Below are 57,671 nucleotides of genomic sequence, written 5' to 3' on the forward strand. Positions count from 1 at the left end.
CACGTAATAATATAGTTACCAAGGCCATACACAAGCTTTTTGGGTTTACCTTTACCAACAAACAAGCAACATATTTAAATAAGTAATTTATCAAAATCATTTAAACCTTAAATGGAACGTAACGTACTATCCACCCTCTTATCATTTCTTATATTATTCCTTACATTTAATGCGACGTTTGCACAGAAAAATTCAGTATTAACAGGCAAGCTAGTCGACCAATCAACATCGACAGCGGTAGATTTTGCTAGCGTAGCGCTTTTTAATGCCGCAAATTCACAAGTTGCAGGAATGCTCTCCAATGAAGCAGGTGAGTTTAGTTTCGCTAATTTAGCGGTTGGAACCTATACGCTTCGCGTCACTTTTGTCGGGTATGCGAATTATGAGCAACGAGTTTCATTAAAGACTGACGAAAATAAGAATCTGGGCACAATCAATCTTCATCGTGCTTCTGCGGAAGTGCTTGATGCAGTAGTTGTCGAAGCAGAAGTTCCAGATATGCGCCTAGGAATTGACAGGAAGGTATTTAACGTATCTCAAAGCTTACTTAGCGAAGGCGGCTCTGCAACGGATCTTCTAGAGAATGTCCCTTCCCTTTCAGTCGACATGGATGGCACCGTAAGTCTACGAGGTTCCAGCAATGTTCGTATTCTAATCGACGGAAAACCATCTGCAATGGCAGGAAGTGACATTACACAAACCTTACAGTCCCTGCCGGCAAACTCCATCCAGAGCATTGAAGTTATCACCAATCCATCATCCAAATACGATGCAGAAGGACAATCCGGAATTATTAATATCGTCTTAAAAAAGAATATCCGCCGGGGGCTAAATGGGATGATCACCGCTTCGGGCGGATCTTATAATAATTATGACGGAGGAATTAGTTTAAATTATCGAGACGAGAAGTTCAATTATTACGGTAACTACAACTTCCGCAAATCAAACCGACTAGGCGATGGTTTTAATAAAAACACAAACCTATCAAACAACGGAAGAACCGAAAATACAAGCGAAAATTCTAGAAAAGGAAATGGACATTCAGGCAAACTAGGCATTGATTATAATATTGACGACAAAACAACGATAGGTTTATCAAGTAACTTTAGTATACGAGACAATAATCGCTCAGAAGTACTGTTTTATCAATATTTCAACCAGCCAGACCTATCTGGCACCAGTAATCGAATAACTGAACAAAACGAGGACGATTTTGGTTATGATTTAAACTTAGACTTCCGTCGCGATTTTAATCGACCAGGGGAAAACTTGATGGCAAACTTTGCTTATGGCAAAAGCACGGAAGATGGCGTACAGCACTTTAATCAAGTTTTTTCGGAAGATGCACCAGATGATCAACGTATAAATAATACTTCTGAAGTAGGGAAAAATGCAAATATTCAAATTGACTATGTGTTGCCTTTTGATGAAGAAAACAGATTGGAAGCAGGGTACCGGACATCCATACGATACGATGATGAAGAACAAATTTCCGACCGTTTTGACCCAGTGTCAAATTCGCTAATACGCGACTACGACCTGACGAATCGTTTTGAAATGGAAGATATAGTTCACTCGGTTTACAGTAATTATCAGAATAAGATTACCGATAAACTGGGCTTCCAGCTGGGTCTGCGTCTAGAGCAGGCTTATTTAAATACAATTTACGAATCACTCGACCCGTCGGTTGCTGAGGAAAATCATCTGACCGAAGGTAAACTAGATTACTTACGATTATACCCGAGCTTGTTTCTCACTCAACAATTAGGAGAAGATGAACAACTACAAGCCAGCTATACGAGACGTGTACGTCGACCACGCGGCTGGCAGGTAAATCCATTCATAGACATCTCCGATCCGATGAATATTCGTACCGGGAACCCGAATCTTATGCCTGAAGACATTCATTCTTTTGAATTGAGTTACGCCAAGTTTTGGCCAATGGTTACACTTACATCATCAGTCTATCATCGACGCGTAAACGATGGAATCGAGAGCATTCGAACTAGTGCAAATGAAGAAACATCAGCGACCATGTCTCAATGGTATAATATTAGCCGAACTGACGCTACCGGTTTTGAATTAATTTCAAAAGTCACGTTCAGTCCAAAAATTGACGCAACTGCGAACTTTAATGCATTCTATAATAAATATTTCGGCAGTGAAGAGTTTAATTTAGAGCCTACCGACGGATTCAACTGGGATGCGAACATTAGCAGTAATGTGAAAATACTAAAGGATCTCAGCGGACAAATTCGGGCCCAATATTATGCTCCGAGAACCAGAGCACAGGGAACTTCAATCGCCTCATTTGTGATGGATGCTGGCGTTAAAATGGACGTTATGAATAAAAAGGGGAGCATCATGCTAAATGTACGCGACCTGTTTAATCAACGACGCTGGGGTGGAACTACTTCAACACAATATTTTACACAGGAATTTGAAAGGCGATGGATGCGCAGAACGGTCACATTATCATTGAGTTATCGCTTTGGAAAAAATAATTTCAACACAAAGCAAACAGATCGAAACCAAGAAGATAGCTTTGGAGGAAATGAACCGCCATTCTAATTTTCTTTTTTACTACTTTGAGTAAAAAAATGTAGCTTTGGTGGAAACAAGAAATAAAGAATCATGAATTTACATTTAGCTTTAAAGCATCTACACTCCGGATGGCGTTACGTTGCACTGTTGTTGATTATTATCGCGATTATTAGTGCATTCTCTGGCTGGTTTGGAAAAAACAACTACACAGAAGGCAATCGGAAGCTTAATTTATTTACCTTGATTGCTTTTCATCTTCAAGCACTAATCGGTCTAATATTATATTTTGTTAGTCCGAAAGTGCGCTTAGATGATATGGCAATGGCCATGAAAGACAGCATCAGCAGATACTGGACTGTAGAGCATTTATTCATGATGTTGATCGCCGTCGTGTTGATTACTATTGGTCACTCTAAATCAAAAAAGATTACAGCGTCAACACAAAAGCATAAGACCATTGCGATTTTTTACACCTTAGCCTTAATTATTGTAATTGTTGCAGTCAGCATGAGCGGAATCCCGATTTGGGCTATGTCTTAAAAAAATAACCCGAGATTAGGTTTTTTAAGAAATCTTCTTAAATTTGTCATCAATGATGAAAAAAACATATACAATTAGCTGGTGGTGGTGTGATAAATAAGCACGCCGGGCTAAACGTATAACAAAATATTAGATTCTATTTGAAGACCCGACGTATAAAATGTCGGGTTTTTTTGTGTTTAAAAACAGTGAAATGAAGAAAATTAAGATATCAACTTCTTTTAGAAAGATGCTCGCCGATACGACGACCCCCGTCAGTATTTATTTGCGATTGAGGGATATGTTTCCCAATAGCCTCTTACTTGAAAGCTCCGACTACCATAGTCGAGAAAATAACATGAGTTATGTCTGTTGTGTACCGATAGCCGGTATAAAACTCGACAAAGATCAATTTGAGATAAGCTATCCCGATGGAGAGAAGGTGACAAAGACTTCGAGCTCGATCGAAATAAGAAAAGAAATTTCTGATTTCTGTAATTCGATAACGGCAGATGAGTCAGACGTGAAATTTATCTCTAACGGTTTATTTGGATATTTTACCTTTGATGCTGTACAACATTTTGAAGACATAAAGCTTAACACCGAAGCTTCAAAAGCGAGGGATATACCGTTTATGCAATACAACATCTATCAATATGTTATTGCAATAGACCATTTTAGAAATGAGCTTTATATTTTCGAACATACAACGGATGATAAAGAACCTTACGGTTTAGACCAGATAGAATACCTAATTCAAAACAAAGATTTCCCTGATTATCAATTCTCATTAAACGGTCCGGAAAGTTCCAATTTGGAAGATAAAGAATTTAAAGACCTTGTTGAAATGATGAAGAAGCATATTTATCGTGGCGACGTCTTTCAAATTGTGCCGTCCAGAGCATTCTCGCAACCTTTTTTAGGGGATGAATTCAATGTATACCGCGCCCTTCGTTCCATCAATCCATCACCTTATCTTTTCTATTTCGATTATGGAAGCTTCAAACTCTTCGGTTCTTCTCCCGAATCGCAATTAACCATTAAAAACGATGAAGCTGCTATCTATCCGATTGCCGGTACCTTTAAAAGAAGTGGTAATGATGAGGAAGATTTAGCAATAGCGGATGCTTTAAAAAATGACCCAAAAGAGAGTGCAGAACACGTTATGCTGGTAGATTTAGCAAGAAACGACCTCAGTAAACATTGCGAGGACGTTAAGGTACAATCCTTCAAGGAATCACAACTATACTCTCATGTTATACATCTTGTGTCTAAAGTGACGGGGACACTTAGAAAAGATGTCAATCCATTTGATATCGTTGCAGATACATTCCCTGCCGGCACGTTAAGCGGCTCACCTAAATATATGGCGCTCACGTTGATCGATCGCTATGAGACCGTCCAACGGAGCTATTATAGTGGCGCCATCGGATTTATGGGTTTTAACGGCGACTTCAATCACGCCATTATGATACGCTCGTTCCTAAGCAAGCAGAACACGTTACATTATCAGGCTGGCGCGGGAATCGTCGCCGACTCTAATGCGGAAAGCGAACTAAAAGAGGTAGACAATAAAATCGCAGCGCTAAGAAAAGCATTACAATTTGCCGAGACCATTAATAAGAATTAGAAGAAAAAAAATGAAAACAGCGGTTAAGAAAGAAGTTGTCATTATCGACAACTATGACTCATTTACTTTTAACTTAGTACATCTATTACACGAATGTGGTTACGAGGCGACAGTATGGAGAAACGACAAGTTTGAATTAGCTGATTTAGCGCGTTTCGATAAGATCATGTTATCTCCGGGCCCAGGTATTCCTGCTGAATCCGGTTTGCTTTTGGATGTGATAAAAGAATATGGCACAAAAAAGAGCATTTTAGGAGTGTGCCTTGGTCTTCAGGCTATTGCAGAAGTATATGGAGGTCAGTTATACAACTTAGATAAGCCTGTACACGGCACTGCAACACCGATTACAGTATTAAAGCCGAATGATGTCCTTTTCCAAGAACTGCCCAATTCGTTTTTGGTCGGCCGCTACCATTCTTGGGCGGTGGACAGAGAAGCGGTGCCAGACGAACTAGAAATAACAGCCGTAGACAATCAAGGAGTCATCATGGCGGCCAGTCACCGGACCCTCGATGTCCGCGGAGTACAGTTTCACCCAGAATCCATTCTTAGCGAACATGGTGTACAACTAATTAGTAATTGGCTGAAGCAATAATTTAAGTATAACTCAAATGAATATATTAGAAAAGATTATCCAACGGAAAAAAATAGAAGTAGCTGATGCAAAAGAGCGCGTTTCGGTAGCTGAGTTAGAATCAATGCCTTTATTTTCTCGGACACCTTACCAGCTAGCAGATTTTGTTTTCGATCCCAACCGAAATGGAATTATTTCCGAATTTAAAAGAGCTTCCCCATCGAAGGGTGTTATCAATGACCATTCAAATATAGTTGATATTGTAACAGCCTACGCTGCGAACGGCGTGTCCGCCATTTCTGTCCTGACGGATCGTGACTTTTTCGGAGGTAGCCTGCAGGACCTGTCAATTGCACGCCAGCACGTCAGTATCCCTTTGTTGAGAAAAGAGTTCATTATCGATGAATTTCAAATTATCGAAGCAAAAGCCTATGGAGCTGATATTATTTTACTTATCGCATCATGCCTAACACCAAGAGAGATAATCCAACTATCAACGATAGCAAAAACATTGGATTTAAATGTATTGTTGGAAGTTCATAATGAGAAAGAACTAAGTGACAATCTCATCGATACGGTCGATGCCATAGGAGTGAACAACCGGAACTTAAACGATTTCACAGTCTCCGTAGATCACTCTTTAAATTTGGTTAACCAAATACCTGATCAGTATATTAAAATTTCCGAAAGTGGGATCAGCGAAGTGAATACGATTAAAGAGCTCAAAACAGCAGGGTTTAACGCATTTTTAATTGGCGAGAATTTTATGAAAAGCAAAGATCCTCAACTCGCTATTGCAGATTTTACAAAACGCTTGTCATCCTAACAAGCTTTAAAGTGATATCTTTTAAACGCCGATAATTGTTAATCGGGAAAGCTGATCTTACCAAAGCAAACCCCGGGGGCACCTGATACCGCTGGAAAAATAATGGGAGCACCTGCAACAGTTTCATTGGCTAGAAGTGAAAACAGAACCGCTTCTTTGGCGTCAGGGTTCATCCCTAAAACAGATGTATTCTCAATCGTAGTACCCACTAAAAGCGACTCTAAGTTTGTCATTAGTGTCTTATTAAGATGTCCACCACCGCTAACATATAAAGATAAAGCTCCGTACTGCTCCTTTAAAGGAGCGAGGGAGTCAGCAATGCATCGTGCAGTAAACATAGACAAGGTAGCCATCACATGTTCCTTCTCAAGCTTCTGCGTATCACTCCGTAATTGTGCCTTTTCAAGGTAAGAAAGATTAAAGAGCTCAGGTCCGGTTGTTTTCGGATGGCTTTTATGAAAAAAAGGATGTTCAAGCAAGCTATTTAACAAATCTTGATTGACTAGCCCCAGACGGGCAACTTCACCATCTTTATCATAGGGCTTCGACCAGTTAACTTGCATATATTGATTCATAAGTGTATTACCGGGACCAACGTCTGACGCAAATACACCTTCAACGCGTCTACCTGCAGGTAAAAACGAAAAATTCGAAATTCCTCCTATATTCAAAAGAACGCGATTCTCCGACCCATGTCCGAAAAGCAAATAATCGCCATAAATTACCAGTGGCGCTCCTTCACCCCCAGCAGCTACATGTTTTTGACGAAAATCGGATATCGTAATAATACCGGTGTATCGAGCAATATGATCACCATCTCCGATCTGTAATGTACTATTCGTAAACCCTTGAGCATGCGTTGAATTGATAGGTGCATGGAAAACCGTCTGACCATGACTTGCAATGAGATCAATCTTACTTGCATCCAAGCTCCATTTTTTTAGAGTTTTACCCACTAGTTCCGCATGCGCAATCCCTATTTTGGCATTCATCGCACAGAGCATTTCCGTATAAACCGTTTCTTTTGAGAATATTGATTTTATCTCATTCCGAAAGGCACTCGAATATTCGAGCGACTCAAATGCCAGCAATTCTAAACGAGTTTTAGTCCCACTTCCCTGAATTTTAGTCAGTGCGATATCGAGTCCATCGAGTGATGTACCTGACATAAGTCCGATGATTATCCGAGTATCCTTCTCGCCAATATTACATAAAGCTTCAAGATTTTTATTCATTCCGTTGTTTTTAGGTCTTGCGCAATCGTGTGCATTGAGTTAACGCGACAGATTTATGTCAATAATACTATAAATACACCAAAAACGAAGCATTTTGTAGAATAGAATTATTAGATTTGCTTCTCACCTTAAACGTATTAAACCAAAATGGCAAGATTAAATTTACTGGAAGAAACGCGTTTTGAAAAGTTACCAGTTACTGTATTTCCTAACCAGGAGGAAGCTTCAATCGCTGTTGCAAACCGAATAGCAGCGCTAATCAAAAACAAACAAGAAAAAGGTGAGTCGGCCGTATTGGGTCTGGCAACAGGAGCAACTCCAGTTAAAGTTTACGATGAACTTATTCGTCTTCATAAAGAAGAAGGCTTAAGTTTCAAGAATGTTATTACATTCAACTTGGATGAATATTATCCTATGCAACCCGATGCAGAACAGAGCTATGTTTATTTTATGAACCGAGTGCTGTTTAACCATGTAGACATCGATAGGAATAATATTCATATTCCGGATGGGACACTCCCCGAAGAGCAGATTCATGACTATTGTTTACAATATGAGAAGAAAATCTCTGATCTTGGCGGTCTTGATCTGCAAATTTTAGGTATTGGTCGTACAGGACATATCGGATTCAACGAACCAGGATCAGCACCCAACTCAGGAACCCGATTAGTAACGCTAGATGATTTAACCAGACGGGATGCGTCTAGGAATTTTGGTGGAAAAGAAAATGTGCCTACCAAAGCAATCACGATGGGAGTTGGTACTATTTTCAAAGCTCGTGAAATCATCTTAATGGCTTGGAACGGAACCAAAGCCCAGATTGTAAAGAAAGCTGTTGAGGGTGCAATTAGTGCAGAGGTACCTGCTACCTATTTGCAACTTTCTGATAATGTAGAATTTATTCTTGATAAAGATGCAGCATCTGGTCTTACGCGTTTCGATACTCCGTGGTTAGCAAAAGATTGTGTTTGGGATCAAGGGACCATCAAAAAAGCTGTGATATGGTTAGCAAAAACCTTAAAAAAGCCAATTCTCAAACTTACAGAGGAGGATTATAACAACAATGGCATGGCACAACTTGCCACCGAAAAGGGTCCTGTATACAACATCAATATAGAGATATTTAATTTAATTCAACACACGATTACTGGCTGGCCAGGAGGTAAACCAGATGCCGATGATAGTCAACGGCCAGAACGTGCCTTGCCGAAAAAGAAACGTAGCGTCATCTTCTCACCTCATCCGGATGATGATGTGATTTCAATGGGTGGTACATTCATTCGTTTAGCCGACCAAGGACATGATGTACATGTAGCCTATCAGACCTCGGGGAATACCGCGGTATGGAGCGATGATACACTCCGTTTTATTGAATTTGCCCGTGATTTCTCGAAAGCTATGAATCTTGACACGGAGACCTTAGATAAAGTTTACAACGACACGCGCGAGTTCTTAGACAGAAAGAAGCCCAACCAAGCTGATATCGATGAAATCCTTACCGTGAATGGGTTGATCAGAAAAGGAGAAGCTATCGCAGGTGCTCGCTTTGCAGGGCTTCCTGATAAAAACATTCATTTTCAGAACTTGCCGTTCTACGATCGAGCAAAATATGCGAAGAATGTTTCGACTGAAGATGATATCATTCAAACGATGAAACTACTTGAAGAAATCAAACCTCATCAGATTTTCGCGGCGGGCGACTTTGCCGATCCGCACGGCACACACAAGGTTTGTTTCGATATTCTTAAGGAAGCTATTACACGACTCCGGGAAACTGAAGAATGGACAAAAGATTGCTGGTTGTGGTTGTATCGAGGTGCTTGGCACGAATTTGAGATTCATGAGATAGAAATGGCTGTTCCGTTATCTCCAGCTGAAGTGATACGTAAGCGACATGCAATTTTCAAACATCAATCGCAAAAAGACACACCAGTATTCCCTGGCGATGATGCTAGGGAATTCTGGGTACGCGCCGAAGAGCGTACTGCGGAAACAGCAAAAATCTACGACGATTTAGGATTAGCAGAATACGAATCCATCGAAGCATTCGTCAGATGGAAGTTTGACGAAGAAGTATAACACTCGTTAAAAAAATAAAAAAAAGCCGTCATCGTATTTAATTATCGTGACGGCTTTTTTTGGTTTTTAATAAACGAAATTCCCTTTCTTATCGACTTTTACGCTGAAAGGTTGGAGATACGTATCCACCAGAACGGCAAATTGTCTTCTCGTGATTGGATTATTCGCATCAAATTTGCTCTCAAAATGGAATCTGCTATGCCAACCATTTTGAACCGCTCGATCTACTTCGTCTCCCTTTAATGCTATAAATTTAATGAGATCAATGGTTTCTCCGACGCTCAGTTTATCAATTGAATGTTGATTAAACCAAATTTGACTTCTCGTATATATATTACGCATCACGAATTCTATCTCATCTGTCGAAACAGCACCTGCCGGATCGAAGATAAACTTACCATGCTCGCCGGTCCTACCCTTTAGAATTCCGGACAAACCGATATGTTGAATGAAGGTATTATGGACATCTTCAAAAGCTATATCGTGGAAAGGTATTAATTGTGCTTTAAATGCTAATAATTCGCCTTGAAGTGTACGAATATTGATTTTATCATAATCAAGCTCAAAAAAAGCGCAATATCCGGCCATAGCGCCAAGTACCTGTCCAAGCAGAATCCGGCGTGGCACGTCCTGTATTGAAGAGTTCTCCAGAGCCTTAACGTTGTTTGGGTCAAATGCAGAAAATAGGTTTTTTGCATAGGGTCTTATTAGCACAGAGGCGGGAACAATGGACTCAACATTTTGGTGTTCTTCAATCATCAAACTCGTTTTAAATGCAGTAGAGGCATAAATATCCTTTGTCGGAATTCGCTGCATGGTAGAGCTATCTGATATCTTTTCTTCCGGATCAACTAGTTGCAGCAGTGCGCCGTTTCCCGTCGCATCAACCACCGCAAAAACTTTATAATCGCTACCATTATCAAGACCAAGCCTCCAATCTTTACGAGTACGCCTAATCTCGTCGATCGTTGTGCCATATACAACTGTCAAGTTACTAACAGAGTCAATGATCTTTTCAAATGAATTTAGAGCTACACGAGGATTTAAGTGACGTTTAGCACGATTGAAGACCGAATCCGTGCACCGCGATGCATTGATCGTAGACTTCAAGAACTCACCCCATAGTCCACCATCTAGATTCTGATAAGAAGTTACCTTCAATATCTCGTCCCCTTGCGTCAAGCTACTCTCAAATGATTGGTCGGGATTGACCCACAAGGTCTGAACACCAGAATTGGCAGATTGAACAGCGGCTCCGAAAGCCGCATCACCTTGGCCATAAACGACAAGCTGTATATCAGCTCGCTTTTGCGCCAATAGTGTTAAATTAAATAGTAGAAGAAGAATCAGTAGGCGATGTCCCTTGTTCATGTTAGCACAAATCAATCAACATAAGATATATAGGTTGACCGTAAAAATAAAAAAATGCTGTGAATATTTTACATCCACAGCATTTTAGATTTATTTGTATCTCAAATATTTGCTTATCGTATTGCGTTATTGAGCGGCTTCAGCTTTTGCTTCAGCTTTCATCTGATCATTTGCAACAATCACGATCTCCACCCGTCTATTTTCAGCTCTACCTGCATCTGTTTCATTGCTGGCAATAGGTTCATCTGCACCCATTCCTTTGGTTTGGATCCTTGAGCCACTCAAGCCTTGTGCGGTCGCATAACTTTTTACAGAAGCTGCACGACGCTCTGACAAACCTTGATTATACGAAGCTCTACCCACATTATCGGTATGTCCAATAACAAGAATATCCGTGTCAGGGTTGTCATTTAATGACTGTACAAGCTTGCGAATATTTTCTTTTGCTACTGGCTTTAAATCACTTTTGTCAAAATCAAAAAGGATTCCAGAATCAAATTTTACAATGATACCCTCACCTGCCTTGATTACTTCTGCTCCTTCAACCGTATTTTCAATTTCCGCTGCTTGTTTGTCCATTTTCTTGCCGATAAGACCACCAGCAACACCACCAATAGCACCACCGATAACGGCACCCGCGGCTGTATTCCCAGCCTTGTTACCGATAATAGCGCCAATCCCCGCGCCAGCACCAGCACCGATCCCGACACCTTTTTGCGTATTGGTCAACGAGCTACAACTTGAAAAAACCATGGTAGCAGTAGCTAATGCTATCCCGAATACTGATATCTTTTTTGAAATATTCATAACGTTTGTTTTTATTTTTATTTTCTATCAGCGATATTGCAAACACAATGCCAAAATGGTAATTTCGCCCTTATTCAAAAGCTTATCGTACCATGTTATCAAAAATCAAATTCAACGAAACTCCAGCATATCAATATCTTGCAAATCACTACATCGAAATAGCGCCTAAACACTTGAAAGATCTATTTTCTTCTGACCCAAATCGCTTTCAAAAATTCTCTATTCAGCTTAATGATATTCTCTTTGATTATTCTAAGAATCGGATAAACGACGAAACCTTAGCTTTACTTGTTCAATTAGCGAGAGAGTGTAAAGTCAAAGAAGCGATAAGCTCCATGTTCAATGGCGAGCTGATCAATGAAACTGAAAAGCGAGCGGTTCTTCACACAGCATTACGTAGTCAAAACGACGAACCAATTTACGTTGACGGGCAAGACATCAAACCCGAGATTCGTGCGGTATTAAAACAAATGGAAGTTTTCTGCGAAAATGTAATTTCCGGAACGTGGAAAGGGTATCAAGGTGACGAGATTACCGATGTGGTTAATATTGGCATTGGCGGTTCGGACCTCGGGCCTGTAATGGTAACTGAAGCCCTTAAAGCTTATAAAACGCGATTAAATATTCATTTTGTTTCCAATGTAGATGGCACACATATCGTGGAAACCTTAAAAGACCTGAATCCAAAGACAACGTTGTTCTTAATCGCATCCAAGACATTTACGACACAAGAAACTATGGCAAATGCCTTTTCTGCTCGAAAATGGATTTTGGATGATGGAGCGAGTGAATCGGATATCGAAAAACACTTTGTAGCGCTCTCGACCAATGAAGCAGCGGTTCGATCATTCGGAATTAGCCCTGATAACATGTTTGTATTCTGGGATTGGGTGGGCGGACGTTATTCATTGTGGAGTGCGATTGGTTTATCGATCGCCTTAAGTATCGGTTTCAATAACTTCAAAGAACTGCTTGAAGGTGCCAACGAGGCTGATGAACATTTCCGCAACGCTCCCTTTGAAGAAAATATACCAGTAATCATGGCCATGTTGGGAGTGTGGTATAACAACTTCTTTGACGCAGAAAGCCAAGCAATCCTCCCGTATGATCAATACATGCATCGTTTTGCGGCTTATTTTCAACAAGGCGATATGGAAAGTAATGGAAAAAACGTAGATCGGAATGGCGAAACAATCGACTATCAAACAGGACCGATCATCTGGGGCGAACCTGGGACAAATGGGCAGCACGCATTTTATCAACTAATCCATCAAGGCACTAAATTGATCCCTTGTGATTTCATCGCACCAGCACAAAGTCACAACCCCATTGGCAACCACCATACTCTACTTCTGTCCAATTATTTTGCACAAACAGAGGCTTTAATGAACGGGAAGACAGAAGAAGAAGCGATTGCAGAACTTAAGAAGGCCGGCAAGAACGATGTTGAAATTAAAGCACTAAGCCCATACAAAGTATTTGATGGCAACCGTCCCAGCAACTCATTTTTAATCAAAAAGATTACTCCTCGGACACTAGGTTGTCTGATTGCCTTTTACGAACATAAAATATTTGTACAGGGAGTTGTTTGGAATATTTTTAGCTTTGATCAATGGGGTGTTGAGCTTGGAAAACAATTAGCCGGCAAAATACTCCCTGAACTAGCTGATGATTCTACGGTGTCTACCCACGACTCATCGACCAATGGACTTATCAATCAATTTAAGGCGTGGCGATAATATAGTCTAATATTATTAACTTTGCAAGATCATCTCTGTCAATTTGGCGGATACGTGATTTTGGATTATTTATTGTCAAATTACGTAGAAGATAAATATAAAATAAGATATAAGATAAATGTTAGGATTTCTAAGCAAAGTTTTCGGCAGTAAATCAGCGCGAGACATAAAACACGTTCAACCATTAGTAGATAAAATCAAGGCTGAATACAGTAACCTAGAGTCAATCTCAAACGACGAGCTGAGAGGAAAGACGTTTGCATTCAAAGAAAGAATCGCTGAGTACTTAAAAGATATAGACTCTCAGATCAAGGAATTAAAAGAAGAAGCCGAAAAGGCCGATACCGATATGTCCACAAAAACCTCTCTCTACGAGCAAGTGGATAAATTAGAGAAAAACAGAGACAAAGAGCTTGAAAACGTGCTCATAGAAATTCTTCCTGAGGCATTCGCAGTTGTAAAAGAAACAGCAAGACGATTCACCGAAAACTCAAGTCTAGAAGTCACCGCATTAGAATTCGATCGTGACTTGGCAGCTATTCATCCTCATATCGAGATTAAAGATGAGAAAGCTATCTGGCAAAACACTTGGACTGCAGCAGGTTCACAAGTAACCTGGAATATGATTCATTACGATGTCCAGTTGATTGGCGGTATTGTTCTCCATGAAGGAAAGATTGCCGAGATGGCTACGGGTGAGGGTAAAACCTTAGTAGGAACCCTCCCGGCCTATCTTAACGCTTTGTCGGGACAAGGTGTACATATTGTAACGGTGAATGACTATCTAGCTCGTCGTGATGCTGAATGGAACGGGCCAATATTTGAATTCCATGGGTTGAAAGTTGACTGTATAGACAAACACCAACCAAACTCTGCAGCACGTAAAAAAGCCTACGCTGCTGATATTATCTTTGGAACTAACAACGAATTTGGTTTTGATTATCTAAGAGACAATATGACGCAAAATCCGGACGGCTTGGTTCAACGGAAATTGCACTTTGCGATGGTCGATGAGGTGGACTCTGTACTTATTGACGACGCAAGAACACCATTAATCATCTCGGGGCCAGTCCCAAGGGGTGACGAACATGAGTTTTATGAATTAAAGCCTAGAATCGAACGCTTAGTAAATGCTCAGAAAGCTTTTATAAATACAGTATTGAATGAAGCTAAAAAAGCAATCAAGGCAGGAGACATAGACCCTGAAAGTGGCGGTCTTGCACTGCTTCGTGCACATAGGGGCTTACCTAAAAACAAAGCCTTGATTAAGTTTCTAAGTGAAGGAAGTAATAGGCAGGTGCTTACGAAGGCAGAGAACTTCTATATGCAGGAGCAGAGTAAGAACATGCCTAAGGTCGATGCAGAACTCTTCTTTGTAATTAATGAGAAACACAATCAGGTAGAACTTACGGAAAAAGGTATCGAATTAATTACAGCTTCAGGAGAGGATGCTAATTTTTTCATCATGCCGGATGTTGGCTCTGAAATAGCAGAGTTAGAGAAATCTGATCTAAGCGCGGAAGATAAATCAGCTAAGAAAGAGGAAATCATGCGCGATTTCTCTGTAAAATCAGAACGCATCCACTCAGTCAATCAGCTATTAAAAGCATACACATTATTTGAAAATGATGTGGAATACATCATTGACGATAGTAAAGTAAAGATTGTAGACGAGCAAACCGGCCGCGTGATGGAAGGCCGTCGTTATTCGGATGGACTTCACCAAGCGATTGAAGCAAAAGAAAACGTAAAGGTAGAGGATGCCACGCAAACTTACGCTACGATTACTTTGCAGAACTACTTCCGGATGTACCACAAGTTGGCGGGGATGACCGGAACTGCAACCACCGAAGCTGGGGAGCTATGGCAAATCTATAAGCTCGACGTAGTCGAGATACCGACCAACCTACCCATCCAACGAGACGATATGCAAGACGCAGTTTATCGAACTGCACGTGAAAAATATAATGCTGTTGCCGAAGAAATCCAACGTCTTACCGAAGCTAAACGACCAGTTTTGGTCGGTACAACCTCCGTTGAGATTTCTGAGCTTTTAAGTCGAATGCTGAAACTGAGAGGGATCAAGCATAACGTCTTAAATGCGAAATTGCATCAACGAGAAGCAGATATTGTAGCAGAGGCGGGTCAACCAGGAACGGTTACAATAGCGACGAATATGGCCGGTCGTGGTACGGATATCAAGCTTGGCGAGGGAGTGAAAGCTGCTGGAGGTTTAGCTATTGTCGGTACAGAACGTCATGAGTCTAGACGGGTGGACCGCCAGTTGAGAGGTCGTTCCGGCCGTCAAGGAGACCCTGGATCTTCTCAGTTCTTTGTATCACTTGAAGACAACTTGATGCGCCTTTTTGGTTCGGAGCGAATTTCCAATATCATGTTGAAAATGGGAATCGAAGAAGGTGAGGTGATTCAGCACTCTATGATTACGAAATCGATCGAGCGTGCACAGAAAAAAGTTGAGGAGAATAACTTCGGTATCCGAAAACGCCTTTTGGAATACGATGACGTCATGAACTCTCAACGAAGCGTCATCTATTCGAAACGGAAGAACGCATTATTTGGTGAGCGTTTAGATGTGGATTTAAATAATCTTATTTTCGACACCATTGAAGAGATTGTCAGTGACTGTAAAGAGGGCGGAACCTACGAAGATTTGCAGATTGAGTTTATTCGTGTATTCTCTATAGATCCTGAATTAAACGAGGAAACTTTCAACAGCCTTGGTATCGCATCGTTGACCGACCAACTTTTTGAGAAGGTGAACAGTTATTACAAACAGAAAGCTGATAACTTAGCAAAACAGACCTTACCAGTTTTAAAAGACGTTTTCGAGACTAGAGGCGAGCAAATCGAGAATATTGTCGTGCCGTTTACAGACGGGACACGTGCGATACAAGTAACAGCGAATCTGAAGAAAGCAGTCGAATCGAATGGTTTAGAGGTATTCAAAGCTTTTGAAAAAGGCATTGTTCTTGCTTTGATTGACGAGTCATGGAAGGAACATCTTCGAGAAATGGACGATTTAAAACAATCGGTACAAAATGCCGTGTATGAGCAAAAGGATCCGATTATTATTTACAAAATGGAAGCCTTCAACCTGTTTAAGCAGATGCTGGTTGACATGAATAAGGAAATTGTTAGTTTCTTATTCAAGGGTGGGATTCCAACTCAGAACCCACAAGACGTGCGAGAGGCTAGGCCGGCACCGACACAAAATAAACAAATCAAAGTGTCTAAGCCCGAACTAGCAACTGCAGGTTCCGGAGCTGCGCAAGCGATGAATGAAGACACGAGAGAGGTTCAGAAGACCCAGCCTATCAGAAATGATAATAAAGTCGGACGAAATGAACCTTGCCCATGTGGTAGCGGAAAGAAATTTAAAAACTGTCATGGGATAGGACAGGGATAAAGAAACTTAAAGTACGATGAATTACAAATCAATTATTCTTAGTCTAAGCTTACTATTATTCTCAGTTGCTGTTTTTGCACAAGAGAAAAAGGGAAATCTAGAGATTGTGAAGAGTCCAATGATTGATTTGCTACAGGAACGTCGAGTTTACTTTGAGAATAACCCTGTAGAAGTTCGCCCGGTGGACAAAGAAAACGGCACAAGAAGCACCGTGTTAGGTTTCCGTGTTCAAATATATTCCGGATCAAGCAGGAACGAGGCTTATGCAACGCAAGCGAGATTTCAGAAACAATATAAAGATATTGCAACCTATGTAAGTTATACGCAACCTAACTATCGGGTTAAAGTCGGCGACTTCAGAAGTCGGAGTGAAGCGCAAGCATTTATGCGCGAGGTAAAAAACGACTATCCGATGGTATTCTTGTTTACAGAACAAGTTTACGTATATTACTAAAACAACTATGCTTCAAAACGAAATAAAAGAACTGGCTAAACAAATTCACCCCGAAACCATTGCAAATCGAAGACATCTGCATACAAACCCAGAACTGTCATTCGAAGAATTTAATACTGCTTCTTTTATAAAAAACAAACTAGACGAACTAGACATACCATGGGAAAGTATGGCAACCACTGGAGTAATTGGCCTGATCAAAGGCGATTTAGAATCAGACAAGGTCATTGCTTTACGTGCAGATATGGATGCTCTGCCGATACAAGAGGTAGATGGTAGGAGCTACGGATCTTCAAAACCAGGAGTGATGCACGCCTGCGGCCATGATGTTCACACTTCTTCTTTATTGGGAACAGCAAAGATTTTGAGCAGTTTGAAAAGTAAATTTGCAGGTACGGTCAAACTGATATTCCAACCAGGTGAGGAAAAACTTCCTGGTGGCGCCAGCCTCCTAATCAAAGAAGGCGTTCTTTCAAATCCCGCTCCCGACGCGGTGATAGGACAGCATGTTCTACCACTCATCGACAGCGGAAAGATTGGCTTTCGATCTGGAAAATACATGGCATCCGCTGATGAGCTATATGTGCGTGTTATTGGGAAAGGTGGTCATGGCGCACAACCTCAAGAGAATATAGACCCGATTGTTATTACCGCACATATTATCACAGCTCTACAGCAAATTGTTAGTCGTATTGGCGATCCAAAAACACCATCTGTGCTTTCTTTCGGTAAAATTATAGCCGACGGGGCAACCAACGTGATACCCAATGAGGTCTACTTGGAAGGTACTTTCCGCACGTTTGACGAAGCTTGGAGAAAGGAAGCTCATCATCGTATGAAAAAGATGGCCGAAGGAATGGCGGAAAGTATGGGCGCTCGCTGTGAATTCGAGGTAAGAAAAGGCTATCCTTTCTTAGTTAATGAGGAAAAATTAACTGCATCCGTTCGTTCGTTTGCGGAGGACTATCTTGGCAAAGAGAATATAGTCGACCTCGACCTGTGGCTCGCAGCCGAAGATTTTGCTTATTATTCACAGCAAGCAGATGCTTGTTTTTATCGCTTAGGGACACGAAACGAAGCGCGGGGCATCACATCGGCAGTCCACACCACTACTTTTGACATTGACGAAGAAGCTCTCCAACTAAGTACTGGCCTAATGGCTTATATTAGCATCAAGCAGCTCGGCAATTAATTCTTTAACTTTTTAATCCACACAAACTTTTTTAGTATGGAAGTATTATCCGATAATCTAGGTCAAAACCTGGAGAAGTCATCTAGTTTCATAAGTAAGTACTCATATGATATGCTTGTCAAATGGGGAGTTTCTCAGGATTGGGCAGCCTTAGTGAACTGTCTTGTTCTTCTGGCACTATTGCTCATACTTATTTTTGTAATTCATGGCATTGTTCGGGGAATTTTCCGCATCATCCTTAGCAAGATGACCAAAAATGACGATTCGCTTTTGGCATATCTGCGCATACATCGCTTTCCTCACTATTTAGCACTTATCGCACCAGTCAGTTTGATTCACGCCGCCTTGCCGATAGTTTTTGAAAACTATCCTGCTTGGATACGACCCTTATCTCTTTTAACAGATCTTTATTCTGTATTCATGGTGGTCTCGATCATTACATCTGTAGCTCGGGCATTAATCGATGTACTTAAACAGAAAAACGAAGTTTTTAGGTTCCGACCTATGGAGAGTTTTATCCAGATCCTAACATTTGTTCTTTTCTTCTTCGGTGCCATTTTTATGTATGTGCGGGTTACTCAAAACTCACCATTAGAGTTCTTTGCAATATTGGGCGCTACCTCAGCAGTTCTACTTCTAATTTTCCAAGACACCATTAAGGGCTTTGCTGCAAGCATACAAGTAACGACAAATGATATGGTCCGAATTGGCGATTGGATTGCTATGCCGAAATATGGAACGGATGGCGACGTGTTGGAGATTAACCTGACAACCGTAAAAATTCAAAATTGGGACAAGACGATTACTACGGTGCCAACCTATGCATTAATATCGGATGCTTTTCATAATTACCGAGGAATGCAGATGAGCGGGGGACGACGAATTAAACGATCGATCATTGTTAAGCAATCTTCCGTACGTTTCCTAGAGGATGATGAATTAGCTGACTTTAAGAAAATACAAGGTATTGCTGACTATATTCACGAAAGACAAGCAGAGATTACGAAACACAATGACAAATTGGGCATGGACCGATCGCTCCGAGTAAATGGACGAAACCTTACGAATGCTGGACTTTTTAGAAAGTATATCGATTGGTATCTTCGAACACATATGGGCATTAATAAAGATATGACTATCCTCGTAAGACAACTAGATCCTACTAACAAAGGACTTCCTTTCGAGGTATATACGTTTACCGATACTGTAAAGTGGATGGAATATGAAGCTATCTTATCAGATATTTTTGATCATTTGATTTCTTCTGTCAAATATTTTGATTTAGAAATATTCGAGGATGTAGCCGGAAGCGATGCGTTAGCTTTGAAGCCTGGCCACCCTAATCCTAAAAACAATGAACTTCCCGAATCCAAAAACAACCACGATAAAGAAAATTAATTAACTTTACGGTGGAGGATATTTGAGTGATTAAGCAACGTACCATCGACCGTGTATTCGATACCATTCGCATAGAAGAGGTGGTAGGTGATTTTGTCGATTTAAAAAAAAGGGGCACAAACCTAATTGGTTTATGCCCCTTTCATAATGAAAAAACCCCTTCATTCAATGTATCAATAAGTAAAGGGATTTACAAGTGTTTTGGATGTGGTGAAGGCGGCCACGCGGTTGACTTCGTCATGAAACACGAAAAATACTCGTACCCCGAAACTATCCGCTACCTTGCCAAAAAATATAATATTGAGGTTGAAGAAGAAGAACAAAGTGAAGAGCAACAGCTGATACATGATCGTCGCGAAAGCCTATACATTGTAACCAGTTGGGCAGCAGATGTTTTCCAAAAAAGTTTATGGGAAACAGATGAAGGTAAATCCATTGGCCTAAGTTACTTCCGAGAACGTGGTTACCGCGATGATATCATTAAAAAATTTGAGTTAGGTTACTCACCAGAAAGCTGGGACTATTTATATAAACAGGCAAAAGCAGAAGGCCACCAAGAAGAGTATCTAGTTAGTACAGGTTTGATCATCCAGAAAGAGGGGGGTAAGAGCTACGATCGATTCCGTAGTCGAGTAATGTTTCCTATCCACAACCTCACTGGGAGAGCACTGGGTTTTGGTGGGCGTACTTTAAAAACCGACAAAAAGGTACCCAAGTATGTAAACTCACCCGAGAGCGAAATCTATCATAAGTCAGCCATCCTCTACGGGTTGTATTTTGCAAAAAAAGCCATCGTCAACACCGATACGTGTTACTTAGTAGAGGGTTATGCTGATGTTTTATCCATGCACCAAGCAGGGGTGGAAAATGTAGTAGCATCTTCGGGGACTTCGCTTACCATTGAGCAGGTCAAATTGATTTCCCGATTTACAAAGAACGTGACCATGCTTTATGACGGAGATGCGGCAGGGATAAAGGCGTCGCTTAGGGGAACCGACATGTTATTAAAGGAAGGCTTAAATGTTCGCATTCTGCTTTTTCCCGAAGGGAACGACCCAGATTCTTATATTCAAAAGTTTGGTCCAAAAAGTTTCCAAGACTACATTGAACAGAACCAACAAGACTTTATTTCCTTTAAAACCCAAGTGCTGCTCAACGAAGCAGGTAATGATCCTGTAAAACGAGCTGGAGTAATCCGTGAAATTGTAGAGAGTATTGCATTAATTCCTGATTCCATAAAGGCATCGTTATTTATTCGGGACTGTAGTGTGAAACTTGACATCGAAGAGCGAATATTAATTGCCGAGCTAAATAAGATTAAGCTTCAAGAGGCTAAAAAACGACAATCAAACCCTTCACTTGGCAATAAACCAGCGGCTACAGTCGGAACCGATCCGAGTAGCGTTCCGCAGACTACCGATCGGCCGAAAGCGGTCAACTCGAACGACCTTCAAGAAAAGGAGATTATTCGATTGCTTCTTCTTTATGGTGACCAACCGGCAACATGGTTAGAGAATGACAACTATCCCATTGCTGTCCTGATACTTTCTTCACTTCAAGATATCGAATTTACTCATCCCGAAGCAAAGAAAATTATGGACATCTTCATCGAATATGTTAACAAACAAGATTTACCAGAGAACCGCTTCTTCATCACACACGGCGACAAAGGAATTTCAAGTCTAGCCATTTCTCTTTTATCTAATCCATACAATCTGAGCCCTAACTGGAATGATGAAAAGCGACAAATCTATGTGAAACAGGAAACCGACAACCTGAAAGACACTGTACTACGTGCAATTTTTAGGATGAAAAGACGAAAAATAGACGAACGGATCCAACAGGTTCGAGAAGAAATGAAATCTGAGTCGAATGCAGATAATATTTCAATTCTACTACATAAGTACCAAAAACTCAAAGAAGTAGAGAAAGAAACCCTGGAATTTTTAGGAACGGTTATAAGCAGGTAAATATGTCAATACATTTAGAAACAGGCCGGTCTGGCGAAGCTGAAGCATGCAGATTTGTAAATGAAATTGGATATACTATATTAGAAGTGAACTGGCGCTATAAACACCTTGAAGTCGATATCATTGCGATGGACAAAGATGTATTAGTCTTTATAGAGGTTAAAACACGTAAAAGTTTGCTCTATGGCCAACCCTATGAAGCGGTTGACTATCGGAAACAACAAAAACTCAATCGGGCAGCCAACCTATACATTTCATACAAAAAACACCAAGGTGATATTCGCTTTGATATTATTTCTATATTCTCCGACCCAGCCAAGAAGATGAAGGTGGAGCATATCAAGGATGCTTTTTGGCCCGAATAGTCTTTTAAAACATAAATCATTATTTTAGCGAAATATTGAAATCGTATGAGAAATTTATTCCTTTCTGTAATCAGCTTGTTTATTATCGTTTCGGTAGGATGCAACAGCCAAAAGAAAGCTTCCCGTATTACGTTCCTCAGCCCAGAGCCCGGGAATATCCGAATGGGGGATACTATTAAATTACAGCTGAATATACCAGAAACAGAACAGACCGATTCTATAGTTTATTATGTTAATGACAGCCTGATTGAAAGAAGCAACGGGAACGAACCAGTCTTTTTTGACAGTAGCAATTTACGCATTGGCCCTCAGCAGCTCGTTGCGAAGCATTATCAGAATGGCGAATTAACCGAAAGGAAGGTCTCGGTCACTCTTTTACCACAGCAGGCTCCTGAGCAATTTAGCTTCTCTGTCGTAAACACGTTTCCGCATGATGATGAGGCTTATACACAAGGGCTTGAATATCAGAACGGCTTTCTATATGAGAGCACGGGAGAATATGGCCATTCTAGTCTTCGCAAAGTAGATCTTGCTACCGGGAACGTTATTCAGAAAGTCGACCTTCCACAGACTCAGTTTGGAGAAGGCCTAACTATTATAGATAATCGTATTATCCAGCTTACGTGGCGAGAGGGCATTGGGCTAGTATACGATAAATCATCCTTCGAAAAAGTCAAAGAGTTCAACTATCAAGCAAGTCGCGAAGGTTGGGGCATATGCTATGACGGAGAAAAACTTATTAAGTCTGACGGGTCTAACCGTCTCTATTTCCTAGATAAAGACACTTATGCAGAAACCGGCCGATACATCGATGTTTATAACCATAATGGTCCCGTTGACAATCTTAACGAACTTGAGTATATCAATGGGAAGATCTATGCCAATATCTATTTAACAGATAAAATTGCGATTATTGATCCTGTGACCGGCATTGTCGAAGGTGAGCTTAATTTAATAGGTTTACTTCCGCAAAAAGACCGTAAACTCGACACCGACGTTCTTAACGGCATTGCTTATGATCGTGAGAATAACCGGATATTTGTTACCGGAAAAAAATGGAACACACTGTTCCAGATTAAATTATTGTCACCTTAGCGATTCACTCAAGTCGGGCGCCTTAAACTCAGGCAATTTAGGAGCTGCGGGTCTACCGTTTTTTTCGAATTGCTTAAAGGCTTCCATAACATAGTTAGTTGCATCGTATTGATTCCATTTGCGAGCGCGTTCAAATGAGGGTCGATAAATAATAACAAAGTTTTCCAAGTCTTCGCCTTCCAAGTGGGTTAACGACTTGATCAGCGGTTTATTGAATTTTCGGTCAACTACTAATTGATCCTGTTCATAACTCATATACTCTTGAAACCTTCGGGATCTTCTCCCAGTTTTGCCGAAAGTCTCACTTAATGCAGAAATGGGATTGAATATATAAGCAAGCACGGGTGGCTTCCCATCAAAATAGCTGCCTTGTTTTCTATATTGCTCGATAACTTCTTCCATCCGCTGTTCCTTTGTTTGCCCAAAGACATTGACCGTCCGTAGTTGTGTTGATAACGGACGAAGTCTAATAATCATGTCTTCCGTGGACGAGAGTATCAAGTTTTGCTCATTGTAGCCCTCCTTGAACACTCGCAATGTATCTCCTAGTTCAGCGACCAAATTAAACAGTCCAAGTGTATTGGAAACAAAGCGGTCATGAGTTCTTAAATTCCGTATTTCTACGTCGCCAACCCGTGTTTCGTTAGACGAGTTTAATACGACACCGCGAACCGTCTGCTGTCCCAGACCTACCATAGGCAGCGATATGAAAAACAAGAGTACAATTTTTAATAATCTGTTCATGACACATTAGAATCATGTAAACATAAAGAAAAGGGTACAAAGAGTATGCTAAAAAATGTTAAAAGAATTTACATTATCTTTGCGAATGATCAAATCAATGACTGGCTATGGTATTGCCAACGCCGATACCGAATACGGACATTACATCGTTGAAATAAAATCTCTGAATTCCAAATTCTTAGAGTTAAACCTGAAAATACCAAAAATATTTTCTGACAAAGAGCTCTTTTTGAGAAACGAATGTTCCCGACTGCTGGAACGTGGAAAAATCAATATAACGATTACCGCTGAACATGACGATCCAGTCATGAATGCTGCTACTATCAATAAACCTTTAGTAAAATTCTATTATAATGAATTAAAGGAAATAGCGGATAATGTTGGCGCTTCTAAAGAAAACCTGTTATCGATGGTATTAACACTACCTGAAGTAATTGGCCATAGCGAAGAGAAAGCTGATGAAAATGCTTGGAACGCAATTTATGGTGTTTTCATTGATGCAATACATAAGTTTGATCAATTCAGGAAAGACGAAGGAGAAGTTTTACGCGCAGATTTAGCCATGCGTGCTACCAAGATCGTCACCCTTCTAACGGAAATTGAAACAAAAGAGACCAGTCGGATCCCGATGATCAGGGAACGAATAATCAATTACCTTGACGAGACAGTCGGTAAAGAGAATGTCGACAAAAACCGCTTTGAGCAAGAGCTTATCTATTACATCGATAAACTAGATATCACCGAAGAAAAGGTACGGTTACGGAGCCATTGTAATTACTTCAGCAAGGCTCTCGAAAGTAGAGATGCAAACGGCAAAAAGCTTAGCTTTATTTCGCAAGAGATGGGTCGCGAAATCAACACCTTAGGTTCAAAAGCCAATCATGCCGAGATTCAGCAGATCGTTGTCAGAATGAAAGAAGAATTAGAAAAAATTAAGGAGCAACTCTTGAATGTTTTATAAAATGGTTGGAAAGTTAATTATTTTTTCCGCGCCATCAGGTGCTGGAAAAACAACAATTGTCAGACATTTACTCTCAAAGTATAACGATAAACTAGCATTCTCCATCTCTGCCTGTACACGTCAGCCACGGGAAAATGAAATTCATGGTAAAGACTACTATTTCATTACTCAAGAAGATTTTCTTCATAGAATAGCTCAGAAGGAGTTTGTTGAATTTGAGGAAGTCTACTCAGGAACCTATTATGGTACTCTTCGGTCAGAAATAGAAAGAATATGGGGAGAGAACAAGGCTGTTATTTTTGATATTGATGTTATAGGCGGCTTGCACTTAAAAGACAAATTCAAAGATCAGGCATTAGCCATATTCGTACGACCTCCATCGTTAGAAGTGCTTTCTGAGCGACTGTACGGTCGTGGTACAGACACAATTGACAAACTCAATGAGCGAATTGGAAAAGCAAAAAAAGAATTAGAATATGCGGGTCAGTTTGACGTTATCTTAGAGAACGACGACCTAACAGAAGCGTGTATAAAAGCCGAACAGTTAATTGACGATTTTCTTTCGGGTCACAACTCATCAATATGAATAAAATAGGTCTATTTTTTGGCTCATTTAACCCGATCCATATTGGTCACTTAATCATCGCAAATTACATGGCGAATCATACTGATTTAGATGAAGTATGGTTGATGGTCTCACCTCATAATCCATTAAAGAAAAAAAGCAATTTGGCCAATATGTACGATCGACTTGAGATGGTCAATTTGGCAATACAGGATACTGAGAACATCAAGAGCAGCGATATCGAGTTTAGGTTGAACCAACCGTCTTATACAATTGACACCCTTATCCATCTTCAAGAGCGGTATCCATCTAAAGAGTTTATCTTAATCATGGGTTCAGACAACTTGGTAAGCCTCAAGAAGTGGAAAAACTATGAAGTCATCCTCCGCGACTATAAGATATTCGTGTATCCACGTCCCGGATACCAGGATGAAGAGATGTCTATGCACCCCTCGATCACCATAACTGACACACCATTAATGGAGTTGTCTTCAACCTTTATCCGAAAATCTATCGCTAATGATAAAAGCGTAAAGTTCTTCATACCGGACGCGGTTGCCAATTTTATTGACAGCAAAGGACTGTACCATTAATATCGCCATTTCATTAGCTCCTCCATATAGGTATCTACCAGCGATGCGTTTAACACATCATTTATAAATCCAATATATCCGTCGGGTCTAATGAGAATCATTTTATGCTGTTCCGCTTTCATCTCAAATGCCTTAAACACATGTTCGTTTTTACTGGAATAAGGCAAATAGTAAACATGCATATAGGAAGTATATTTTTTCTTGATCCCTTGACCAATATTAAACCGCAAATAACTTGATAAACTACCTAAGAGCAAGAGAACGAAACCGGACTTTTTAACCCATTCATGTAAACTAGTGTCTACACCACTCTTTTCGTCATATACCGTAAAATTCGGTAGTCGATCGCCAGCAACAATTTTTTTAGACAATGAATGATGTAAAGACAGTTCACTTCTACGATAATTGTACTCAGTGAAGAGAATATTATCAAGACTTTTTAACGCTAATTGCTGCCGAAGTTTTGAAAATAACCTACCTTTATATAACAGAACATTCAACAACCAGTAAGATTTCCTATAAACCCTCATTGCTAGAAATTTACGCTCTACTTCATATGAACTGAGCATAGTTTTATTCATCTTCTCCGATATAATAAAAGCCAATTTCCAGCTCAAATTGGCTGCATCTTGAAAATGCAGGTTTATTATCGAATCTAACAAGAACAAACCGTCGACGTTCAACCTCCCGAAGGAAATACACCGCTGTTGAAGATAATTGAGTGCAACTGAGCCAATCACATTTTTGCTCGATGAGCCATCACTTTTCGTCGAGCTTAATAAATGGTATCGATTTGTCCGCTCATCCGACTTAGCGAACATAAAACCGTCACTCATCATTACAAGACGCTGATCACAATCAACAAGTTCATTAGGCTCTATTTTGGAACAGTACAACTGTTGGGGAATAACCCAACTTTTATGATCGAAGCCCAATCGCGTCAGAATATGATCATTTTCACAATCAGAAAACACAACCCACTTCGATTTTATATCATGTGATGATTGATCCTGTTCCATCACCACCCTCACGCCTGAATCATCTTGGTAAATATCCTTTATTCTTGAGTCCCAATATACGGGACATGCCTTCGAGCCCAAATATTGCAGCAAGGCTTTGTCGACTTTGCCCTGTTCGATATTTAAAAAGTAATGATAAGCCGACAGATGTTCATCGTGAGTCAAATCTATTTGTTTCAATACCTGATCGGCGAATTGAACTGTCAGTCCTTTACACACGCTTCCCAGCGGAAGAAGCGTATCCATTAGTCCGAGCCTCCCTAACATGTCGAGTGACAATCGATCCAACGTTATCAGGCTTTCAGTATCTGACATACCTTTTCGGTGGTCAACAACCATCGGCTCAATCCCGTATTTCAATAATTGTGCAGCCAACACCATACTCGCCGCAGAGGCTCCGACGATAATGATATCAACATTTTTTGTGTTAAACTTCATCGATAAAGTAAAAAGATCGCAGGCTTCTTATGAAAATCCACTTTTCTTTTCTTCCATTCTTTCACCGTGTCGCTAATGATCAATTCGTCTTCTGCAGTTAAATTACATGCAACACACAATTTTGTTTGGTCATTACATATTTTCAAAATATTTTCCAACAAAGCATTATTACGAAAAGGAGTTTCGATAAATATCTGTGTTTCCTGATATCTGGCAGCATTCTGTTCCGCAGCGAGCAACTGTCTTCGTCGTTGCTCTTTATCAATTGGCAAATATCCATGAAAGGTGAATCGTTGCCCATTAAAGCCAGAAGCCATTAATGCCAGCATAATAGAGCTCGGTCCCACCAAGGGTACAACCTTTATCCCTAGCTTGTGCGCATATGCGATGATGTCAGCACCGGGGTCCGCAATTCCCGGACAGCCAGCCTCACTCATTAAACCCACATCCTTTCCCGCCAATAAGCCTTTAAAATAATCTTTGGTAGAAGTCGTTGATCGCTTATGCTTTCCATAATCATGGATGGTCAATTCACTTTGCGGAATTTTCAGCCCTGCCTGTTTAAGAAACTTGCGTGCAGTTTTTTCATTCTCTACAATATATTCGTCGATCTGATTAATTGTTTCTTGAAGAAATGTTGTAAAAGACGCATTAGCACTATCAGCCCCCAATGGAACGGGTATTAGATACAAACAACCATGATTCATATACAAATATGGTTTTTTACGCCGAGTATTCTGACTATTGGTAAATTTTCTTTTAGCCTCGAGTAAAAAAGAAGGAGGAAGCCCCCTAAAGCCTCCTCCTTCTAAAAAATCAACAATTAAAATTTTTTCGGTTCCCTTAAAGCTTTAACGTTCAGCTACCAAGCTCTAAGCTTATCCTATAACAATTATAAAATTACAGAAAATTTACATCGTAAACACAGCCAACTTTTCAACAAAAAAGGGGTTATCAACATTTTAATGTTGATAACCCCTTTCATTCGAAAGAAAATTTATTTGTCTATAGAGCCTAAGACACGCTTCATAAAGCTGTTAAGCGCTTCTTTCTTGTCCAAACCTTCTTCTTTAATCAACTTGTTTACTTCAACAGCACCATACATATTAGAGATTAATTCACCAATCACATCAATCTCATCATCCTTCAATCCGGGTGCCTCTGTTAATGATTCCAGGGTTTCGATCGTCTCTATCACAAAATCTTCATCATTCTCCTCAATAAATTGAGTCAGATGCTTAATTACTGGTAACTTCATTCACTAATTGTGTTAATGGATCCAACTTATTTGTCTGAATCTGATTCACCAGCTTTCCACCTTTAAAGGCTGCGAAAGTCGGCAAATTACTCACATCAGCCAATTTTCTAGATTCTGGGAACTTCTCTGCATCCGCAATAACGAATTTCATTCCCTCATTCTCACCAGCTAATTTTTTAAACTTTGGTTTCATAATTCTACAGTTCCCGCACCAAGAAGCTGAGTATTGTACCAATACTACATCCTCTCCACCTACGATCTCTGCTAAATTATCATTATCTAATTCTACTAACATAATCTTATTTTAATGTGCAGCTAAGTAACTTGCAACACCGTCACGGTTTGCGTTCATAGCCTCTTTTCCTTCTTCCCAGTTTGCAGGACAAACCTCACCAAACTTTTGTACGTGTGCATAAGCATCAATCAGACGAATGTATTCTTTAACGTTACGACCAAGCGGCATATCGTTTACACTCTCGTGGAATACCTTACCATCTTCATCAATTAGATAAGTCGCGCGGAACGTTACGTTTGATCCTTCAATGATCAATGAATCCAACTGCTCATCATACTCAGCATTCTGTACATCAAGAATGCCTAATACATTTGCCAAGTTACGTGTAGTGTCCGCTAAAATCGGATACGTTACACCTTCAATTCCGCCATTATCTTTTTCCGTGTTTAACCAAGCAAAGTGAACTTCGTTGGTATCGCAAGATGCACCAACAACTATCGTGTTGCGCTTTTCAAATTCAGGCAATGCTTCTTGGAATGCATGCAATTCAGTTGGACAAACAAAAGTAAAATCCTTCGGATACCAAAACAATAATACTTTCTTTCCCTTTGAAGTCGCTTCTTGAAAAATGTTGATCTTTAGGTCATCGCCCATGTGATCCATGGCATCTACCGTAATATTAGGGAATTTTTTTCCTACTAAGCTCATAATAATTTGTAATTTAATTTGTTCCTTTTTTGATGGTGCAAATATAGAAAATAAAAAGGGACAAAATTATCTTTTAAGCTGATACACTATAGGCAAAATCTATAATGACACAGCCATGATATTAACGTATTTAATGACATGAAAAAATACATTTATATCCTATTTTACTCAAAAAATCCTATTTGAAATGCTATTTTTGTGAATTAAAACGAGGCCCTGTAGTTCAACGGATAGAATAGAAGTTTCCTAAACTTTAGATATGGGTTCGATTCCCGTCAGGGCTACTTTTATAATAGGACGCACAACCATTAAACGCCTTAGCAGTATCGTTAAGGCGTTTTTTTGTTCCAGATAGCTCCTGGAAAAAGAAAAAGTGGCAGTTACGCTTCTGCCAATTCCTTTACTAGACCTTTTCCGCACTTGCATTGATCTTGACCTCCTGATTGATCGTTTTTGTCTTCATTTCTTATGTGTTTCACATGTTCAATACGACCCACCTGTGTCCGTCGGGATCCGCAAAGCGCATGACCCACCAGCCTTCTTTCATCTGTTCGGGACGGCTAATGATGTCGGCACCAATGCTGTCGAGTGCTTTCTCCCATTCCAACACTTCCTCCTTACTTTCTGCGGAGATACTGAAGTTCACTTCGTTGCCCTGATCAGCTACTTTGGTCTTTACGGCCTTTTCAAAGCGGGACGTTTGGAACAGGTTCAGAATAAAACCGGAATCCCCGATGTTGAGCGAGAGGAAACTGTCGCCGTCGTGTACGCTTTCGTTAACTGTGAATCCAAGCTTTGTATAGAATTCTTTGGACTTATGAATATCTTTGATCGGATAATCTGCCCAGATCTTCGATGGTTGCGGAGCCATAAGGTTTGCTATTTACTTATCAAATCTATACACTAACCCTTACAATAATCTTGCCATAGGTCAGGAGAAGTGGGAAGTCAGAAGCATCCTTAAAATGCTTCGCAATCAAAGAAATTCACCTTTTAAGGATCGATTCGTACAAAATTTCCCTCTGTATCAAAGACCAGATCAACACCATTCGTTAACTCAACATCAAAACCCTGACGTTCCTTGTCAATCCCGTTGATCCCCACGTTGGGGTATTCGGCTTCTACGTAATCAACAATAGGTGTTAGGATAAACGTTGTGGGCAACGATCCATTAACCGGAGCATCTACATCCTCCCAATTTCCGCCCTTATCGAACTTGACGGTTACTCCGTTATCCAATCGAACTTCATACTCACCACCTTCTGAAGATTCCTTCTCCCTTTTTACCGAGACGACTGTTTGATCTCCAAAATGTTCGTCTAAAAAGGCTTGACCTACAGAAGGTATTTCTTCGATACCAACAACTTCTTCTTTTTCGCAAGAAGATAAAGCTACTACCATCACCAATGCCAGCAGCAAACTAGATACTTTTTTCATCTTTCTATGTATATTGTTAGCTCAAAGATGATATACAATTTAGGAAACAATTGGGAATGGATATGAGCATCCTTATAATTCTACCAGAAATATTAAATACATTTGGGAATACAACTAAACCCTTTTAGCTATTTACTATATAAACTATGGGAAAGTATTTACTGTTCATCGCCCTCTTGATATCCACAGGAACTCATGGTCAAGATTCCACTACAAACGGTATCCCCACCCAATTAAAAGTTGAACATTTAGAAAACCCCTTAGGAGTCGACATTGAAAACCCTCGGCTCATGTGGCGCTTACAGGACGACCGACAAGGAGCATTGCAAACAGCCTATCAAATATTCGTGGGAACTGACTCCATGGGTATCGTTAACGACAAGGGAAATATGTGGAATACCGGAAAACAAAGCAGCGCAGACATACTTGTATCCTATGCCGGTCAAGATCTAGCACCGCTGACCCGATATTTCTGGAAAGTCGTGACATGGGACCAAAACGGGAAATCACACGCTTCCCATGCTGCTAGCTTTGAAACTGGCATGATGGGAAATAGCAGGTGGAAAGGCTCGTGGATCAGTGACCATCATGATATCCACCATAAAGAAGCGCCTTATTTTCGGAAAGAATTTACAGTAGCTAAGAAAATTAAATATGCACGAGCTTACATCGCTGTTGCGGGCTTGTATGAGCTGACTTTGAATGGTGGAAGGGTCAGCGACCATCGGCTTGACCCGATGTATACTCGCTTCGATAGACGAACATTATATGTCACGCACGATGTGACTGAAATGCTACAATCCGGTGAGAATGCTATTGGCGTAACCCTGGGTAACGGTTGGTACAATCACCAATCACTGGCCGTTTGGAACTTTCACAACGCCCCCTGGCGGGCGAGACCAACTTTCTGCTTAGACCTTCGCATTGTATACACGGATGGCACCGAAGAGACAATTGTATCTGACAACAACTGGAAGACTTCATCCGGCCCTATTATCTCTAACAGCATCTATACAGGCGAACATTATGACGCCCGTCTGGAGCAAACAGGTTGGAATAAAGCTGGCTTTGACGATTCTAAATGGGACGGCGTTCGCTATCGAAGTGCGCCCTCATCGCATATCGTATCTCAGCAAACGGTACCTATTCGCTTCGTAAAATCATATTCCCCACAATCTGTAAAGAAGTTTGACGACACAACCTATGTCTTTGATATGGGTCAAAACATGGCAGGTGTAACACAGCTCAAAGTCAAAGGCCCGGAAGGAACGGTTCTTAAAATCAAGCATGGCGAACGTCTTTATGATAATGGACGTCTGGACATGTCCAATATCGACGTATATTACCGTGGAAATAAGGAAACCGACCCATTCCAGACGGACATCCTCATCCTCAGCGGTAAAAAAGAGGATGAGTTCGCAGCTAAGTTTAACTATAAGGGATTCCGTTATGTAGAAATAACGAGTAGCAAGCCCGTTTCACTCGACGAAAACAACCTGAAAGCCTATTTTATACATAGCGATGTAGAACCTGTTGGTGAAATTAAGACGTCTTCGACATTGGTTAATGACCTTTGGCGCATAACGAACAATGCGTATCTATCAAACCTGATGGGCTACCCAACCGATTGTCCGCAGCGAGAGAAAAATGGCTGGACAGGCGACGGCCACCTCGCCATCGAAACAGCTTTGTATAATTTTGATGGGATCAGCGTATATGAAAAGTGGCTTGCCGATCATCGCGACGAGCAGCAACCCAACGGTGTATTGCCCGATATCATCCCCACCGGCGGTTGGGGCTATGGAACAGCCAATGGGTTAGACTGGACCAGTACCATCGCTATTATCCCCTGGGAGGTATACATGTTTTACGGCGACAGCAGACTACTCGCCGACACCTACGAAAACATAAAGCGTTATGTAGATTATGTAAATCAGATTAGCCCGAACGGACTGACTACTTTCGGCCGCGGTGACTGGGTGCCCGTAAAGTCACAGTCCAATTTAGAGCTCACATCCTCTGTCTATTTCTACGTAGATGCACAGATCCTAGCCTCTGCTGCAAAACTATTCGGGAAGGAAGACGATTTTCAGAAGTACAATTCGCTCGCAAACAAGATTAAACAGGCAATCAACGATAAATTCCTAAATCAAGAAACGGGCATCTATGCTAGCGGAACACAAACTGAGCTTAGCGTTCCGCTACATTGGGGGGTAGTTCCTGAGAACATGAAAGCGAAAGTAGCGGCCAACCTCAATCAAAAAGTTGAAGAGACTGATTTTCATCTGGATGTAGGAGTTCTGGGAGCCAAAGCCTTGTTAAATGCACTGAAAGACAATGGCTATGGAGAAAGTGCTTATAAAGTCGCCGTACAGGATACCTACCCTTCATGGGGTTGGTGGGCGGTGAACGGAGCTACCACCTTGCTTGAGAACTGGGATCTTGAAGCCGAAAGAGACATTTCGGACAACCATATGATGTTTGGAGAGATTGGAGGATGGTTCTTCAAATCGCTAGGCGGGATTCTGCCAGATGCAGAGCAACCAGGATTTAAACATGTTCTTTTGAAGCCGATATTCCCAAAAGGACTGAGCCAGTCGACCGCCTCTCACAAATCACCCTACGGCACAATTATATCCAGTTGGAAGAAAAACAAAAGCACCGTTACATTTGATGTCCAGATACCTCCAAACTCCACAGCTACATTTTTCCCACCTGAGAACATTGTAGATAGCAAACCAGTTAGATTAGAAGCAGGTAAACATCGTCTAAAACTGAAATTAAAATGAAAGCAGCCATTTACACTCGCTATGGGGGTTCCGAGGTAGTTTCTTTAAAAGAAGTACCTAAACCTCATCCGAAAGAAAACGAGATACTCATTAAAGTATATGCTTCCTCAGTAAACCGTACTGACTGCGGCTTTCGCAGTGCAGAATACTTCATATCCAGGCTTTTCAGCGGCCTTTTAAGGCCTAAACAAGCAATCCTCGGTTGCGAATTCGCGGGAAAGGTAGAGGCTATTGGAGAAAATGTTACGCTGTTTAACATTGGGGATGATGTTTTTGGCTACGATGACAATGCTTTTGGTGGTCATGCCGAGTACAAAACAATTTCTGCCACAGCGGCGGTTACTAACCTCCCGGATAATCTCAGCTACGCTGAAGGGGCGGCGCTCACCGAAGGCAGCCATTACGCATTAGGCAACATCCGGGCAGCCCGGGTTAAATCAGGAGACACAGTTCTCGTCTATGGAGCCACCGGCGCTATCGGCTCTGCAGCAGTTCAATTGTTAAAACACCTGGGTACTTTCGTCGTAGCGGTTGCCAACACAAAAAATGTCGAATTGATTAAAACATTAGGAGCCGACGAAGTCATCGACTACATGACACAAGATTTTACAAAAACAACCCATCGTTTTGATTTTGTCTTTGATGCAGTTGGAAAAAGCTCATTCCGTCAGTGCAAACCGCTTATGAAACCCAAAGGGATCTATGTATCAACAGAACTGGGGAGAAATTCTGAAAACATCTTTTTAGCCATGATTGCACCCTTGAAGAAAGGGAAAAAAGTTATATTCCCTATCCCCACCGCAAAAAAGGAAGACATCCTCTACCTTCAGGACCTGGCTAAGAAGAACCATTTCAAACCAGTGATCGATAGAGAGTATCCATTAGACGAGATTGTCGAAGCTCACCGTTATGTAGAGACCGGACAGAAAACGGGCAATGTCATTATTAGAATTGCTTAATCTCCCGATATTAAAAATCCTACACGGGTTATCGTGTAGGATTTAACAAAACATCGCAATGAGGTTTCTATGCTAATTCTTAATCATCTATTCTCAAAAATTTACCCTTGCGGTCAAATTCCAAGTCCAAGCCACTGGTCAATTCCACCTCATATTTCCGTGAAGACCTCGATATCTGCTCAACCTTGTTATTAGGGAAACTTTTGCTGATATACGAACGGATATTTCCGGGTATAATTGCGTTCGGTACAGTTCCCTTTTCCGGATCTACCTCTGTCCATTGACCTTTGCTGTCGAATTCAAGTTCCGTACCGTCAGCCAACGCCACTTTGTACTCTTTCGACGAAAAAAATTCATCTTCCATAATCACGTGAGAAACGGACTTTACATTATAATGCTGCTTAATAAATTGTTGTGCAGTTTGGGGTAATTGATCAAAAGTCAAAACCTTTTCTTCCTGTGCCTGAGCACTCATCGTCGTCATGGCAACTACCATGATCAAAATTCCTGTTACAAGCTTTTTCATATCATTATTATTTAAATTCTTTATACAAATATCAGATCCAACTTGGGAAACAATTAGGAAAAACAAGTTAAATGGAAGCTTTGTTTACCGAAAACACATGGAGATCTTCGTCATAAGTGTACGAAACTGAAATTGTCGGATAATTATCCACGATAGATCGTATAATGGAAAGCCCCAGACCATTCGACTGCGAGTCCTGAGACCCTTTATGGAAACGTTCAAATATATAATCCGGGTTCAGAGCTTCTCCCAGACTGCTATTGGCAATCTCGATACGATCACGCTGTAGACGGATACGTAATATTCCACCTTTTGTATTATATTTTATAGCATTTCGTAAAAGATTGGAAATTAAAATACTTGCCAAATCCCCATTGTATTTTGTCACAAACTGACCGTCGCCCTCCACTTCAATCTGAAGTTCCCGAAATTGGATCAAATCAGAAAAATCATCCAATAGCCCCATTACTAACTCAGAAAAGTTAACCACTTCCTCTTCATGATACTGCTTATTATCGATCCGGGACAGGGTAAGTAAAGATTTGTTCAACCCCACCAAACGCAAAAGCGACTGCTTAGCCTCCGCAATTTTAGAGAGTGGCTCCTCCGGCAACAGCTGATCGTCCATCAGCAAATCCAATTTACTGACTGTCACCGCCAGCGGAGTTTGAAGTTCATGCGATGCATTCTCAATAAATCGCTTCTGCTGCTCAAAGATCTGCTCATTTTGATCAATCATCTGTACAATATGTTTATTGAGATTGTCAAATTCTTTTACTTGACTTTCTATTGGAATAAAACTTTTACTATCACCAAACCGATAATTTCCTAACCCATTCATGATCAACTTAAATGGCCGAAGTGCCTTCGTCAGTCCAACGTAATTAATAACAATGATGCTTAACGCGATCACGACGTATAATACCGCGAGGGAGAATGCCAGGTTAATCAGAAAATCATCCTCCTCAACTGTCGACGTCCGTATTTCCAATTGATAGGGTTTGCCATCTTTCGTATAAAAACCCGTACGAAGAATCCGGTAAGGTTCATCTTCCTCATCGTAGGGCATATACATCTCCTTGTTGTAAAAGTAGTTTTTATCGATATTCTCATCAGCAGTACCAGGAATTATACGAAACTGATTGATACCAAACGTTGTTGTATTAACAATATCAGGATCTGCATATGCTTCACGTATAATTTCGATTTTCTGATTCTTAAGGCCATCGTCGATATTATCATATACCTCGTCCATCAACACCGCGTAGAATAACAAGGCCCAGATAGCCATAATCGCTAAGATAGCGATTACAAGATAGCGGTTTGTATAGGTTTTTAATGATATTGCCATTTAAACTAATTTATAACCAACACCGTAGACCGCTTGGATATCCGCTTCGGCACCATAGTTTTTCAGCTTTTTTCGCAAATTTTTTATCTGAGAGTAAATAAAATCCAGGTTATCAGACTGGTCGATATAGTCGCCCCAAACAGATTCAGCCAACGAGGTTTTTTCCAGCAAGCGATTTGGTCTCAGCAAAAAATAATAAAGAACATCATACTCTTTCCTATTAAGCGATATTTCCTTTCCATCAACCATCGCCTGTCGTGAATCTGGCGCCAGCGTTAAGTTTTTATACGTTAATACCCTGTCCCCTTGTTGCACATTTCTACGAATGATCGATTTAATCCGCGCTAACAATTCCGCCAGATGAAAAGGTTTCGCCAAATAATCGTCTGCCCCGATTTCCAGCCCGAGAACCTTGTCTTCCACGTCGCCTTTTGCAGAAAGGATCAGCACAGGTTGTTTCCTTCCCTCTTTCTCAAGCTCCCTCAAAATATCCAGACCATTACCGCCTGGCAACATGATATCCAATAGAACACAATCATAATCGTAGCTCATCACCTTTTCCAAACCGGCATGATAAGTCAATGCCTCTTCCACCAAGAAGTTTTCCCTTTGCAGAAACTCCTTTACACTTCGAACCATTTCAAGCTCATCTTCTACTATAAGTATCTTCATTTTATCTAAAAGTACAATTTTAAGCCTAGATTCTGGAATATTTTGGGAACACGACCCCTCAATTTAAAAGCGCCGCGAAACTCAAACTTTAATTAAAATACTGTACATTTGCGCCTGCGTATAATCAGTCTAAATAAGAACACCTGCTGCACAGTGAAAAGAAGGTACGGAAAATCAGTTATTTGGCTATGGTCAGCTATTATCGGCACTTGCTTCTCGTTGAATATCGTGTTTGCACAATATCCCTCATTCAATGTTCAGGGAAAGATATTAAATAGTCGTATCAATGAGCCAATCTCATTCTTAGTAATTACAGCAAACAGCCAATCAGCAGAGTACCGGGCGATAAGCGATGAAAAGGGTGGGTTTTTACTGGAAAACTTACCGGCCGGCTCCTATATGCTAAGTATCTCTTCTATACACTTCCAACCCAAAGATATTCAACTTGCTCTCAATAAAGACACAACAATAAATATCACGCTCGAACCCGCACAGCGTGTTCTTGACGACGTTTACATCACAGCCTCCGAATCTAAAGGCTTGACGAGTTCTTCAACGATCGACCGGAAAGCAATGGAGCACCTTCAGCCTTCCAGCTTCACCGATATATTGGAACTACTGCCCGGTGGGAGGGCGATTGATCCTAAACTGACGACCATGAATCAAATCCGGCTCAGGGAAGTTGAAGAGGCTAGCGCGGGATATGATATCAGTTCGCTCGGAACAGCGTTCTATATAGACGGCAGCCCCATTAATACAACTGCCAATATGCAAACAACCAGAGGATTTACCACCACAGATCCCCACGGGTCCCGTAATTCAACAAACAAGGGTGTCGATATGCGATCCATTCCTACTGACCAAATCGAGTCGGTTGAAATTGTCAGAGGGATTCCCAGCGTAGAATATGGAGACTTGACCAGCGGATTAGTTAAAATTACCCGTAAGAAAGGGAATACCCCTTATTCTGTTCGAATGAAGGCCGACGGTTTCAGTAAATTAATGGCAGCGGGAAAAGGTTTCTATTTCCCAGAAAAAAACCTATCGTTAAACGCAGATATCGACTTTTTAGATTCCAAATCGGATCCTCGTGACAATTATGAAAATTTTAAACGCTTAAGCGGATCTATCCGTACAGAAAAGTTGTGGGAAACCAACCAAGGTGAATTTACCTGGAACGCCTCCATTGATTATGGAACTACGATCGACAATCAACGTACCGATCCAGATAACAGTTATGCACTTACCGATAGTTACAAATCAACCTATAACCGCATCGCCCTGAGCAATCAGTTTACCTATAAATTTGCCAATAAGTCAGTTTTAAAGTCATTAAACCTGTCTACCAACTTCAGTTATCAGAACGACTTAGTTGACCTCGTGAGATGGACACAGGCCAGAACCGCCACGGTGTTGATCAATTCACTTGAGGAAGGAGCGCATGATGCAAGGTATGTAACACCAAGTTACGCTGCTGAACTTCGTGTAGATGGCAAACCCCTCAATGCCTTTGTTAAGGCAAGAGCTGATTTCGAATTCCGCACAAAACAAATAAATCATCAGTTTAAAGTCGGCGCAGAAACCAATTACAGCAAGAACAACGGTGACGGACAAGTTTATGACCTGGATTTTCCTTTAAGACAAGATCAAACTGCCCGTCCGAGAGCTTTTAATTCTATTCCCGCCATGCATAACCTCTCCTTCTTTGCCGAAGATGTCATGCATATGTATGTCGGTGACCATACCGTCAACCTATCAGCTGGGTTAAGAGGAATGGGCTTGCTGAGCATGGATAAACAATATTCTATTGCCAATAAAATACACTTGGATCCCCGGCTGAATATCAAGTGGACGCTTCCACAAATGGAAATAAATCAACAGAGACTATCCATTGGCTTAGGAGGCGGATATGGAATTCACACCAAGCTGCCAACATTAAACCATTTGTATCCAGATCCAGTGTACGAAGATATTATCCAACTTAATTTCTATCATAATAACCCCGAGTTCCGGAAAGCAAACGTAATGACTTACATTACGGACCCGACTAACTATGGCTTAGCAGCTGCCGTTAACAAGAAATGGGAAATTAATAGTGATATCAATTTTGCCGGCAACCGGTTGGCCATCACCTATTTCAATGAAAAAATGAGCTCAGGCTTCCGATCTTCATCACGATACCGTGTGCTAGATTATAAAGATTATGACAATACATCTATTGATGCCGGCAATCTAACGCAAGCGCCTGAAACTAGCGATTTTGAATATGAGGAAGCCAGGGAGTTCAGAGGATATTCTGTTAATTCAAACGGTAGCGCCCTTTACAAAGAGGGTATCGAATATCAATTTACAACCAAACGTTTATCGAGTATCAATACGCGCTTTACGTTGAGCGGAGCGTGGTTTAAATCAACATACGCCAGTTCTCAACCTTCTTATCAAGTTATCACACAAAATGTAGTTACGGACGGAAAAACGCGACAATATGTGGGTATATACGAAGAAGATGCAGGAAATGTACGTCAGCAGTTTAATACGAATTTGATTGTGGACAGCTATCTGCCAAAATTGGGTCTCACACTTTCTAGCTCTGTTCAGAGCTTTTGGTTCACGAGTAGACAGCAAAACTTTAACTCAGGAAGACCAACAGCCTATATGGATATACAAGAAGAACTTCACCCGTTTACGGACGCAGAACTATCGCATCCTGACTTACAATGGTTGAATATTCCTCGTCATGAAAGTACTTTTAGAAAATACACGGTACCCATCGATATTCAGGTAAACTTAAAGGCTACGAAAGAATTTAAGAACAAAATGCGGATTTCAATGTTTGTTAACCGTCTGTTTAAATACGCTCCGAACTACGAATCATACGGCATTACCCAATATAGGCAAAATCTAACGGCTCCTTATTTTGGGATGGAGCTTAATTTTACATTATAATACTCAAATTAATAAATCACAAATCACATGAACAAATTAAAAACTATCGGATTCAGCTTCGTACTAATGACCGTCGTGTTACTACAGGCTTGTACAAAAGACAATGATCTATCCACGCAAAAAACCGACCTAAAGGTAACAATAGAAAATCCGACAGACCTCGAAGCTGTCGAGATTAAAAGTGGGACAATTTCCTTTACAGAAATTAATAGTGGGAACATCACAACCTCCAATGATTTTACAAACAACGAACTGGTGATTAGCTTACCCGAAGGTTCTTATGATATCTCTTTTGAAGGTGAGATCGAATATCAACTCGATGGGCAAACACAAACCTCGACCGTTCGCGGTTACCAAACAGGTTTGGTTCTCAGTGGACCGACCGCAATAGCTACCGTTGAGCTTTTTCTTCACAGTGAAACAGCTGGCTTCGTAATTAAAGAGATTTTCTTTACTGGAACGGGCAGCTTTGAAGGAAAAACCTACCATGGAGATAAATATTTTATTATTTATAATAACTCAGATGAAGTATTGTATGCGGACGGGTTGGTGATCGCTGAATCAACCTTCAACACGACTAGCAAAACCCAATACACACCTGACGTTATGAATGAAGCATTTACGACCGGAACAATTGTTATGATTCCTGGTGAAGGGGAAGAATATCCGATTCAGCCGGGAGAGTCTTTTACAGTCGCTAATAATGCTATTAACCACCTCGAACTAAATCCGAACTCACTTGACTTAACTAGCGCTGAGTTTGAACTTGAAATGCTAACTACTATCAATGCAGATAACCCACAGGTCGAAGACTTAATTAACATTTTTGGTCCTATGACTATGCATGATCGAGGTCATAAAAGTTATGTTTTAGCGCGATTTGAAACCAGTACCGAAGAATTCCTGGCAAATAACAAATATACCTATGAGTACTTAAGTAACTCGGGCATACCAATGGATAGAGATGCTTATAAGTTACCTAATGACTGGGTTATCGATGCTGTAAATCTAAGTGTCCAAACAACCTTCGAGTGGCTTGTTACCTCACCTTCTTTAGACATGGGGTGGACTTATTGCGCAGTAGTGAATAGCGATGATGACCGCTACGGTAAAAGCGTTATTCGTAGGGTGTTAACCACGACGCCAGACGGACGCGAAATATTAAAAGACACCAATAATTCTACAGAAGACTTTGAAGCAGGGGTGAAGCCATCATTAATGAATTAAGTTCTAAGTGCATTTTTCAAATAATATAATTGCATTAGTATTCGCATTATTCCTGAGCATAGGGACTCTCTATGCTCAGGATAGTACGATGTCATCAGTCATCGAGGAAAATAACTCTCCGTTCACTACATTTCAAAAAGAGTATTATTCAAGTCCGTCCCTTGAATCTTTCGAAAGAAAGAACAGCTTTACTCAAATTGGCGCAAGCTACTTTTATAGTGACCAGGATCTTTTCATCAAACAAAAGGGAAGTGGACAGCAAGGGTTCCGTGTTGACGCTCAATCTTACCTTAAAAATAGTCCGTCAACTACTTTATGGGGAAATGCCTATTATTCAAACAAGAATGTAAAACAAGTTAATTATAACGAAAGCAATGACTTTGATTTAGTTTACCCCTATGTTATGGCAGATACCGTCGGCGGTGAATTATCCTCAGAAAGCTATTTCTTTTCCGGTGGTCTAAGCAAACAACTTGGTGCTTTCGAATACGGTCTTCAAATAAGTTTCCGAGGTGTACAAGCCTACCGCGATCGTGATCCGAGACCTAAAAACATAAGCTCAGATATCAAAGCCACACTTTCCATCGCTACTAGTTTATTGAAAGATTATAAGGCATCAGCCGACCTCAACCTTAGGAAATATGATCAGGAGAACACACTCGACTTTGTCAGTGAGCTGGGAGCCCCGTTAATTTATCATGATGCCGGGCTAGGTGTTTATAATAAAGTCTTAGCTGGCAGTCGGAATCTAGCATATTACAGAGGTTACACCATTGGTGGGCAGTTGAATTTAATCCCATCCAATGGGAATGGCTTTGTTGCTCAAATCGGGTACCATAAGTTCAGCTTTGACAAAGATCTCGCTGGCGTCGCCGATGCAGTAGGGCAAGTTAACGATCAGCAGATCAATGCTCTTCTAGGTTATTTACAGACAACTGATGAACACAACTTATCTATTAAACTAATTGGCATTCATAAGAATAGAAACGGTACCGAGGCTAAATTTGATAATAGAAATAGCAATCATTTTTTACAAATGGTATCCGAAGATATCCGTTATCGGAACACGCGCAACCAGCTACGGCTCGAAGCGTTATACGGACGCAAAACAGCTGACTTCGACTTCTATATTCAAGGAAAGGTTCAATATTTTGAAGACAATCAGAATTATGTGAGCCCCGACCGAACGATGGATTATCAGAATTTATTAGTAGGCTTAAACATTACGGGTGTTAAACCACTCAAGAAAGCAGTACTGAGCACTCAGTTAGGCGCGCAGAAGCTTCAGAATATTGATGCCAATTACTTTTGGAGTGATGTGAATTGGGAATCTGGAATATATGATATGCTAACCAGTAACTTTCAGTATGTATCGTCCTCGAGTTTCCAAGTACTGGGCAAGCTACGTGTCGATTATTCGCTCCCTAAAGACCTCAATTTTTTTGTACAAGCCTCTGGGAACTATACCAACTTCACCGATTCTTATCAAGGTAATCAATTCATTATCTCTACAGGCTTTATTTTTTAATTTCTATTTTTGTTATCATGAACAGGTATCTTCTTCTGCTGCTCTCAATCGGAGTTTTTATTGTTACAACGGCCTTTCTAGCAGAACGGCAAGAGGAGAACTTACGCGCTCTTTATAGCAAACCGGTAAGCGAATGGCCGAAGCCCTTTATCGACCCGGGCGTAGATTGGGAAGAGTTTGAAGCATTGGACAAAAGAGATAATAGCTATTTTCGGATCATAGCACAGCCAAAGGTTCATTTGGGTAAAATTCTCTTTTTCGACCCGATGCTATCCGGTTCCAACCAAATATCCTGTAGCAGCTGCCATGACCCACAAATGTCATGGGCAGACAAGCGCTCGGTTGCTTTGGGTAATGATCATCTAGAAGGTAATAGAAATACGCTATCGCTTTTAAATGTCGCATCTCGTGAGACGTTCTTTTGGGACGGCAGAGCTAGCAGCTTAGAAGATCAAGCCAAAGAACCTATCGTTGCTCATCACGAAATGGCGATGAACCCTGAGGAGCTTGGAGAGAAGCTCGGTGCTATCAAAGGTTATCAAGACATGTTTAAAGAAGCTTATGGTGATGAAGAGGTAACCTACGATCGTATCCTTGAGTCCTTAGCCGAATTTCAGAAAACAATTACAAGCCGTCAAAGCCGCTTCGACGATTTTTTGAATGGCGACTACGACGCGATGACCGATCAAGAGATTAAAGGAATGCATTTATTCCGTAATAAAGCACGTTGCATGAACTGTCACAACGGTAAGTTCTTAACCGATGAGGATTTTCATAATATTGGGTTGACTTATTACAAACGAAAATATGAAGATTTGGGTCGTTACAACATCACCAAAAACCCGGAAGATGTTGGTAAATTCAGAACCCCATCCCTTAGAAATGTTATGCATAATTCTCCATGGATGCATAATGGTCTTTTCAACAATATTACGGGGATTATCAATATGTACAATAGTGGGATGCACATGATCGACCCAGATTCCGCAGAAAAAGCGGCTGATCCTCTTTATCCGGTTACCGACCCCTTGATGCAACCGTTGAACCTTACGAAAGAAGAAATACAAGCTCTTGTGGCTTTTATGGATGCCATCACCGCCACTCAATATCATATGCGGCGACCGGAGCTTCCAAGGTAGAGCTGTTGTAAGCTTGTATTACGTATTTACCTATCAGTTATCTATTAACTCCCAATTGCATCCGTATATTAGTGGGTAAACGGAGATTTATTAACAAAGCTCTAAGGGGTATCCACGCGGCTACGTAAACCAAGTTATTGTCCGTTCTAGTTGTTTATAAAGGACAACACCGCCTTAGCTTTCTTCTTCGTAATAGATTTTGTAGTACTTCCTACCATTGTCATCAACCCCGCGTTCAATCAAATCTCTGTTACCGTGGATATAAACATGAAAGTTCTTGTCGAGTTTTAACACGCTCTTGAAAACACGCTGTTGCTTTTTCACAGCTTGAGCAGATATCTGAAAGTTGTCGTCCATCTCAAGCTCATGCTCTTGCTTGTAACGTTCGTCATAACGACGGAAAGAATCAATTACACTAGCGTCGTTGAAGACCGATTCTTCAAACTCATCTTTAACAAAAGTTTCATTCTTTTTGAAATAATCTACCGATCGGTTCAGTAAGTCAATCTGATCAGCTTTTGACACTTCAAAATCGTTCCCTATCTGTTCCGTGATGTAATTTTTGGTGATGGTTAAAAAATCAGTTGTGTTGTTGACGAAGTCATTCTTAGATCGGTGCTTGATGAATTCGTTCTGCCAATAGTCGGTCGACTTGCTATTATTATCCAGAATCAACAAGGTAAAAGGCTCCTCAGTAAACAAGATCAGACAGGCTTTGTCTGGCTTCCGCGAACTAAGTCCCTTGCGGCGGTCGATTACTGAACGTCGATCAACGACATTAGTCTCCAAGAAATTTTCCTTTTCCTCAAACTTATAGATACCAAGAGCCTGAACGTAGTTTCCGTTCAACTCCACACCATCAAACTCTGCCACGAAGAGGTCGCCATCATTGATGTTTGCATGCTTCGAAGCAGAAATCAAGTGCTGGGCGATCGATTTTGAAGACTCGATAAAGTCGCCTCCGTTTAAAATCGATTTCGCAAGTCCAAAGAGCACATTATATTCGATATTCACCTCATGCGTAAACTCGTACGTACTAGCATGATTCAAGAAGGGATTCAGAAGCAACTTTTTTAAGATGATTTCGCTATCCTCATCTCCCTGCGGCCATAATTGATTGCTCAGCACTGAGCGACTTTCTTCCGATCCTATCTTATGTACAACAAATTTCTTGAGGGTTGTTTCATCCACCTTAATCATTACAGCTCGGCTTTAGAAGCGCCTTTCAAGTTCTTTAAACAATAAAAGCCGTAGAACGCGATGTAAGCATAGCAGAACATAGGCAAGATAAATGAAAACCGTACGCCAAAGGCATCAGCAAGTCCGCCTTGGATTAGAGGGATAAGAGCGCCCCCCAAGATACCCATAACTAATAATGAGGAACCCTGACTGGTATGCTTACCTAGCCCAGTAATGGACAGAGTAAAGATATTGGACCACATAATGGAATTGAACAAACCAATACCCAGTAAACACCACATAGCAACTACACCTGAACTTACCAAGGTCAATACCAACAAGATAATATTTACGATACTGAATAAAGCGAGTGTACGAGACGAAACTGCTTTCCCCAGAGCAAATGCGACCAGATTCAAAGCAACAAAGATTAAGAAAATACTGAAGTCAGCGAAAGGAATGTCTACAATAGCGAAGATGAGCAACACAACGGCGATAGCAGCAAACACCATATACATGGCACGTTTAACAGCAGTAAGTTTATTGTTCAAAGAAATAGCTCCAAGGAAACGCCCTATCATCGCACCACCCCAATAAAGTGCTAAGTAGTTTTTGGCAACACTTTCATTGAAACCCATTACCTCATCTAAGCTGAGGAAACTGATGATTAAACTACCGATGGCAACTTCCGCGCCCACGTAAAAGAAGATACCGAAAATCCCCATTTTAAGTTGCGGAAAAGCCAATGCACCAAGTCCTCTCATGGAAGGATCATCGTTTTTAAACTCCGGTAACTTGACGAAATAGATGAATAACGCTAATAGTATAAAGATAGCTGCGAAGATCAGATAGGGTATTTTGGTCGCTTCAGCAGTCATTTCACCACCCTTGCCAAAAAATTCGAATATCAGATAGCCCCCTAAGATTGGCGCGATGGTAGTACCCAAGGAATTAAACGCTTGAGCCAAATTTAGTCGGCTGGATGAACTTTCCTCGGAACCAAGGATCGCAACATAAGGATTGGCCGATATCTGCAAAAGAGTAAAACCAAGTCCCAATGTAAAGAGTGCAAGCAGAAACATATTATAAACCAGCAGCTCTTCTGCCGGGTAGAACAGAAAACAGCCCAAAGCAGACAAGAGAAGCCCAATGAGTATACCACCCTTATACCCTATCTTGTTTATAGGGTCGCCATAGAAATAAGAAAGGAGAAAGTAAATTAAGGACCCGATAAAATATGCACCAAAAAAAGCGAATTGAACTAACATAGATTGCAAGTATGTTAGTTGAAACAGCTCCTTTAAATGAGGGATTAGAATATCATTCATGCAGGTGATAAAACCCCACATAAAAAATAAAGAGATTAAGGTTGAAAGAGCAAAAGAATAATTGGGTCTTTGTGCTTCGTTATAATTGTTTTCCATTTTGTTTTATTAGCTAACATCAAATATTAAAATAATTTCTGTATTAAGCGTATTTATTCTGATAAATATAGAAAAGATGAAAAAATATGAAAATTATTTAGCTGAAAATCAGATGATTATATAAATTATGCGGCATTGCATGTAACTATGCATTGCATACTACCGTCTTAAACATATATCTTTGTAATATGATTGCTGAAAATACACAAACACAAATGAGAAAGGGAATCTTGGAATATTGCATTCTCTCAATAATCTCGCAGGGCGAGATCTATGCCTCAGATATTCTAAGCGAGTTAAAAAAGGCTCGCTTACTGGTGGTGGAGGGGACGCTGTACCCACTACTAACTCGTCTGAAAAACAACGGCCTGCTGAGTTATAACTGGCGGGAATCTACGTCTGGTCCGCCAAGGAAATATTATGAAATCACTTCAACAGGCCTCGATGTACTCAATAAACTGGACAAAACCTGGGAAGAACTGGTTTTTGCAGTAGACACTGCGATGGAACACAGGCGAAATAATTCACAGTCAGACAAACCTATAACAGATCAATAACAGAAATCATGAATAAAACGATTATAATCAACATTAACGGCATCATTTTCCATATTGAAGAGGATGCTTATGAGGTTCTACAGACCTATATGACCAGTGTAAAGAAACACTTTGGTTACTCCACAGATAGCAATGAAATTGTCAGTGACATTGAAAACAGAATTGCTGAGATGTTTAACGAGCGAATTACCCCACAAAAGGCTGTTATTACAATGGACGATGTGAACGAAGTAACCGCTCAAATGGGCCGTATTAGTGACTTTGAAGATTTTGATGAAAAGGGAGAAGAATACGCAGCTGACTATCAAGACTACTCCTATGACTCCGAGAGACGGGGTTTGTTCCGAGACCCAGACGATAAAATACTTGGAGGCGTATGTTCAGGCTTGGGACATTATTTTGAAATCGAGGCTAAATGGATTCGACTGATTCTGATCCTTCTGTTTTTGTTTGCCGGTACCGGACTTTTGCTGTATATCATCTTATGGATTTTGATGCCTATCGCCAGAACTCGAGCCGATAAGATGTCGATGCGAGGTGAGGCGGCAAATATTCACAATTTCAAAAGAAATTTTGATGAAGAAATGGAGGGTATCCGCCGAAATTTTACCGAGGCCGGTCAAAGAATAAGCCCCGGCCTTAAAAAAACGGCTCAGAGAACCGGTATGGTTTTGGGACAAGGCGTTAGTTTGGTTGTCAAAATTATTGGCGTATTGGTCATTATCACTTCGGCAATTGGCTTGGTGGCTGGTTTTATTGCCTTGTCCGTCTTTTTAGGAGTATCAAATGGCGGCTATTTTGGTGATGATTTCGCACCGGCACTTCTCGTAGATCCGGCATACTATCAACCTTTAGTTTGGGCAAGTTTCATCGCCGCTGCGATCCCTTTGCTGGCCCTAATTCTCTTGTCAGTCAGAATGATTTCGTCGATTAAAATAAGCAAATATCTGGGCTACTCTTTACTAATTCTATGGATCATATCCATCGGTTTCGTTATTTACTATAGCACATTGATATCGGTAGACCATTCGTTTGACGGGAAAGTAGTAGAAACTGAAACTCTCCAAGCTGACAGTGTATATTTTCTGACTATGAACGATGTAACTGCAGTTGCCAAACAGTCAGAGCCTAATACGCGAGTAAGAAGAAGAGTTATTGATATAACGGACGGCGAATGGTCTAAGCAGATCAGGCCGCGGATTTACATTAACAAATTGACTTTTGGCGACACGGCTACAATTACTAAAAACTACAGTGCTGAAGGACGCAATTTTGAAGTAGCGACGAGCAGGGCTCAACACATAAGCTATCAAGTAAAACAGGACAATCGGAAGATCATTTTTGACAGCCATGGTTCTATCGGCCAAGGAGAATTGATAAGAGACCAAGAAATCTGGGTTGAACTAAATATTCCCGTAGGCACACGCGTTATTATCGACGAAAACGTTCAACATCGCATTTATAACCTTCCAGATGACGGTGTCGATAATGATGATTTCGATAACCGCGCCTATTATCCATCTGAATGGGTTATGACGGTTAATGGTCTGCAATATGTGGCAAAAGCCACAGGTGCGCCGATTCCGCTTCCTAGCGATTCAACGACCTCCCCAAATGATACAATAGCGACCCCTATCGATACGTTAATTAAAAATTAGTGCTTACTTTTACTGAACCATTAGATGGGTTAAAAAGAAGAAGCATGCAGATAGCCGATATTTATAAGATTTATTTAAACCATCCACAGATATCTACGGATACAAGAAAGATTGAGTCTGGCTCAATCTTTCTTGCGTTAAAAGGGGCGAATTTCAATGGAAATGAATTTGCTGAGAAGGCGTTAGGACTCGGCGCAGCTTATGCCATTGTCGACGACGCAAAATACAAAACCAATGAGCGAATGATTTTAGTTCCGGATGCCTTAACAACCTTGCAGGAACTGGCGAGATTTCATCGCGATCAGTTAAACATCCCGGTGATTGGAATTACGGGGACAAATGGGAAGACCACAACCAAAGAACTAATATACAGTGTATTAAAAGAAAAATTTCACGTCTTTGCAACGCAGGGGAACCTAAACAATCATATCGGTGTACCACTGTCCATACTGTCGATAGGCAAGGATATTGAGGTTGCCGTTGTCGAGATGGGAGCAAATCATATTGGTGAAATTGCTTTCTTATGCTCAATAGCCAAACCCGATTATGGGTTAATAACGAATGTGGGCAGAGCGCACCTGGAAGGCTTTGGGAGCTATGAGGGTGTTAAAAAGGCGAAGGGCGAACTGTATAGTTGGCTAAGCAGCCATAACGGAACGCTTTTTATCCAACAGAATAATGAAGAGTTAATGGACATGGCTGGTGGGTTAAGCTTTAAAGAGCGGATTGGCTACGGTTTCTCAAAAGAAGCGATGGTTTCAGGCCATTTGGTTGAAAACAATCCGTTTTTGCGACTGAAATGGAAATCTAGAGGTATTGAAAATCTGGCATCAACCCAATTAACCGGCGCATATAACACAGAAAATATTCTTGCAGCTGTCTGCATTGGTACCTTCTTTGGCCTGACCGAAGAAGAAATCAATAGGGGTGTCAGCAGCTATCAGCCAATGAATAACCGCTCTCAGGTTCTTAATACAGATCGCAATACACTAATCTGCGATTACTATAATGCGAACGTCAGCAGCATGAAAGCGGCTTTAGAAAATCTCCGGTCGATTCAGACCGATCTACCGAAAGTTGCTATTCTAGGTGATATGTTTGAGTTAGGGGACGATTCATCAAAAGAACATAAAAACCTAATTGAACTGGCGGGGGCAATCGATGGGCTGAATTGTCTTTTTATCGGATCGGCCTTTTTTGAACATAAATCAGAAGACTATTTATTTTTCAAAACCACAGACGCTGCGCGTGAATGGCTTCTCCAATCGCCGTTGAGAGGCCAACTCATCTTGTTAAAAGCTTCCCGGGGGATGGCTTTTGAACAACTGATTAGTGTATTGTAAAATGAAACGGCCTGCAGAGCAGTTTCTACAGACCGTTTGCATATAAGCCGTAACTTGCCGTTAATTGTAACCTGGATTTTGTGTCAGCTTACCATTTTTAACGATTTCGTCATAAGGGATGGGGAACAAAGCATGATGGGCCTGAACGTTTGTTGCTCCGTCTCGACTGTCATTTGCTATCCTCTGGATGGCCTCTACCAATTTACCCCAACGACTAAGATCCCATTTTCTTTGGAATTCACCGACAAACTCACGGGCGCGCTCTTTCATAATAACCTCTCGCAACTGCTCCTGATTCAATTTTCCACCTACCTCTAACAGTTCGGCTTTCGCTCTATCTTTGATCATGTTAATATGTGCAACCGCCTCGACCGTATTGCCCAGTTCATTTGATGCTTCAGCTAGAATCAGGATCACATCAGCATAACGAAGAAAGTAGAAATTCTTCTCGCTCGCCGTACGATTGGCAGTAAGATCCCAGAATTTAGGTCCAAACCACGGACGATCATCTTTAGATCCTCTGTCAAACTCTTGACCATTAAAACCCCATGCGAGAGAAACTTCCCGACGCTCATCCTGTTTCTCGTATAGATCAATCATGTATTGTGTTGGATAAAACTGCGGGTAAGACTGTAGAATAGTCGAGCCGAAATCAACCCCTGCATAGGTGCCACCAGTGGCGTCGCCCGTTGGGAAAAACCATGTATAAAATGAGTTAACAACAAAGTTTTGATTGGTTGCCGCGCTACGTTTATACTGGATTTCAAAAATCGACTCTTGATTATTTTTACTCTTATTATACGGATCAAACAGATCGGCATAATGCGGCAAGAGAATATACTCTCCGTCTTTTACCTGACTTGCCGTATCATACGCTTTTTGCCAATCCTCATTAAATAAATGAACTTTTGCCAGCAATGTCAAGGCAGCACCTTTTGTTGCTCTTCCAATATTACTCGCATCATAACGAGCCGGTAGAGAGGCTGCGGCTTCTTCCAGATCCTGAATCATTTGAGCGCGTACTTCAGCTAAAGGGCTGCGAGGAAGAGTAGAAATTTCCTGAATTTTCAGCTCTTCTGTCCACAAGGGAACATCGCCGAAGGTGTTACTTAATATAAAATAATATAGAGCTCTTAAAAACTTGTTTTCAGCTAGTAGCTGAGCTTTGGTCTCTTCATCTATTGAAGACGCAGAAATCCTGCTGATAACAAAATTAGCATCTTTGATAGCAGCATAGCAAACTTTCCAAACTGCATGGCTATTTGCTTCTGTGGCTGAAGAAAAATTATAATCCTGAATAGCTTCAACCGTTGCACTTCCACCCTGATTCATAAACAGATCTGTTCCTGCTAGTGTGACAGCACGAAGGCCTGTCTGATTAAATATCCCTGGCAAATGACTGTAAACCCCATTTGTGGCTTGCCGGCTCTGGGCTTCTGTTTGAAAAAAAGCGTCAGGAGCGATGATGCTTTGGGGATCTTCCGTGAGTGTCTTTTCACAGCTTACAAACACGGATATGATACAGATTAAGGGTATGAAGAAAATTTTACGTTTTAACATGATAATCATTTTTAGAAATTAGAAATTGACACTCGCTCCAATTGAAATCGTTCGACTATTTGGATATGCTCCATTATCTTTTGCACGAACCGTAGAGCTTGTTCCCGCAGAATTCACCTCAGGGTCATATCCATTGTAATCCGTTAATAAGAACAAATTGGTTCCCGACAAGAATACATTTAGCTTCCTATCAGAGCCTTTGAAGACAGACGGACTTAAATCGTAATTCAGTGTCAGTGCTTTAAGCCTTAAGAATGATGAGTTTTGCAGCAAGTAAGTACTTGGGATATTGTCTCTTGAGTTTACCGCAGGAATGTCAGAGGTAGGGTTATCCTCGGTCCACCGGTCTTTCATATAACTCATTTGATTCGTGAGGTACATGCCAACGCCCGTAAAATATTGCATGCTGTTCCACATGGTGCTACCATGCTGAAACTGCAGGAACATATCTAGTGACAAGTTCTTATATCGCAATGTATTCCCCCATCCTCCGAAGAATGGTGGATTGGGAGTACCCAGGTAATGATAATCATCGATGTTCAGCATACCATCGCGTTTATAATCATAATACTTCTGTTTGCCCGGCTGGTAGAAGTTTGAGATAGAAACATAGGTCCGCTCTTCAAGAGGCTTGGCCAGCTCTGCGTCTATTTCTTCCTGACTATGCCATACACCCGCGTATTCCAAGCCGAAATTGGCACCCACAGGAACACCCACCTGAAGGTAGTTGGTCGTTGCTCCATAACCCGTGTTATCCAAAGCCACCATAACCAAAGGTCCTAAGTCGGTGACTTCCTGATCGTTCGTACTAAGATTTAAAGACGTTGACCAACCAAAGTTTTCGTTGTTTATGACGTTTCCTCTAAGGCCAATTTCAAATCCAGAGGAAACGGTCTTTCCGATGTTTATTAGCCGACTCCCATAACCGGTTTGTGTAGGCGTCTGAACGGTCAATAGTAAATTTTTCGTATGCATGTTGTAATAATTCGTGCTAACGTCAATTCTACCATCGAATAACTGGAAGTCTAAACCAACGTTTAACTGTTTGGTGGTTTCCCAAGTGAGATCGTCATTAGCAATATTCCCCTGCTTATAACCTAAAATTGGTACACCTCCGAATATATAGGCAGTGGCGTCAGCCGACAGGGTGGGGAGGGACTGATAGTTACTAATTCCTTGGTTACCAGATAGGCCATAGCTTAAACGTAAAGAAAGGTCGTTCAGAAGGGATTCCGATATTGATAGGTTCTTGAAGAAATCCTCTTCCGCAATTCTCCACTTAACTGCAGACGAAGGGAAATAGCCCCACTTTTCATTGGCTGCAAAATTAGAGGCTCCGTCGTAACGGTTGGTAACCGTTAGGTAATATTTATTCGCATAATTGTATTGTACACGGCCTATAAAAGACAACTGCTTATTTAAAGTGTACCCTGAGCTTATGTTTCTCTGCTCTTGAGGTATACTGCCAAAGCTATTCCAGCGAACGATATCATTGGTCAGACCGCCACCCCAGACATCTACAGAGTTGCTTTCAGAGGTTTGATAGGTAAACCCGCCTAAGAAATTGAAATTATGTTCGCCGAAGGACTTATCATAAGTAAGCGTGTTTTCGCTCAAAAGGTAGTCATTGAAACCGACATCTCTTCTTGCGTTTCCGAACTCGGCACCACTAGCTACATAGGATGGCATGTAAGACGGGACATAGCGATAGAAATTACTATTCCCGAGATTGACACCCAGCGACGTTTTGAAATTCAAGCCATCAATTATTTCATATTGAGCATATACGCTACCTAATAAATCGTTATAGCTTGTATAAGCCGTTATGAGTTCCGCTGAAGCAAGTGATGTATTGACAACGCCTCCACCAAAATAAGCTATCGGATTAAAACTAGAAGGCGAACCATCTGGATTTCGTGCGGGCATTGTTGGAGGGAGCGTAATCATGGAGCTTTTCCAGCCGGCCGTTGTTCCAAGGTTCACACTTGAGCCTGGTTCCCTTTTATATCTGGCGATATTCATGTTCAGACCCATCTTTAAACGGGAACCGATGTTTTTCGTTAAGTTTAAGTTTGCTTGATAGCGTTTATAAGAAGAATTTAAAACCACGCCCTTTTGATCAACTACATTCCCTGAAACGCGATAGGTGAAATCTTCGGAACCTCCCGATAGTGCCAAATTAAAGTCAGAATACGCTCCAGTTTGGAAAATTTCCTCTTGCCAATTGGTACCTTCAGGGCCTGTGATGGCTAAAACGGAGTCTACGTTGGGGTACAATGGTTTCTGTCCTTCATCAATATAGGCTTCGTTGACGAAAGAAACGAAATCTTTTGCACCCATCATATCGACTAATTTAGGAACATCGGAAATACCATGGGTGGCTGAAAATGAAATCTGATCTCTTCCAGCTTTCCCTTTTTTGGTTGTAATGATAATCACCCCATTAGAGGCTCTTGAACCGTAAATAGCTGCTGACGATGCGTCTTTGAGAACATCGATGCTTTCGATATCCGCCGGATTGATGGTATTGAGATCACCTGCTCCTACGATTCCGTCTATAACATATAAAGGCTCATTGGATGCACTTACGGAACGACTTCCGCGTATACGGATCGTTGTACCTGCGCCAGGGGCGCCAGTGGTTGACGTTACCTGTACACCGGCGGCACGACCTTGTAACATTTGATCCACTCTTTGTACCGGTATGCCGCTTAGGTCGTCACCAGTTATAGACGATACCGCTCCGGTTAGATCTCTTTTCTTTACTTGTCCATAACCGACGACAACCACCTGCTCTAATGACGAGACTTCAGGCTCCATAACGACGACATGGCTTTCACCTTTGCTTAGTGTAACTTCTTTCGTCGTAAATCCGATAAATGTAAATTTTAGGGTTTCCTCATTGTTGGACGAGCTGATAGAAAATTGGCCCTCGGAGTCTGTAGATGAGGATAAGGCTCTGTCATTGATAGTGACATTCACCCCAGGAAGAGGTTGACCCGTCTCATCTAGAACTTTACCTCGAATTAAATCGGCCGAGTTTTGAGAAAAAGCGTAAAACGGAACGAAGACAAATAAAAGAAAGAATAAAATAACATTGCATTGAATGTTGTAATTTTTAGACATAAGTACCTAATTTGACTGAATTAAAAAATGCATAATAATTTTAATGCCTTCGTCTGTTAGCAAAACCGCCAGACTAATAAAAAGGCGACCGAAGACAGGGGCAAATAACGGGATAGTAAGATAAAGTTTGTGTTAAGAAAGGATTATTAAAAGATGAGCAACAAAAAATTAGTTCATAAAAAAAGCGTCTGTATGATATCATACAGACGCTTTTTCATGATCCCGATATTCCAGGTTATTATAAGCAGGTTAAATCGCTGCCACTTTGATCATGTTGGTTTTTCCTTTCTCCTCAATCGGAATGGATGCTGTGTTCACAACAAAATCTCCCTTATTAATCAGGCCTTTTTCTAAAAGGGCATTGTTCACATCTTTAATCGTGACGTCCGTACTTTCATAACCGTCATAATAAAAACCTGTAACCCCCCAAACGAGACTTAAGGTATTTAATAAAGATGTATTTCCTGTAAAGATATAGACATTTGATTTGGGTCGATGGCTCGAGATCTCAAATGCAGTATAACCTGAAGATGTCATAGCTACAATGGCCTTAGCGGCAATCTTCTCAGCCAGGAATACAGATGAGCTACATATGTGATCCGGCACCAAATTAACCTGATCTAGTTTCGTTACTTTTTCAGTAAAATATGGATAAGAAGTTTTCTCGACATGAGTAATTACTTTTGACATCGTTTCAATCACGATTTCCGGGAACTCGCCTACAGACGTCTCGCCGCTCAGCATAACAGCATCCGCTCCATCCAATACTGAATTAGCCACGTCATTTACCTCAGCTCGCGTTGGGCGAGGTGTAGTAATCATACTTTCAAGCATCTGAGTTGCAATAATAACGGGTTTTGAAGCATCACGGCACTTCTGAACGATGATCTTTTGAAGTCCTGGAACTTCCTCCATCGGCATCTCTACCCCTAAGTCACCGCGTGCTACCATAATGCCATCAGACGCTTCTATGATTGCATCGATATTTTCAATGGCTTCGGGTTTCTCAATTTTTGCTATGATTCTAGCGGTTTTGTTCTGCTCCTTAATGTGTTTACGAAGTAATTCTATGTCAGCCGCAGTACGAACGAAAGACATGGCTACCCACTCGACATCAAAAGATAGAGCAAAGTTCAAATTGTCAATATCTTCCTCTGTCAATGATGGAATTGAAATTTTAGTGTTGGGTAAGTTTACACCTTTTCTAGAAGTAAGTACTCCACCGTGCACAATTTCACAGTCTACTGTATCCTGACGATTAGTCGCAAGTACACGTAATTGAATTTTTCCGTCATCTAATAAGATGATTTCATTTTCCGATACGTCGTTTGGAAAATTCGGATATGTAATGTAAATATTTTTCTCATCTCCTATTTGCTCATTAGTTGTGATCGTTACATTATTTCCATTAACTAATAGCGCTCCTCCTTCCTTCATTTTTCCAATTCGAATTTTGGGACCTTGTAAATCCGCCAAAATAGAAAGTGGTACGTTATACTCATCGATGATCTCGCGAATGGTTTCAATAGCCTTTTGATGATCTTCTTGGCTCCCATGGGAGAAGTTTAAACGACATACATCAACTCCGAGGGCTACCATGTTAGACAGAATGTCTTTGCTAGTAGATGCAGGCCCTAATGTGGCAACAATCTTAGTTCTCTTTTGAACTTTATTCATATATGTTAATCTTACGTGTCTATTACACAGTTTGTTATATATTATAAGTGTTAGTTATACACCCAATAATATGTCGCTAAAATACGAGATTTTCTTTGGATTTCAACTTTTCGGGATCAATTTCGGTAGCCACTACAACATCAGGTATACTATTCAGTGATTTATGTAGATTTTTCAAATCCTCATCGTCGATGAACTCTTTGATCAGTAAAAAATAGTCGGAACCTCGCAACTCAGGAAGCAAGTATCCAGACTCGACACCCTTATTTGCTATAACATAAAACTCAGTCCCGGTATTATCGCTTATATATGAATATTTACTAAAATACAGCGATGTGGAGCTTGTCATCCAGGTTTCATGATCTGCTGTTTTTTCAAGGTTCAGACCCGTATATTTGTTTATGTAATAACAAAATCGATAGTCTTTTAACGGGCAAGTGATCGCGATTAATAGAAAATCGAGATCAATTTCGTATTTTAAGGTAATTTTATTCAATTATCTTTCGTATTTTCACACGAAGATAATAAAAACAAAATTCATTATTAATTGATTAATAGATATATTTCCTATCAAAACTGCCGGTAAAAATTAAAAAGATTTGATATGTGATTTAATTTATTTTTCTTTGCATTTGATTTATTAAACATTAAACTATAAAAATCATGTCTGATATCGCTTCAAGAGTAAAAGCAATTATCGTTGAAAAATTGGGTGTTGACGAAAACGAAGTTACACCAGAGGCTTCATTCACAAATGATTTAGGAGCGGATTCGTTAGATACCGTAGAACTAATCATGGAATTTGAAAAGGAATTCAACGTTGCCAT

At 40.8% G+C, this 57,671-nt stretch carries 47 protein-coding genes and 1 tRNA gene (1 of these 48 only partly in view); 28 read left to right on the forward strand and 20 right to left on the reverse strand.

The genetic code is table 11. From position 1 onward, the window contains the following. Window positions 1–111: 111 nt before the first annotated feature. The 5 genes from WKR92_RS06265 (at window position 112) to trpC (ending at window position 6,093) form a co-directional block, all read left to right on the forward strand. Window positions 112–2,571: a TonB-dependent receptor gene (locus WKR92_RS06265; RefSeq protein ID WP_375556967.1), complete on the forward strand. Its 2,460-nt coding sequence runs from the start codon at window positions 112–114 to the stop codon at window positions 2,569–2,571. A gap of 63 nt (window positions 2,572–2,634) precedes the next feature. After that, window positions 2,635–3,084, forward strand: coding sequence for a cytochrome B (locus WKR92_RS06270; RefSeq protein ID WP_375556968.1), 450 nt, complete (start codon window positions 2,635–2,637; stop codon window positions 3,082–3,084). 193 nt (window positions 3,085–3,277) lie between these two features. After that, on the forward strand, window positions 3,278–4,693 hold the full coding sequence (locus WKR92_RS06275; protein WP_375556969.1) for an anthranilate synthase component I family protein: 1,416 nt from the start codon (window positions 3,278–3,280) through the stop codon (window positions 4,691–4,693). Window positions 4,694–4,703: 10 nt separating this feature from the next. Next, window positions 4,704–5,288: an anthranilate synthase component II gene (locus WKR92_RS06280; protein WP_375556970.1), complete on the forward strand. Its 585-nt coding sequence runs from the start codon at window positions 4,704–4,706 to the stop codon at window positions 5,286–5,288. A gap of 16 nt (window positions 5,289–5,304) precedes the next feature. Continuing rightward, complete coding sequence (gene trpC, locus WKR92_RS06285) at window positions 5,305–6,093, forward strand: indole-3-glycerol phosphate synthase TrpC (protein ID WP_375556971.1); 789 nt, start codon at window positions 5,305–5,307, stop codon at window positions 6,091–6,093. 38 nt (window positions 6,094–6,131) lie between these two features. On the opposite strand, the gene WKR92_RS06290 is transcribed toward trpC, so the two are convergent. Next, window positions 6,132–7,328: an anhydro-N-acetylmuramic acid kinase gene (locus WKR92_RS06290; protein ID WP_375556972.1), complete on the reverse strand. Its 1,197-nt coding sequence runs from the start codon at window positions 7,326–7,328 to the stop codon at window positions 6,132–6,134. Between the two features lie 147 nt (window positions 7,329–7,475). On the opposite strand from WKR92_RS06290, the gene nagB reads away from it, so the two are divergent. After that, window positions 7,476–9,407 carry a glucosamine-6-phosphate deaminase gene (gene nagB, locus WKR92_RS06295; RefSeq protein WP_375556973.1) on the forward strand — a complete coding sequence of 644 codons (1,932 nt, stop codon included), beginning with the start codon at window positions 7,476–7,478 and terminating at the stop codon, window positions 9,405–9,407. Between the two features lie 66 nt (window positions 9,408–9,473). Here nagB and WKR92_RS06300 read toward each other — a convergent pair whose 3' ends face one another. Together WKR92_RS06300 and WKR92_RS06305 are read right to left on the reverse strand one after the other, a co-directional pair. Beyond that, window positions 9,474–10,778 (reverse strand): FAD-dependent oxidoreductase, encoded by a 1,305-nt coding sequence (locus tag WKR92_RS06300; protein WP_375556974.1) that lies wholly within the window; start codon window positions 10,776–10,778, stop codon window positions 9,474–9,476. 126 nt (window positions 10,779–10,904) lie between these two features. Further along, the gene (locus tag WKR92_RS06305; protein WP_375556975.1) at window positions 10,905–11,585 is read right to left on the reverse strand and encodes a YiaD family glycine zipper/OmpA-like lipoprotein; all 681 of its coding nucleotides are present in this window, start codon (window positions 11,583–11,585) and stop codon (window positions 10,905–10,907) included. A gap of 92 nt (window positions 11,586–11,677) precedes the next feature. On the opposite strand from WKR92_RS06305, the gene pgi reads away from it, so the two are divergent. The 8 genes from pgi (at window position 11,678) to WKR92_RS06345 (ending at window position 23,225) form a co-directional block, all read left to right on the forward strand. Further along, a complete protein-coding gene (gene pgi / locus WKR92_RS06310) occupies window positions 11,678–13,324 on the forward strand; it encodes a glucose-6-phosphate isomerase (RefSeq protein ID WP_375556976.1) in 1,647 nt (548 codons plus the stop codon). Between the two features lie 118 nt (window positions 13,325–13,442). Then, window positions 13,443–16,751, forward strand: coding sequence for a preprotein translocase subunit SecA (gene secA / locus WKR92_RS06315; protein ID WP_375556977.1), 3,309 nt, complete (start codon window positions 13,443–13,445; stop codon window positions 16,749–16,751). Between the two features lie 16 nt (window positions 16,752–16,767). Then, entirely contained in the window at window positions 16,768–17,205 is a 438-nt protein-coding gene (locus WKR92_RS06320; RefSeq protein ID WP_375556978.1) for an SPOR domain-containing protein, read from the forward strand. A 7-nt stretch (window positions 17,206–17,212) separates the two neighbouring features. Further along, window positions 17,213–18,397: a M20 metallopeptidase family protein gene (locus WKR92_RS06325; protein ID WP_375556979.1), complete on the forward strand. Its 1,185-nt coding sequence runs from the start codon at window positions 17,213–17,215 to the stop codon at window positions 18,395–18,397. A gap of 36 nt (window positions 18,398–18,433) precedes the next feature. Beyond that, on the forward strand, window positions 18,434–19,795 hold the full coding sequence (locus WKR92_RS06330) for a mechanosensitive ion channel family protein (protein WP_375556980.1): 1,362 nt from the start codon (window positions 18,434–18,436) through the stop codon (window positions 19,793–19,795). Window positions 19,796–19,821: 26 nt separating this feature from the next. Next, on the forward strand, window positions 19,822–21,765 hold the full coding sequence (gene dnaG, locus WKR92_RS06335; protein WP_375556981.1) for a DNA primase: 1,944 nt from the start codon (window positions 19,822–19,824) through the stop codon (window positions 21,763–21,765). A 2-nt stretch (window positions 21,766–21,767) separates the two neighbouring features. Next, a complete protein-coding gene (locus tag WKR92_RS06340; RefSeq protein WP_375556982.1) occupies window positions 21,768–22,130 on the forward strand; it encodes a YraN family protein in 363 nt (120 codons plus the stop codon). A 45-nt stretch (window positions 22,131–22,175) separates the two neighbouring features. After that, window positions 22,176–23,225 (forward strand): glutaminyl-peptide cyclotransferase, encoded by a 1,050-nt coding sequence (locus WKR92_RS06345; protein ID WP_375556983.1) that lies wholly within the window; start codon window positions 22,176–22,178, stop codon window positions 23,223–23,225. Here the strand turns inward: WKR92_RS06345 and WKR92_RS06350 are convergent. Further along, window positions 23,217–23,969: a hypothetical protein gene (locus WKR92_RS06350; protein ID WP_375556984.1), complete on the reverse strand. Its 753-nt coding sequence runs from the start codon at window positions 23,967–23,969 to the stop codon at window positions 23,217–23,219. The two genes, WKR92_RS06345 and WKR92_RS06350, sit on opposite strands and share 9 nt — an antisense overlap. 97 nt (window positions 23,970–24,066) lie before the next feature. On the opposite strand from WKR92_RS06350, the gene WKR92_RS06355 reads away from it, so the two are divergent. Genes WKR92_RS06355 through nadD form a run of 3 tightly spaced genes read left to right on the forward strand, consistent with a single transcriptional unit; the run spans window position 24,067 to window position 26,088 of the window. Continuing rightward, window positions 24,067–24,930 carry a YicC/YloC family endoribonuclease gene (locus WKR92_RS06355; RefSeq protein ID WP_375557961.1) on the forward strand — a complete coding sequence of 288 codons (864 nt, stop codon included), beginning with the start codon at window positions 24,067–24,069 and terminating at the stop codon, window positions 24,928–24,930. 1 nt (window position 24,931) lies between these two features. After that, complete coding sequence (gene gmk, locus WKR92_RS06360) at window positions 24,932–25,516, forward strand: guanylate kinase (protein ID WP_375556985.1); 585 nt, start codon at window positions 24,932–24,934, stop codon at window positions 25,514–25,516. Next, window positions 25,513–26,088 carry a nicotinate (nicotinamide) nucleotide adenylyltransferase gene (gene nadD, locus WKR92_RS06365; RefSeq protein WP_375556986.1) on the forward strand — a complete coding sequence of 192 codons (576 nt, stop codon included), beginning with the start codon at window positions 25,513–25,515 and terminating at the stop codon, window positions 26,086–26,088. Before gmk ends, nadD begins: the two co-directional genes overlap by 4 nt. On the opposite strand, the gene WKR92_RS06370 is transcribed toward nadD, so the two are convergent. The 5 genes from WKR92_RS06370 to WKR92_RS06390 all read right to left on the reverse strand — a co-directional run bounded on the left by WKR92_RS06370 (window position 26,085) and on the right by WKR92_RS06390 (window position 29,746). Beyond that, window positions 26,085–27,545 (reverse strand): FAD-dependent oxidoreductase, encoded by a 1,461-nt coding sequence (locus WKR92_RS06370; RefSeq protein WP_375556987.1) that lies wholly within the window; start codon window positions 27,543–27,545, stop codon window positions 26,085–26,087. The genes nadD and WKR92_RS06370 overlap by 4 nt on opposite strands. After that, window positions 27,542–28,252, reverse strand: a complete 711-nt coding sequence (locus WKR92_RS06375) for an SAM-dependent methyltransferase (RefSeq protein ID WP_375556988.1) — start codon at window positions 28,250–28,252, stop codon at window positions 27,542–27,544. Before WKR92_RS06375 ends, WKR92_RS06370 begins: the two co-directional genes overlap by 4 nt. A gap of 290 nt (window positions 28,253–28,542) precedes the next feature. Next, on the reverse strand, window positions 28,543–28,803 hold the full coding sequence (locus WKR92_RS06380; protein ID WP_375556989.1) for a DUF6952 family protein: 261 nt from the start codon (window positions 28,801–28,803) through the stop codon (window positions 28,543–28,545). Then, window positions 28,784–29,098, reverse strand: a complete 315-nt coding sequence (locus tag WKR92_RS06385; protein ID WP_375556990.1) for a thioredoxin family protein — start codon at window positions 29,096–29,098, stop codon at window positions 28,784–28,786. The genes WKR92_RS06380 and WKR92_RS06385 overlap by 20 nt, the downstream gene beginning before the upstream one ends. Before the next feature lie 9 nt (window positions 29,099–29,107). After that, on the reverse strand, window positions 29,108–29,746 hold the full coding sequence (locus WKR92_RS06390) for a peroxiredoxin (protein WP_375556991.1): 639 nt from the start codon (window positions 29,744–29,746) through the stop codon (window positions 29,108–29,110). A 212-nt stretch (window positions 29,747–29,958) separates the two neighbouring features. Here WKR92_RS06390 and WKR92_RS06395 point away from each other — a divergent pair. Further along, window positions 29,959–30,030, forward strand: a tRNA-Arg gene (locus tag WKR92_RS06395). Between the two features lie 191 nt (window positions 30,031–30,221). Here the strand turns inward: WKR92_RS06395 and WKR92_RS06400 are convergent. Both WKR92_RS06400 and WKR92_RS06405 read right to left on the reverse strand, forming a co-directional pair. Continuing rightward, the gene (locus tag WKR92_RS06400) at window positions 30,222–30,617 is read right to left on the reverse strand and encodes a VOC family protein (RefSeq protein ID WP_375556992.1); all 396 of its coding nucleotides are present in this window, start codon (window positions 30,615–30,617) and stop codon (window positions 30,222–30,224) included. Between the two features lie 122 nt (window positions 30,618–30,739). Then, window positions 30,740–31,183 (reverse strand): PepSY-like domain-containing protein, encoded by a 444-nt coding sequence (locus tag WKR92_RS06405; protein ID WP_375556993.1) that lies wholly within the window; start codon window positions 31,181–31,183, stop codon window positions 30,740–30,742. A gap of 146 nt (window positions 31,184–31,329) precedes the next feature. On the opposite strand from WKR92_RS06405, the gene WKR92_RS06410 reads away from it, so the two are divergent. Both WKR92_RS06410 and WKR92_RS06415 read left to right on the forward strand, forming a co-directional pair. Then, window positions 31,330–33,972, forward strand: a complete 2,643-nt coding sequence (locus tag WKR92_RS06410; protein WP_375556994.1) for an alpha-L-rhamnosidase — start codon at window positions 31,330–31,332, stop codon at window positions 33,970–33,972. Continuing rightward, window positions 33,969–34,931, forward strand: a complete 963-nt coding sequence (locus tag WKR92_RS06415; protein ID WP_375556995.1) for an NAD(P)-dependent alcohol dehydrogenase — start codon at window positions 33,969–33,971, stop codon at window positions 34,929–34,931. Before WKR92_RS06410 ends, WKR92_RS06415 begins: the two co-directional genes overlap by 4 nt. A gap of 79 nt (window positions 34,932–35,010) precedes the next feature. Here WKR92_RS06415 and WKR92_RS06420 read toward each other — a convergent pair whose 3' ends face one another. The 3 genes from WKR92_RS06420 to WKR92_RS06430 all read right to left on the reverse strand — a co-directional run bounded on the left by WKR92_RS06420 (window position 35,011) and on the right by WKR92_RS06430 (window position 37,480). Beyond that, a complete protein-coding gene (locus tag WKR92_RS06420; RefSeq protein WP_375556996.1) occupies window positions 35,011–35,457 on the reverse strand; it encodes a PepSY-like domain-containing protein in 447 nt (148 codons plus the stop codon). A gap of 67 nt (window positions 35,458–35,524) precedes the next feature. Then, window positions 35,525–36,808: a sensor histidine kinase gene (locus WKR92_RS06425; protein ID WP_375556997.1), complete on the reverse strand. Its 1,284-nt coding sequence runs from the start codon at window positions 36,806–36,808 to the stop codon at window positions 35,525–35,527. Next, the gene (locus tag WKR92_RS06430; protein ID WP_375556998.1) at window positions 36,809–37,480 is read right to left on the reverse strand and encodes a response regulator transcription factor; all 672 of its coding nucleotides are present in this window, start codon (window positions 37,478–37,480) and stop codon (window positions 36,809–36,811) included. A gap of 153 nt (window positions 37,481–37,633) precedes the next feature. Here WKR92_RS06430 and WKR92_RS06435 point away from each other — a divergent pair, with 153 nt between their 5' ends. The 4 genes from WKR92_RS06435 (at window position 37,634) to WKR92_RS06450 (ending at window position 44,320) form a co-directional block, all read left to right on the forward strand. After that, window positions 37,634–40,426, forward strand: coding sequence for a TonB-dependent receptor (locus WKR92_RS06435; protein WP_375556999.1), 2,793 nt, complete (start codon window positions 37,634–37,636; stop codon window positions 40,424–40,426). Window positions 40,427–40,453: 27 nt separating this feature from the next. Continuing rightward, on the forward strand, window positions 40,454–41,653 hold the full coding sequence (locus WKR92_RS06440; RefSeq protein WP_375557000.1) for a DUF4876 domain-containing protein: 1,200 nt from the start codon (window positions 40,454–40,456) through the stop codon (window positions 41,651–41,653). Window positions 41,654–41,741: 88 nt separating this feature from the next. Then, window positions 41,742–43,181 carry a DUF6850 family outer membrane beta-barrel protein gene (locus WKR92_RS06445; RefSeq protein ID WP_375557001.1) on the forward strand — a complete coding sequence of 480 codons (1,440 nt, stop codon included), beginning with the start codon at window positions 41,742–41,744 and terminating at the stop codon, window positions 43,179–43,181. A gap of 17 nt (window positions 43,182–43,198) precedes the next feature. Then, entirely contained in the window at window positions 43,199–44,320 is a 1,122-nt protein-coding gene (locus tag WKR92_RS06450; protein ID WP_375557002.1) for a cytochrome-c peroxidase, read from the forward strand. A gap of 174 nt (window positions 44,321–44,494) precedes the next feature. On the opposite strand, the gene WKR92_RS06455 is transcribed toward WKR92_RS06450, so the two are convergent. Continuing rightward, complete coding sequence (locus WKR92_RS06455; protein WP_375557003.1) at window positions 44,495–45,520, reverse strand: nucleoid-associated protein; 1,026 nt, start codon at window positions 45,518–45,520, stop codon at window positions 44,495–44,497. Next, the gene (locus WKR92_RS06460) at window positions 45,520–46,923 is read right to left on the reverse strand and encodes a sugar MFS transporter (protein WP_375557004.1); all 1,404 of its coding nucleotides are present in this window, start codon (window positions 46,921–46,923) and stop codon (window positions 45,520–45,522) included. Before WKR92_RS06460 ends, WKR92_RS06455 begins: the two co-directional genes overlap by 1 nt. 188 nt (window positions 46,924–47,111) lie before the next feature. On the opposite strand from WKR92_RS06460, the gene WKR92_RS06465 reads away from it, so the two are divergent. The 3 genes from WKR92_RS06465 to WKR92_RS06475 are packed head-to-tail and all read left to right on the forward strand — an operon-like array spanning window position 47,112 to window position 50,481. Then, window positions 47,112–47,480, forward strand: coding sequence for a PadR family transcriptional regulator (locus WKR92_RS06465; RefSeq protein WP_375557962.1), 369 nt, complete (start codon window positions 47,112–47,114; stop codon window positions 47,478–47,480). An 8-nt stretch (window positions 47,481–47,488) separates the two neighbouring features. Further along, window positions 47,489–49,138, forward strand: a complete 1,650-nt coding sequence (locus tag WKR92_RS06470; RefSeq protein ID WP_375557005.1) for a PspC domain-containing protein — start codon at window positions 47,489–47,491, stop codon at window positions 49,136–49,138. Further along, window positions 49,138–50,481, forward strand: a complete 1,344-nt coding sequence (locus WKR92_RS06475; RefSeq protein WP_375557006.1) for a UDP-N-acetylmuramoyl-tripeptide--D-alanyl-D-alanine ligase — start codon at window positions 49,138–49,140, stop codon at window positions 50,479–50,481. Before WKR92_RS06470 ends, WKR92_RS06475 begins: the two co-directional genes overlap by 1 nt. A 60-nt stretch (window positions 50,482–50,541) precedes the next feature. Here the strand turns inward: WKR92_RS06475 and WKR92_RS06480 are convergent, their stop codons facing one another. From WKR92_RS06480 to WKR92_RS06495, 4 genes are all read right to left on the reverse strand, one after another. Continuing rightward, on the reverse strand, window positions 50,542–52,041 hold the full coding sequence (locus tag WKR92_RS06480; protein ID WP_375557007.1) for a RagB/SusD family nutrient uptake outer membrane protein: 1,500 nt from the start codon (window positions 52,039–52,041) through the stop codon (window positions 50,542–50,544). Window positions 52,042–52,059: 18 nt separating this feature from the next. Then, a complete protein-coding gene (locus WKR92_RS06485) occupies window positions 52,060–55,167 on the reverse strand; it encodes a SusC/RagA family TonB-linked outer membrane protein (protein WP_375557008.1) in 3,108 nt (1,035 codons plus the stop codon). A gap of 249 nt (window positions 55,168–55,416) precedes the next feature. Beyond that, window positions 55,417–56,844, reverse strand: coding sequence for a pyruvate kinase (gene pyk, locus WKR92_RS06490; protein ID WP_375557009.1), 1,428 nt, complete (start codon window positions 56,842–56,844; stop codon window positions 55,417–55,419). Window positions 56,845–56,920: 76 nt separating this feature from the next. Further along, window positions 56,921–57,340: an IPExxxVDY family protein gene (locus WKR92_RS06495; RefSeq protein WP_375557010.1), complete on the reverse strand. Its 420-nt coding sequence runs from the start codon at window positions 57,338–57,340 to the stop codon at window positions 56,921–56,923. 167 nt (window positions 57,341–57,507) lie between these two features. Here WKR92_RS06495 and WKR92_RS06500 point away from each other — a divergent pair, with 167 nt between their 5' ends. Next, window positions 57,508–57,671: the 5' portion of an acyl carrier protein gene (locus WKR92_RS06500; protein ID WP_118193557.1), read on the forward strand. The gene runs 73 nt beyond the window's last position; 164 of the gene's 237 nt are visible here — the first part of the coding sequence; its start codon is at window positions 57,508–57,510; the stop codon falls past the right edge of the window.

This window comes from Albibacterium profundi, from assembly GCF_042159835.1.
Taxonomy (GTDB): Bacteria; Bacteroidota; Bacteroidia; order Sphingobacteriales; family Sphingobacteriaceae; genus Albibacterium; species Albibacterium profundi.

Coding starts and splice junctions, on each gene's coding strand:
- WKR92_RS06265 (WP_375556967.1), top strand. CDS start 112: ATGGAACGTAACGTACTATCCACCCTCTTATCATTTCTTATATTATTC.
- WKR92_RS06270 (WP_375556968.1), top strand. CDS start 2,635: ATGAATTTACATTTAGCTTTAAAGCATCTACACTCCGGATGGCGTTAC.
- WKR92_RS06275 (WP_375556969.1), top strand. CDS start 3,278: ATGAAGAAAATTAAGATATCAACTTCTTTTAGAAAGATGCTCGCCGAT.
- WKR92_RS06280 (WP_375556970.1), top strand. CDS start 4,704: ATGAAAACAGCGGTTAAGAAAGAAGTTGTCATTATCGACAACTATGAC.
- trpC (WP_375556971.1), top strand. CDS start 5,305: ATGAATATATTAGAAAAGATTATCCAACGGAAAAAAATAGAAGTAGCT.
- WKR92_RS06290 (WP_375556972.1), bottom strand. CDS start 7,328: ATGAATAAAAATCTTGAAGCTTTATGTAATATTGGCGAGAAGGATACT.
- nagB (WP_375556973.1), top strand. CDS start 7,476: ATGGCAAGATTAAATTTACTGGAAGAAACGCGTTTTGAAAAGTTACCA.
- WKR92_RS06300 (WP_375556974.1), bottom strand. CDS start 10,778: ATGAACAAGGGACATCGCCTACTGATTCTTCTTCTACTATTTAATTTA.
- WKR92_RS06305 (WP_375556975.1), bottom strand. CDS start 11,585: ATGAATATTTCAAAAAAGATATCAGTATTCGGGATAGCATTAGCTACT.
- pgi (WP_375556976.1), top strand. CDS start 11,678: ATGTTATCAAAAATCAAATTCAACGAAACTCCAGCATATCAATATCTT.
- secA (WP_375556977.1), top strand. CDS start 13,443: ATGTTAGGATTTCTAAGCAAAGTTTTCGGCAGTAAATCAGCGCGAGAC.
- WKR92_RS06320 (WP_375556978.1), top strand. CDS start 16,768: ATGAATTACAAATCAATTATTCTTAGTCTAAGCTTACTATTATTCTCA.
- WKR92_RS06325 (WP_375556979.1), top strand. CDS start 17,213: ATGCTTCAAAACGAAATAAAAGAACTGGCTAAACAAATTCACCCCGAA.
- WKR92_RS06330 (WP_375556980.1), top strand. CDS start 18,434: ATGGAAGTATTATCCGATAATCTAGGTCAAAACCTGGAGAAGTCATCT.
- WKR92_RS06340 (WP_375556982.1), top strand. CDS start 21,768: ATGTCAATACATTTAGAAACAGGCCGGTCTGGCGAAGCTGAAGCATGC.
- WKR92_RS06345 (WP_375556983.1), top strand. CDS start 22,176: ATGAGAAATTTATTCCTTTCTGTAATCAGCTTGTTTATTATCGTTTCG.
- WKR92_RS06350 (WP_375556984.1), bottom strand. CDS start 23,969: ATGAACAGATTATTAAAAATTGTACTCTTGTTTTTCATATCGCTGCCT.
- WKR92_RS06355 (WP_375557961.1), top strand. CDS start 24,067: ATGACTGGCTATGGTATTGCCAACGCCGATACCGAATACGGACATTAC.
- gmk (WP_375556985.1), top strand. CDS start 24,932: ATGGTTGGAAAGTTAATTATTTTTTCCGCGCCATCAGGTGCTGGAAAA.
- nadD (WP_375556986.1), top strand. CDS start 25,513: ATGAATAAAATAGGTCTATTTTTTGGCTCATTTAACCCGATCCATATT.
- WKR92_RS06370 (WP_375556987.1), bottom strand. CDS start 27,545: ATGAAGTTTAACACAAAAAATGTTGATATCATTATCGTCGGAGCCTCT.
- WKR92_RS06375 (WP_375556988.1), bottom strand. CDS start 28,252: ATGAATCATGGTTGTTTGTATCTAATACCCGTTCCATTGGGGGCTGAT.
- WKR92_RS06380 (WP_375556989.1), bottom strand. CDS start 28,803: ATGAAGTTACCAGTAATTAAGCATCTGACTCAATTTATTGAGGAGAAT.
- WKR92_RS06385 (WP_375556990.1), bottom strand. CDS start 29,098: ATGTTAGTAGAATTAGATAATGATAATTTAGCAGAGATCGTAGGTGGA.
- WKR92_RS06390 (WP_375556991.1), bottom strand. CDS start 29,746: ATGAGCTTAGTAGGAAAAAAATTCCCTAATATTACGGTAGATGCCATG.
- WKR92_RS06400 (WP_375556992.1), bottom strand. CDS start 30,617: ATGGCTCCGCAACCATCGAAGATCTGGGCAGATTATCCGATCAAAGAT.
- WKR92_RS06405 (WP_375556993.1), bottom strand. CDS start 31,183: ATGAAAAAAGTATCTAGTTTGCTGCTGGCATTGGTGATGGTAGTAGCT.
- WKR92_RS06410 (WP_375556994.1), top strand. CDS start 31,330: ATGGGAAAGTATTTACTGTTCATCGCCCTCTTGATATCCACAGGAACT.
- WKR92_RS06415 (WP_375556995.1), top strand. CDS start 33,969: ATGAAAGCAGCCATTTACACTCGCTATGGGGGTTCCGAGGTAGTTTCT.
- WKR92_RS06420 (WP_375556996.1), bottom strand. CDS start 35,457: ATGAAAAAGCTTGTAACAGGAATTTTGATCATGGTAGTTGCCATGACG.
- WKR92_RS06425 (WP_375556997.1), bottom strand. CDS start 36,808: ATGGCAATATCATTAAAAACCTATACAAACCGCTATCTTGTAATCGCT.
- WKR92_RS06430 (WP_375556998.1), bottom strand. CDS start 37,480: ATGAAGATACTTATAGTAGAAGATGAGCTTGAAATGGTTCGAAGTGTA.
- WKR92_RS06440 (WP_375557000.1), top strand. CDS start 40,454: ATGAACAAATTAAAAACTATCGGATTCAGCTTCGTACTAATGACCGTC.
- WKR92_RS06445 (WP_375557001.1), top strand. CDS start 41,742: ATGTCATCAGTCATCGAGGAAAATAACTCTCCGTTCACTACATTTCAA.
- WKR92_RS06450 (WP_375557002.1), top strand. CDS start 43,199: ATGAACAGGTATCTTCTTCTGCTGCTCTCAATCGGAGTTTTTATTGTT.
- WKR92_RS06455 (WP_375557003.1), bottom strand. CDS start 45,520: ATGATTAAGGTGGATGAAACAACCCTCAAGAAATTTGTTGTACATAAG.
- WKR92_RS06460 (WP_375557004.1), bottom strand. CDS start 46,923: ATGGAAAACAATTATAACGAAGCACAAAGACCCAATTATTCTTTTGCT.
- WKR92_RS06465 (WP_375557962.1), top strand. CDS start 47,112: ATGATTGCTGAAAATACACAAACACAAATGAGAAAGGGAATCTTGGAA.
- WKR92_RS06470 (WP_375557005.1), top strand. CDS start 47,489: ATGAATAAAACGATTATAATCAACATTAACGGCATCATTTTCCATATT.
- WKR92_RS06480 (WP_375557007.1), bottom strand. CDS start 52,041: ATGTTAAAACGTAAAATTTTCTTCATACCCTTAATCTGTATCATATCC.
- WKR92_RS06485 (WP_375557008.1), bottom strand. CDS start 55,167: ATGTCTAAAAATTACAACATTCAATGCAATGTTATTTTATTCTTTCTT.
- pyk (WP_375557009.1), bottom strand. CDS start 56,844: ATGAATAAAGTTCAAAAGAGAACTAAGATTGTTGCCACATTAGGGCCT.